The 57012-nt window shown below is 63.7% G+C and carries 52 protein-coding genes and 1 pseudogene (2 of these 53 cut by a window edge); 24 read left to right on the plus strand and 29 right to left on the minus strand.

Translation table 11 applies throughout. The features are described from left to right. Nucleotides 1-230 carry the 5' portion of a penicillin-insensitive murein endopeptidase gene (gene mepA / locus NLM31_RS03730; RefSeq protein WP_254191501.1) on the minus strand. The gene continues 715 nt to the left of window position 1, outside the view, so 230 of the gene's 945 nt are visible here — the first part of the coding sequence; its start codon is at nt 228-230; the stop codon falls past the left edge of the window. A gap of 571 nt (nt 231-801) precedes the next feature. Between mepA and NLM31_RS03735 the strand changes: the two genes are divergently transcribed. After that, nucleotides 802-2961: an EAL domain-containing protein gene (locus tag NLM31_RS03735; protein WP_254127970.1), complete on the plus strand. Its 2160-nt coding sequence runs from the start codon at nt 802-804 to the stop codon at nt 2959-2961. 18 nt (nt 2962-2979) lie between these two features. Here NLM31_RS03735 and NLM31_RS03740 read toward each other — a convergent pair whose 3' ends face one another. Beyond that, nucleotides 2980-3408 carry a hypothetical protein gene (locus NLM31_RS03740; RefSeq protein WP_254191502.1) on the minus strand — a complete coding sequence of 143 codons (429 nt, stop codon included), beginning with the start codon at nt 3406-3408 and terminating at the stop codon, nt 2980-2982. 395 nt (nt 3409-3803) lie between these two features. On the opposite strand from NLM31_RS03740, the gene NLM31_RS03745 reads away from it, so the two are divergent. Next, nucleotides 3804-4529, plus strand: a complete 726-nt coding sequence (locus NLM31_RS03745; RefSeq protein WP_254191503.1) for an RDD family protein — start codon at nt 3804-3806, stop codon at nt 4527-4529. Here NLM31_RS03745 and NLM31_RS03750 read toward each other — a convergent pair whose 3' ends face one another. The 4 genes from NLM31_RS03750 to NLM31_RS03765 form a co-directional block, all read right to left on the minus strand. After that, nucleotides 4530-6494: a methyl-accepting chemotaxis protein gene (locus NLM31_RS03750; RefSeq protein ID WP_254127973.1), complete on the minus strand. Its 1965-nt coding sequence runs from the start codon at nt 6492-6494 to the stop codon at nt 4530-4532. A gap of 355 nt (nt 6495-6849) precedes the next feature. Then, nucleotides 6850-7233, minus strand: coding sequence for a hypothetical protein (locus tag NLM31_RS03755; RefSeq protein ID WP_254191504.1), 384 nt, complete (start codon nt 7231-7233; stop codon nt 6850-6852). A gap of 113 nt (nt 7234-7346) precedes the next feature. Further along, entirely contained in the window at nt 7347-8504 is a 1158-nt protein-coding gene (locus NLM31_RS03760; RefSeq protein ID WP_254191505.1) for an acyl-CoA dehydrogenase family protein, read from the minus strand. A gap of 68 nt (nt 8505-8572) precedes the next feature. Further along, complete coding sequence (locus NLM31_RS03765) at nt 8573-9256, minus strand: hypothetical protein (protein ID WP_254191506.1); 684 nt, start codon at nt 9254-9256, stop codon at nt 8573-8575. Nucleotides 9257-9349: 93 nt separating this feature from the next. On the opposite strand from NLM31_RS03765, the gene NLM31_RS03770 reads away from it, so the two are divergent. From NLM31_RS03770 to NLM31_RS03780, 3 genes are read left to right on the plus strand one after another with little or no spacing between them, the layout of a single operon-like run. After that, nucleotides 9350-9991, plus strand: a complete 642-nt coding sequence (locus tag NLM31_RS03770) for a TetR family transcriptional regulator (protein WP_254191507.1) — start codon at nt 9350-9352, stop codon at nt 9989-9991. Between the two features lie 9 nt (nt 9992-10000). Beyond that, on the plus strand, nt 10001-11611 hold the full coding sequence (locus tag NLM31_RS03775) for an amidase family protein (protein WP_254191508.1): 1611 nt from the start codon (nt 10001-10003) through the stop codon (nt 11609-11611). Nucleotides 11612-11642: 31 nt separating this feature from the next. Continuing rightward, nucleotides 11643-12389 carry a hypothetical protein gene (locus tag NLM31_RS03780; protein WP_254191509.1) on the plus strand — a complete coding sequence of 249 codons (747 nt, stop codon included), beginning with the start codon at nt 11643-11645 and terminating at the stop codon, nt 12387-12389. Here NLM31_RS03780 and plsY read toward each other — a convergent pair. Further along, nucleotides 12386-13072 (minus strand): glycerol-3-phosphate 1-O-acyltransferase PlsY, encoded by a 687-nt coding sequence (plsY, locus tag NLM31_RS03785; RefSeq protein WP_254191510.1) that lies wholly within the window; start codon nt 13070-13072, stop codon nt 12386-12388. The genes NLM31_RS03780 and plsY overlap by 4 nt on opposite strands. Before the next feature lie 43 nt (nt 13073-13115). After that, nucleotides 13116-14096, minus strand: a complete 981-nt coding sequence (locus NLM31_RS03790) for a prolyl oligopeptidase family serine peptidase (RefSeq protein ID WP_254191511.1) — start codon at nt 14094-14096, stop codon at nt 13116-13118. Nucleotides 14097-14273: 177 nt separating this feature from the next. Here NLM31_RS03790 and NLM31_RS03795 point away from each other — a divergent pair, with 177 nt between their 5' ends. From NLM31_RS03795 to NLM31_RS03815, 5 genes are all read left to right on the plus strand, one after another. After that, complete coding sequence (locus tag NLM31_RS03795; protein WP_254191512.1) at nt 14274-15296, plus strand: serine hydrolase; 1023 nt, start codon at nt 14274-14276, stop codon at nt 15294-15296. 142 nt (nt 15297-15438) lie between these two features. After that, entirely contained in the window at nt 15439-16470 is a 1032-nt protein-coding gene (locus NLM31_RS03800; RefSeq protein ID WP_309143667.1) for an alpha/beta hydrolase, read from the plus strand. 152 nt (nt 16471-16622) lie between these two features. Beyond that, on the plus strand, nt 16623-17585 hold the full coding sequence (locus tag NLM31_RS03805; RefSeq protein WP_254191513.1) for a tetratricopeptide repeat protein: 963 nt from the start codon (nt 16623-16625) through the stop codon (nt 17583-17585). Nucleotides 17586-17645: 60 nt separating this feature from the next. Continuing rightward, nucleotides 17646-18176, plus strand: coding sequence for a hypothetical protein (locus tag NLM31_RS03810; RefSeq protein ID WP_254191514.1), 531 nt, complete (start codon nt 17646-17648; stop codon nt 18174-18176). A 202-nt stretch (nt 18177-18378) separates the two neighbouring features. Further along, on the plus strand, nt 18379-18792 hold the full coding sequence (locus NLM31_RS03815) for an SRPBCC family protein (RefSeq protein WP_254191515.1): 414 nt from the start codon (nt 18379-18381) through the stop codon (nt 18790-18792). 108 nt (nt 18793-18900) lie between these two features. Here NLM31_RS03815 and NLM31_RS03820 read toward each other — a convergent pair whose 3' ends face one another. Next, nucleotides 18901-19392, minus strand: coding sequence for a hypothetical protein (locus NLM31_RS03820; RefSeq protein WP_254127985.1), 492 nt, complete (start codon nt 19390-19392; stop codon nt 18901-18903). Between the two features lie 255 nt (nt 19393-19647). Here NLM31_RS03820 and NLM31_RS03825 point away from each other — a divergent pair, with 255 nt between their 5' ends. Then, nucleotides 19648-19797 (plus strand): hypothetical protein, encoded by a 150-nt coding sequence (locus tag NLM31_RS03825; protein ID WP_254127986.1) that lies wholly within the window; start codon nt 19648-19650, stop codon nt 19795-19797. 134 nt (nt 19798-19931) lie between these two features. Here NLM31_RS03825 and NLM31_RS03830 read toward each other — a convergent pair whose 3' ends face one another. The 3 genes from NLM31_RS03830 to NLM31_RS03840 form a co-directional block, all read right to left on the minus strand. Then, nucleotides 19932-20783, minus strand: coding sequence for a L,D-transpeptidase (locus tag NLM31_RS03830; protein WP_254127987.1), 852 nt, complete (start codon nt 20781-20783; stop codon nt 19932-19934). 142 nt (nt 20784-20925) lie between these two features. Continuing rightward, nucleotides 20926-21171, minus strand: a complete 246-nt coding sequence (locus NLM31_RS03835) for a hypothetical protein (protein WP_254127988.1) — start codon at nt 21169-21171, stop codon at nt 20926-20928. A gap of 129 nt (nt 21172-21300) precedes the next feature. Then, nucleotides 21301-21510 (minus strand): hypothetical protein, encoded by a 210-nt coding sequence (locus tag NLM31_RS03840; RefSeq protein WP_254127989.1) that lies wholly within the window; start codon nt 21508-21510, stop codon nt 21301-21303. Between the two features lie 180 nt (nt 21511-21690). On the opposite strand from NLM31_RS03840, the gene NLM31_RS03845 reads away from it, so the two are divergent. From NLM31_RS03845 to NLM31_RS03865, 5 genes are all read left to right on the plus strand, one after another. After that, on the plus strand, nt 21691-22380 hold the full coding sequence (locus NLM31_RS03845) for an aspartate/glutamate racemase family protein (protein WP_254191516.1): 690 nt from the start codon (nt 21691-21693) through the stop codon (nt 22378-22380). Between the two features lie 102 nt (nt 22381-22482). Beyond that, complete coding sequence (locus NLM31_RS03850; RefSeq protein ID WP_254191517.1) at nt 22483-22905, plus strand: RidA family protein; 423 nt, start codon at nt 22483-22485, stop codon at nt 22903-22905. 371 nt (nt 22906-23276) lie between these two features. Further along, nucleotides 23277-24524 (plus strand): serine hydrolase, encoded by a 1248-nt coding sequence (locus tag NLM31_RS03855; protein WP_254196131.1) that lies wholly within the window; start codon nt 23277-23279, stop codon nt 24522-24524. Nucleotides 24525-24553: 29 nt separating this feature from the next. Next, nucleotides 24554-25549 carry an ABC transporter substrate-binding protein gene (locus NLM31_RS03860; protein WP_254191518.1) on the plus strand — a complete coding sequence of 332 codons (996 nt, stop codon included), beginning with the start codon at nt 24554-24556 and terminating at the stop codon, nt 25547-25549. 267 nt (nt 25550-25816) lie between these two features. Beyond that, the gene (locus NLM31_RS03865) at nt 25817-27637 is read left to right on the plus strand and encodes a tetratricopeptide repeat protein (protein WP_254191519.1); all 1821 of its coding nucleotides are present in this window, start codon (nt 25817-25819) and stop codon (nt 27635-27637) included. 744 nt (nt 27638-28381) lie between these two features. On the opposite strand, the gene NLM31_RS03870 is transcribed toward NLM31_RS03865, so the two are convergent. From NLM31_RS03870 to lepA, 3 genes are all read right to left on the minus strand, one after another. Then, nucleotides 28382-28597, minus strand: a complete 216-nt coding sequence (locus NLM31_RS03870) for a hypothetical protein (protein WP_254191520.1) — start codon at nt 28595-28597, stop codon at nt 28382-28384. Between the two features lie 370 nt (nt 28598-28967). Continuing rightward, a complete protein-coding gene (locus NLM31_RS03875; protein WP_254191521.1) occupies nt 28968-29261 on the minus strand; it encodes a hypothetical protein in 294 nt (97 codons plus the stop codon). A gap of 185 nt (nt 29262-29446) precedes the next feature. After that, nucleotides 29447-31258 (minus strand): translation elongation factor 4, encoded by a 1812-nt coding sequence (gene lepA, locus NLM31_RS03880; RefSeq protein WP_254191522.1) that lies wholly within the window; start codon nt 31256-31258, stop codon nt 29447-29449. A 113-nt stretch (nt 31259-31371) separates the two neighbouring features. Here lepA and NLM31_RS03885 point away from each other — a divergent pair, with 113 nt between their 5' ends. Then, nucleotides 31372-32997, plus strand: coding sequence for a glycosyltransferase family 39 protein (locus NLM31_RS03885; protein WP_254127995.1), 1626 nt, complete (start codon nt 31372-31374; stop codon nt 32995-32997). Between the two features lie 9 nt (nt 32998-33006). Here the strand turns inward: NLM31_RS03885 and NLM31_RS03890 are convergent, their stop codons facing one another. The 5 genes and pseudogenes from NLM31_RS03890 to NLM31_RS03910 all read right to left on the minus strand — a co-directional run bounded on the left by NLM31_RS03890 (nt 33007) and on the right by NLM31_RS03910 (nt 37077). Beyond that, the gene (locus tag NLM31_RS03890; RefSeq protein WP_254191523.1) at nt 33007-33324 is read right to left on the minus strand and encodes an HPr family phosphocarrier protein; all 318 of its coding nucleotides are present in this window, start codon (nt 33322-33324) and stop codon (nt 33007-33009) included. Then, entirely contained in the window at nt 33321-33722 is a 402-nt protein-coding gene (locus tag NLM31_RS03895; RefSeq protein WP_007597752.1) for a PTS sugar transporter subunit IIA, read from the minus strand. The genes NLM31_RS03890 and NLM31_RS03895 overlap by 4 nt, the downstream gene beginning before the upstream one ends. Nucleotides 33723-33854: 132 nt before the next feature. Then, a pseudogene (locus tag NLM31_RS03900) lies at nt 33855-34394 on the minus strand (HPr kinase/phosphorylase). Then, nucleotides 34391-36181 (minus strand): sensor histidine kinase, encoded by a 1791-nt coding sequence (locus tag NLM31_RS03905; RefSeq protein ID WP_254191525.1) that lies wholly within the window; start codon nt 36179-36181, stop codon nt 34391-34393. The pseudogene NLM31_RS03900 and the gene NLM31_RS03905 overlap by 4 nt, the downstream one beginning before the upstream one ends. A 194-nt stretch (nt 36182-36375) precedes the next feature. Beyond that, entirely contained in the window at nt 36376-37077 is a 702-nt protein-coding gene (locus tag NLM31_RS03910; protein ID WP_027535781.1) for a response regulator transcription factor, read from the minus strand. A gap of 240 nt (nt 37078-37317) precedes the next feature. Here NLM31_RS03910 and NLM31_RS03915 point away from each other — a divergent pair, with 240 nt between their 5' ends. The 3 genes from NLM31_RS03915 to NLM31_RS03925 all read left to right on the plus strand — a co-directional run bounded on the left by NLM31_RS03915 (nt 37318) and on the right by NLM31_RS03925 (nt 42616). Next, on the plus strand, nt 37318-38061 hold the full coding sequence (locus NLM31_RS03915; protein ID WP_254135205.1) for a HugZ family protein: 744 nt from the start codon (nt 37318-37320) through the stop codon (nt 38059-38061). Between the two features lie 69 nt (nt 38062-38130). After that, nucleotides 38131-40722 (plus strand): tetratricopeptide repeat protein, encoded by a 2592-nt coding sequence (locus NLM31_RS03920; RefSeq protein ID WP_254191526.1) that lies wholly within the window; start codon nt 38131-38133, stop codon nt 40720-40722. Between the two features lie 277 nt (nt 40723-40999). Beyond that, the gene (locus NLM31_RS03925; protein WP_254191527.1) at nt 41000-42616 is read left to right on the plus strand and encodes a phosphoenolpyruvate carboxykinase; all 1617 of its coding nucleotides are present in this window, start codon (nt 41000-41002) and stop codon (nt 42614-42616) included. Nucleotides 42617-42854: 238 nt separating this feature from the next. Here the strand turns inward: NLM31_RS03925 and NLM31_RS03930 are convergent, their stop codons facing one another. Then, entirely contained in the window at nt 42855-43670 is an 816-nt protein-coding gene (locus NLM31_RS03930) for an acyl-CoA thioesterase II (protein WP_254191528.1), read from the minus strand. 150 nt (nt 43671-43820) lie between these two features. Beyond that, a complete protein-coding gene (locus NLM31_RS03935) occupies nt 43821-46346 on the minus strand; it encodes a glycogen/starch/alpha-glucan phosphorylase (RefSeq protein WP_254128003.1) in 2526 nt (841 codons plus the stop codon). A gap of 206 nt (nt 46347-46552) precedes the next feature. On the opposite strand from NLM31_RS03935, the gene NLM31_RS03940 reads away from it, so the two are divergent. Beyond that, on the plus strand, nt 46553-46780 hold the full coding sequence (locus NLM31_RS03940) for a hypothetical protein (RefSeq protein WP_254128004.1): 228 nt from the start codon (nt 46553-46555) through the stop codon (nt 46778-46780). Nucleotides 46781-46842: 62 nt separating this feature from the next. On the opposite strand, the gene NLM31_RS03945 is transcribed toward NLM31_RS03940, so the two are convergent. After that, entirely contained in the window at nt 46843-47133 is a 291-nt protein-coding gene (locus NLM31_RS03945) for a GIY-YIG nuclease family protein (protein ID WP_254191529.1), read from the minus strand. A 203-nt stretch (nt 47134-47336) separates the two neighbouring features. Here NLM31_RS03945 and NLM31_RS03950 point away from each other — a divergent pair, with 203 nt between their 5' ends. Next, a complete protein-coding gene (locus NLM31_RS03950; protein ID WP_254128006.1) occupies nt 47337-47768 on the plus strand; it encodes a hypothetical protein in 432 nt (143 codons plus the stop codon). A gap of 110 nt (nt 47769-47878) precedes the next feature. On the opposite strand, the gene NLM31_RS03955 is transcribed toward NLM31_RS03950, so the two are convergent. Together NLM31_RS03955 and pyrE are read right to left on the minus strand one after the other, a co-directional pair. Beyond that, entirely contained in the window at nt 47879-48658 is a 780-nt protein-coding gene (locus NLM31_RS03955; protein ID WP_254191530.1) for a DUF2865 domain-containing protein, read from the minus strand. Between the two features lie 151 nt (nt 48659-48809). Continuing rightward, nucleotides 48810-49373, minus strand: coding sequence for an orotate phosphoribosyltransferase (gene pyrE / locus NLM31_RS03960; RefSeq protein WP_254128008.1), 564 nt, complete (start codon nt 49371-49373; stop codon nt 48810-48812). A 187-nt stretch (nt 49374-49560) separates the two neighbouring features. On the opposite strand from pyrE, the gene NLM31_RS03965 reads away from it, so the two are divergent. Further along, nucleotides 49561-50187 carry a glutathione S-transferase family protein gene (locus NLM31_RS03965; RefSeq protein WP_254191531.1) on the plus strand — a complete coding sequence of 209 codons (627 nt, stop codon included), beginning with the start codon at nt 49561-49563 and terminating at the stop codon, nt 50185-50187. Nucleotides 50188-50360: 173 nt separating this feature from the next. Here NLM31_RS03965 and NLM31_RS03970 read toward each other — a convergent pair whose 3' ends face one another. The 4 genes from NLM31_RS03970 to NLM31_RS03985 form a co-directional block, all read right to left on the minus strand. Then, the gene (locus NLM31_RS03970; RefSeq protein WP_254128010.1) at nt 50361-50996 is read right to left on the minus strand and encodes a LysE family translocator; all 636 of its coding nucleotides are present in this window, start codon (nt 50994-50996) and stop codon (nt 50361-50363) included. 94 nt (nt 50997-51090) lie between these two features. After that, on the minus strand, nt 51091-51630 hold the full coding sequence (locus tag NLM31_RS03975; RefSeq protein WP_254191532.1) for an NADPH-dependent FMN reductase: 540 nt from the start codon (nt 51628-51630) through the stop codon (nt 51091-51093). 11 nt (nt 51631-51641) lie between these two features. Next, on the minus strand, nt 51642-54680 hold the full coding sequence (gene polA, locus NLM31_RS03980) for a DNA polymerase I (protein ID WP_254191533.1): 3039 nt from the start codon (nt 54678-54680) through the stop codon (nt 51642-51644). 235 nt (nt 54681-54915) lie between these two features. After that, on the minus strand, nt 54916-55983 hold the full coding sequence (locus NLM31_RS03985; protein ID WP_254191534.1) for an acyltransferase family protein: 1068 nt from the start codon (nt 55981-55983) through the stop codon (nt 54916-54918). Between the two features lie 193 nt (nt 55984-56176). Between NLM31_RS03985 and NLM31_RS03990 the strand changes: the two genes are divergently transcribed. After that, on the plus strand, nt 56177-57012 hold the 5' portion of the coding sequence (locus NLM31_RS03990) for a UDP-glucose/GDP-mannose dehydrogenase family protein (protein WP_254191535.1). The gene runs 481 nt beyond the window's last position; the window shows 836 of its 1317 coding nt (coding positions 1-836); it begins with the start codon at nt 56177-56179; its stop codon lies off the right edge, out of view.

Here is a 57012-nt window from a genome sequence, read left to right on the forward strand (position 1 = left end):
TGGGCGCCGCCGATGCAGCCCTTCACGTAGGAGCCGATGACATGCGCCGGTCCCGTCGAGGGCAGCAGTTTTCGCGCGAACAGCTCTTTGGCACCGAGATGCGGATCGTTCGGATTGGCGAGCGGCGGCAACGGTTTTGCGTTCACGCTGCCCTTGTCCTGGGCCAGCGCGCTGCCGGCGGCCAGGAGCGTCATCATCAGCAGGAGAGGGGCGATTCGGCGGGGACTCATGCTGACGTTCTTATAGCCCAAGCCTGCGTCAGGGTTAAGGATGAGGCCTTCGGCGGGGCGCCGCCTCACAACGTCTTTACAGCCGTTGGCGCCGATCAAGCGTGAGAGTCTGTAACGCCACGATCCATAGTTCCGACCCGAGCGCCCTCAAGGCAGCTGGGACATCGTGCGAAAGTCGCAAATTTCCGCTGCGGCGGTGCGATTCTTAACGGCGCGATAACTCTATCCTGCATTGACCAAAATTCGTGCGCGGAACGAGATGCACCCGGCTCCTGCATGCAAGCGGCCTGCATTCCGGAATTGATTCATGGAGACTGCGCGTTTTTGCATCTCCGCTCTCGACGATCGCGACGAGCAAGCAGGTTCGACGCGCCGCCGGCGCCGATTGCGCCTCGCAAACAGGCAAAACGCTCCGCCGTCCGGCTACTGCAAGGCGCGTCGTCGGAGGACGAGACCACCCAAGATTACTTTTCTTTCAGACACTTGGAGCAAGACTTGCGTCCGCTGGGCGCGGCTAGGACGTGTGAAGTTGAGTTTGGGGTCCAAAAAAACAGGAAAGCGAAAGCGCAACGTGCTTGCCAGGGGCGGCGGACAGCCGCGCAAGCCGCGATTTGCGCGCGCGCCGCATCCGCCCGCCGAACGCGACCAGCTCGTGCAGAGCCGTGCAGAAGCCGAAGCCGCCATCATCGAAGCGCGCAAATCGCATGAGCGGCTGCGCCAGGCCGTCGACCTGCTGCCGCAAGGCATCGTGATCCTCGATCCCGAAGGCCGCTACGTCCTCTGGAACAAGCAATATTCCGAGATCTACAGCAGGACCGCCGATCTGTTCGCCGAAGGCGCGCGCCTCGAAGACACGCTGCGGGTCGGCGTCGCCCGCGGCGATTATCCGGAAGCGGCCGGCCACGAGGACGAATGGATCGCCGAGCGACTGAAGAAGCTCCACGAGCCCGGCAAGCGCCACGAGCAGACGCTGTCCGATGGCCGCGTCATCCTGATCGAGGAACGCCGCACCGATGACGGCGGTGTCGTCGGCCTGCGCGTCGACATCACCGAATTGAAGCAGCGCGAGGCCTCGTTCCGCCTGCTGTTCGATGGCAATCCCGTTCCGATGATCGTCTGCGCGCTCGACGACGAGCGCATTCTCGGCGTCAACGACGCCGCGATCGCGCATTACGGCTATAGCCGCGCCGAGTTCGAGAAGCTGAAGATCCGTTCACTGCAGGCCTTCGACAGCGAGCCGCCCTGGACCACCGACCGCTCCAGCGACGAGCAGGCCGCGCGCACCTGGAAGCACGTCAAGGCCGACGGCGCGCTGATCGATCTCGCGATCTATTCCCGCGAGCTGAGCTATGATGAACGGCCCGCCGTGCTGCTCGCGCTGATGGACATCACCGAGCGCAAGCGCGCCGAAGCGCGGCTTGCCTTCATGGCGCAGCATGACGGGCTGACCGGCCTGCCCAACCGCAATCTTTTGCGCCAGACCATGGACGAGATGCTGCAGCATTCGCGGCGCAGCCCCGAGAAGGTCGCAGTCCTGATGCTCGGGCTCGACAATTTCAAGGCGGTCAACGACACGCTGGGACACGCGGTTGGCGACAAGCTGCTGCGCGGCGTCGCCAAGCGGCTGCGTTCGACCTTGCGCGACGAGGACGCGCTGGCGCGGCTGAACTCTGACGAGTTCGCGATCGTGCAGAGCGGCCTGACCCGGCCCGAGGACGCGGTGGGCCTGGCAAAGCGCCTGCTTGAAGCCATCGCCGATCCCTATCTGCTCGACGGTCATTCGGTGGTGATCGGCGCCTCCATCGGCATCGCGATGGCGCCCGGCGACGGTGACGAGTCCGAAAAGCTGCTCAAGAGCGCCGACATGGCGCTGTCGCGGGCCAAGTCCGACGCGCGCGGCACCTTCGCCTTCTTCGAGGCTGCGTTAGATGCAAAAGCGCAGAGCCGCCGCAAGATCGAGGTCGAGCTGCGCGACGCGATCCAGAACGACGTGCTGCGCCCGTATTACCAGCCGCTGGTCGATCTCCAGAGTGGCCGCATCACCGGCTTCGAGGCGCTGGTGCGCTGGCCGCATGCCGAGCGCGGCATGGTCTCGCCGGCCGAGTTCATTCCGGTCGCGGAAGAGACGGGTCTGATCAATCCGCTCGGCGGCCTGATGCTGCGCCGCGCCTGCCTCGATGCCGCGACTTGGCCGGACGACGTCCGCGTCGCCGTCAATCTGTCGCCGCTCCAGTTCCGCAGCGGCAATCTGCTCTCGATGGTCACGGACGCGCTGAAGTATTCCGGCCTGCCGCCGCGGCGGCTCGAGCTCGAGATCACCGAGACGCTGCTGCTGGAGAAGAGCGCGCAGGTGCTGGCGACGCTGCATGCGCTGCGCGCGCTCGGCGTCCGCATCTCGATGGACGATTTCGGCACCGGCTATTCCAGCCTCAGCTATCTGCGCAGCTTTCCGTTCGACAAGATCAAGATCGACCAGTCCTTCGTCCGCGATCTCGGCGCCAATCGCGAGGCGCAGGCGATCATCCGCTCCATCGTCAGCCTCGGCAAAGGCCTCGGCGTCATCATCACCGCCGAGGGCGTCGAGACCGAAGCCGAGCTGAGCTGCCTCCGCACCGAGGGCTGCGACGAGGGCCAGGGTTTTCTGTTCAGCAAGGCCCGGCCCAATGCCGAGATCATCAGCCTGCTGGCGGCGCAGCGCGGGATCGATGGCGATACCGCGCTGGTGGCCTAGCGTTCGGCAGATCGGACTCTAGTAGCCCGAGTAGGGACCGGACGGCATGCAGGAGTCGTCGACATAGTGGTAGCCGCCGCCATAGCCGTATCCGGAAGGATAGCCGTAGGCGGAATAGCCGCCGCCATAGTCGCCGCCGTAATAGCTTCCATGGCCTCCGTAGTAAGCGCTCGCGATCCCGGCGCCGACGACGGCGCCGGCGACCCCGTAATCGAGGCGGCGGTAGCCGTAGCCGCGATAGGCCAGGCCGCCACGATAGCCATAGCCACCACGATAGCCGTAGCCGCCGCGGTAGCCGTAACCCCAGCGCACTTCGGTGGTCACGGGATCGACCATCGCTTTGATCGTGGCCACGGATGTCGGCATCGGGCCCGCCTGGGCGCCTGTGACGAGCAGGGCACCGGCCGCGGCGAGAACGGTCGTCCGTAGAGAGTTCGAGAACCTCATGACCATCTCCGTGCTGTGCGGCGGCGCCCTGGCGCGGCCGTCAACAGCCTATTCGGGGCAGCTTTGCTGCGCCAGGCTTGATTCAAGTCAAACAGATCGCAGCCCTTGTGCCGCGCGCAGTCCCGCCAGGAACGTATCGACGCTCTTCGGCCCGTGAGTGATCGGTGGCTTGGCTCGCACGTGCAACCGACGATGCTGGTCGAAGCCGAGAGGTGATCGAGTAGAGCCGATTTGCTGTGACGGTATGAGCTCGGCAATGCGGAGATCGTCGGCCTCTTGAAGGCCTAGCGTAGCGCAGATACAACCTGCGGCGAGGACGCTGCGCTGGTGGCCTGGTCGGACCTCCGCCATTGTCAGCGCCTGACGATTGAATAGGATCGCGGAGTCCAGCGCCTATGAACCCCAATGCACCAGCGGCGCCGGACGTGCCACGCTATGCCCGGTTCTCGCGTCGGCTGAAAGCCATATTGCTCGACTGGATGCTGGCGATGGCCCTGATATTCGGCGCCTTGGCCGTTGCCGCTAATGTCGAGAGCAATGCGCTCGCCCGCGTTCTTGGCGTCGGAGTCGTTCTGATCCTGTTGCTCTACGAACCGCTACTGGTCTGGTGGGGCGGCGCCACGCTCGGGCACTACTGGACCAACCTGCGTGTTGTCGCCGACGATGGCGGCAATTTGAGCTTCGCCAGGGCGCTCGGACGATTTGCACTGAAGAGTCTGTTAGGCTGGTATTCGTTCCTGAGCATGGCGGCGACCCGCCGCAACCAGACGGTCCATGATCTTCTGACGCGCTCCACTGTGCAGATTCGCGACCCCGCAAAGGCCACACCGTCGCAATTCATTACTGAGCGGCGCGAGTTCGACGGTGCGGGGACGCCGTCGCGCTTGCGGCGCGCCGCTGTGACGGTGGCCTATCTCGGTGTCTGCTTTGTTCTCTATGTGATAGCGCTCGACCTCTTGCTCAGAGCCGGCATATTGTCGCGAGCCTGCTTCTACAGCAGCATGTGCACAGGCGGTGACCGCATCGTCGACGCCGTTGCCGGCATCGTGTTCCTGGTGGTGTTGGCCTTTGTCCTCGCCCTCGGCTGGCGTGGCCAGCTGCTCGGCGCGCGCAAGGCCTGATCAGGCCGCGCGCAGCCCCGCCAGGAACGTATCGACGCTCTTCATCAGCGCGGTCGCGTGCTGGCCGAGTTCGCCTGAGGCGACCATGACATTGCCGGCCAGCGCCCGTGACTGGTCTGCGGCCTGGCTTGCGCCGGCGACGTTGGCCGAGACTTCGGTGGTGCCGGTGGAGGCCTGCTGCACGCTGCGGGCGATCTCGCGCGTCGCCGAGCCCTGCTCCTCGACGGCGGCGGCGATCGTGGTGGCGATGCCGCTGATGTCGCGGATGGTGCCGCTGATGTCGGAGATCGCGGTGACGCAATTGCCGGTCGCGGCCTGGATCGCATTGACCTGGGTCGCGATCTCATCGGTCGCTTTCGCGGTCTGGCTCGCCAGCTCCTTCACTTCGGAGGCGACCACGGCAAAGCCGCGGCCGGCCTCGCCGGCGCGGGCCGCCTCGATCGTGGCGTTCAGCGCCAGCAGATTGGTCTGGCTCGCGATCTCGCTGATCAGCCGCAGCACGTCGCCGATCCGCTCGGCGGAGGCAGCAAGGCTCGTGACCATCTCCGTCGTCTCGGTGGCCTTGACCACCGCGCCGCTCGCGACCTGGCTGGAATGGGTGACCTGGCGGCCGATCTCGGTGACGGAGGAGGCGAGCTCCTCGGTCGCGGCCGCGACCGCATTGACGCTGGTCGAGGCTTCCTCCGACGCGGTCGCCGCGGCGGAAGCGCGTTGCGAGGTGCCGTTGACGCTGGAGGTGATTTCGCCCGCGACATGCTGCATGCCCTCGGTCGCCTTGGCGACCGCTGCGACCACGCCCTTGACGTCGGCCTCGAAACGGTCGGCCATCTGGCGCTGCAGGGCCTGCTTCTCGATCGCGGCCTTGGCCTTGTCGGCCTCCTGCGCCTCGCGCAGCGCGCCCGTTTCGAGCATGCCCTGGCGGAACATTTCGACCGCCTTGGCCATGGTGCCGAGCTCGTCCGCCCGCTCGCTGCCGGGAATGGTGACGCTGGTGTCGCCGCTCGACAGCTTGTTCATGACCGCGGTGATCGCGATGAGCGGCCGCGACAATCCGCGCCCGAGCAGGAACGCCAGCAGAATTGCGGCGGCAAGGATTGCGACCGTGCCGAGGATCAGATTGCGTTCGGAGGCGGCGAAAGCGGCCTCGTATTCGGTGGTGTCCTTGATGATCTCGAGCACGCCGACCGGCTGGCCTGCGTAGTTCTTGATCGGCCCGGCATAGACCTCGGCCGGGTGGCCGTCGAGCTCGGCCTCGCGCAGCAGCGGCGCGCCGCTGATCACGGCCCTCAGCTCGTCCGGCTTGGCGACGGCGTTCTCGCCGAAGGTCGAGGACAGCTTGTTCAGCGATGCGCCGTCGACCGAATAGACCGCAAGGTCGATGCCGAAACGCTTCTTGGCGCGGTCGACGAACTCCTTGCCGAAGGCGGCGCCGACGTCGACATTGGCGAGGTTCTTGCCGTCGCGCACGATCGGCGTCAGGCCGAAGATGCCGAGCGCCTCGCGGCCCGGCTCGACGCCGACGATCTGCCGGCCGGTCTTGAGCGCCTCGACCACGGTGGCGCGGCGCGCGGAGACGTCGTCGCCGAAGGTCTTGGGCGCGTGGACGCGATAGAACGAGGTCGCCGGCGGCAGCTGGAAGGTGATCAGGGGGATGCCCTGCGCCTTCAGCGCCTTGTTGGCGTCGCCGAGCAGCGTGCCCAGGCTGTCGCGGTCGCCCTTGGCGATGGCATCTCCAACCGGCGGGAGTGCCGCGATCACGGCGGAGACCGCCAGGGCCGAACGTCCCTCATAGTCGATCGCTGCGATGACGCTCTCATATTGCAGCTTGAGCTGCTGATCGAGCGCCATCCGTGTCAGCGCCCGCTGCTGGGTGATCGAGAAGCCGGAGAGGATGGCGCAGGCCACCGCAACGGTGAGCGCGATCGTGAGAATCAGGCGAGCCGCAATCGACTTGAGCATGAACATCGAAAATTCCCGGGCATTCCAAAGATTGATCTTGGTTTTGCAGAACGGTCCCAGAAATTGCTTAACAACAAGAGCGGATGGGCTCCGTGTTTCCACGGATTCGCTACGGCCCTTTTGCATGACTCAATGCGGTAAGCGCATGGAGGGATTGATCGTTCGCTATCGGCAGAGACAAAGCGACGCGGCGTCGCGCGCAGGCGACTAGCGGTTTTCGGCAAGGATCGCCTTGCCGACATCCTCGTAATGCGTGTCGTGGGCCCGGATCTGCCGGGCGATGGCATGCATGTCACGAAACCGTTGCTCGAACGGATTGCAGCCTGGCGTTGGGGTGTCCGCTTCAAGGCTGAAGCATCGGCTACCGGCGACACTGGCGGATGAAGGTTACATTCCTGGCGTACAGGTACGTGTAAGGGTCCACCTGTTCGAGCGCGTGGTGCTTCATCACCCAGTCCCGTACCGGGGGCGCATAGGCCGACATCATCAGCTGAGTTTCGCCGGGATTGATGCTGCGGTCACCGTGATGCGCGGCGTGGAACATGAAGTAACCGCTCGGGGTGATACAGATCTTGTTGAGGGGAACGACCCCGAGGACCGTCGTGCAGGACGACTTGCAACGACCGTCGATCACCACGCGGTCATACTCCGCATTGATGTGCGTATAGGTGTAGATGTGCGCGGCGGTGTTGCCGCCGGGGTCGTGAAGATAATAGACTTTCTCCGCGTGGGCGGAGCCCGCCATGACTAACGTCAAGAGGGCCGTACCGATCACAGTTGGAAGCCGGCGCATATCACCCCCTTTTGTCGCGATTCCTGTAGATGCATGCGACCGCAACGCTGTTGTGATATGCTACTTCAGGATGCGGGCGACGACAAAATCACCTTGCCGACATCCTCGTAATGCGTGTCGCGCGCCTGGATCTGCTGGGCGATCGCATGCATGTCACGAAACCGCCGCTCGAATGGATTGCTGCGGAATACGGCGGTGGCGCCGGCCATGTGATAGGCGGTGTCGACCACTTTTGCCGATTGCTGGATGGTCCAGGTGGAAGCGAGGCGGACGGCGCTGCGATGCGCCGGGCTGAAAGTGCCTGTCGCGGAGAGATCGCGCCACATCGCATTCGCCGTCGCATAGAGATAGGCGCGGGCGGCGCGCAAATCCGCCTCGGTGCGGCCGATCAGGCCCTGGACCGCCTGGTTGTCGCGCATGGCGCTGGCCGCCAGCGACTGGTGCTTTGCGCGCGCCAGCGCAATCGACGCATCCAGCGTCGCGCGCGCGACGCCGAGCGAGACCGCTGCGAAGCCGAGGCTGAAGGTTGAACTGGTCGGGAGCCGGTAGAGTGGGCCCGGCTCGCGCAGGGCGCTCGGCACGTCGCGGAACACGGCGAAGCGATCGGGAATGAAGAGATCCTTCACCTCGTAGGAATCGGTTCCGGTGCCGGCGAGCCCGATCGCCTGCCAGACATCGTGCATCACGGCGCTCGCGAGCGGGAACAGGATGGTGCGCATCTCCGGCGAACCGTCGGCGTTCTTGCGCGGCGTGCCGTCGGCATTGACGATGCGGACATGCGCGCCAAGCCAGCTCGCCTGCCGCGAGCCCGAGGCGAAATCCCAGCGCGCGGTGACGCGGTAGCCGCCCTCGACCGCGCGCGCCTCATGCGCCACCGCGCCCCAGGCGAGGATGCCGGGCGCGGTGTTGAAGATCTCGTGCGCGCTGCCGTGGTCGAGGCTGGCCGCGATCATCGCGCAGACGCTGCATTGGCCGAGGCACCAGGCCGTGGATGCATCGGCCTTCGCGATCTCCTCCAGCATCTGCATGAAGATCTCGGGCGGCGCTTCCGACCCGCCGAGGTCTTGCGGCAGCAGCGCGCGATAGAGCCCGTTCTCGATCAGCGCGTCGACGACGGCAGGCGTCAGCCGCCGCGTCCGCTCGATCTCGTTGGCCTGACCCGCAATCAGCGGCGCGATGGCCCGCGCCCGCGCGACGAGATCGACTTCAACGGTTCCGTCCATATCCGCGTTTCCTCGCCCATTCTGCCGTGAGCGGTGAAACGCGATGGTGGTCTATCTGCGCAATTCAATCAAGTCGCAACGGCAGTCGTCGCGTCGTCTTTCCGGGCCAGCGAGAAGAAAAGGCGGGCCGACAGCACGAAGGCGAGGACAAAGAAGATCGTTCGCGCCAATGCCAAAACCTTGGCCTGCTCGGGCGGCACGACCGAGATCAGGATGCCGAAGGGGATGTAGCACCAGAGCACGATCGCAATGATGCGCCCCATTTTGCCGAGGCGGAGAAAGCCGAGCGAGAACAGGAACGTCGCGAGATAGCTGGCGTGAAACTTGACCTGAGAGGCGACCATCTGGACTTCGCCGTCGGCGGCCGAAACTGGCAGGCCCGTCTGGAGCGCGTGCACAACAGTCATGATGTGATGATTTTCCAGCGAATCCAGCAGCAGTGTCAGCATGGCAGCGGCCAGCGCGACGCCGATCAGCCGCGAATCCACCAGCCCGCGCAACCGGGCGGCCAGCGCCACGAAGAAGGCGCCGTAGAAAACCATGAAGAGATTGTCGAGGCCGAGATTGAGCCGAAGCCCCAGGACCGCAAGCGGCGAGGCAATGAAGGCGCGGTAATCGTCGATCGCGCGTGCGCTCTGGAAAAAGTCCTGCGAGCTGTGGGTCGCGAGGATGGAGGCAACCATCGCGGCGACTGTCAACGCTGCGAGACTGGCGAGCAGCGCCAGCGTGCGGTCCAGGCTTTTCTGATCCATGTTATATGCCCTCTGAGAAACCATCGATGCAATACAAATATCAATTGATATTCGAATATCAAGTGATATTTGAAGACGAGAGAGAATGTCCGCGTGGCGAAGCTGAATCGCGAAGAGAGCCAGGCTCGTACCAGGGGCCTCCTGATCGAGGCCGCCCGCCGGGAAATCGTGAAAAAGGGCTTTGCGACAGCCTCGATCCGCGACATCGCGGAGGCTGCGGGCTTCTCGCTGGGCGCGATCTACTCGAACTTCCCAGACAAGGAAGCCATACTGCTCGAACTGATCCAGCAGCATCAAGCCGAGGAGCGGGCGCGGATCGAGGAGAATTTGGCGCGCGCGCAAGGCGACGCCGATGTGGCCATGGCGGGCATCGAGGCGTGGGCGGAGACAGTCAATTCCGACCCTGATCTCGGCGTGCTCGCGATCGAACTGCAATTGCACGCGCTGCGGAGCCCCGCATTCGCGAAGGTCTATAACGAGTCGAACCGCAAGCATCGTCGCGCGCTCGGCACGATGATCGCGCATCTGTTCGAACTGTTCGGCAAGAAAGTGCCGGGAGAACCGTCGGAGATCGCGAGCGGCCTTGCCGCGCTGAGCCGCGGGCTCGCACTCTCTCCGACCGGTGGCGATGACGATCGCGGCGGGCGCATCGTGCTGACCTTCCTCAAGGCGCTGATTGAAGCCGCCCCGTCCGTGGACAAGGCGAAGAAGTCGCGCGGCAAGACAGGCGAGTAGAGGCGCGTCATGAAGAAGCCGACCCGAGGCGTCGCAGCGCTGCCCGAGCTGAGGCTCGAGGACGCGCCGATGAGCGACATCATCGATGCGTTGGCAGGCGGGCAGGTCACCGCGACGGCGCTCACCAAAGCCTATCGCGCGCGGATCGCAGCCTACGACCGTGCCGGGCCGGCGCTCAATTCGGTCCGCGCCCTCAATCCCGATGCGCTCACCATTGCAGCCGGGTTCGACGGCACCAAGCCATCAGCCAAGCGGCCGCTCGCGGGCGTGCCGATCCTGGTGAAGGACAACATCGCGACCTCCGACAAGCAGCCGACGACGGCGGGCTCGCTGGCGCTGGAGGGCGCACGCGCGAAGCGCGACGCCACCGTCGTCAAATTGCTGCGGAAGGCCGGCGCGGTGATTCTCGGCAAGGCGAATTTGACGGAGTTCGCCAACATCCTCGCGATCGAGATGCCCGCGGGTTACTCATCGCTGGGCGGTCAGGTCAAAAACCCCTATGCGCCGGCGCTGATGGGAGAATACGACATCCCGGTCGTGGTCCCTGGTGGCTCCAGCTCGGGGTCGGCGGTCGCCGTCGCGGCCGGCCTATGTGCGGCCTCGATCGGCACCGAGACCTCGGGTTCACTGCTGTATCCTGCAAGCATGAACGGGCTTGTCACGGTGAAGCCGACCGTCGGCCTGATCAGCCGCGCCGGAATCATTCCGATCGCGCACAGCCAGGACACCGCAGGGCCGATGACGCGCACGGTGCGCGACGCGGCGATGCTGCTCAATGTTCTGGCGGCCCAGGACCCGCTCGATCCCGCGACAAAGCGGCAGCGGCGGCCGGCCGATTACACCGCAGGCCTCTCGCGCGACGCCATGAAGGGCGCGCGTATCGGCCTGCCGGGCGACCCGGCCGATCCGCTGAACGATCGCTACTACGGCAAGCTGCAACCCGGTTGGGCCAAGGTGATGACCGAGACGATCAAGGTGCTCGAGGATCTCGGCGCCGTCATCGTGCGCGCCAACATGCCGACGCGTGGCTGGCTCGGCGGGCCGGGCACGGGCATGGCTGTGCTCAACCGCAATCCGTTGAGCATCAACAAGGGCAATCCGACCGGCTCGCCGATCGTGTTCCTCTACGAGCTGAAATACGGCCTCAATCTCTATCTCAAGGATTGGGCGACCAATACCGACATCAAGACCATGGCCGACATTATCGCCTTCAACGAGGCGCACGCGAAGAAGGCGCTGCGCTTCGGCCAGGATCTGTTTCTCGCCGCCGACCTCACCAGGGGCGACCTGAGCGAGCGCGAATACAAATCCGCGCGCGCGATGGACCTGCTCGCCGCCAGGACGCACGGCATGGATGCCTACATGAACCGGCACAAGCTCGATGCGGTGCTGTTCCCCGGCAGCAGCGGTTGCGTGATCTCGGCGAAGGCGGGCTATCCCAGCGTCATGGTGCCCGCGGGCTTCGTCTCCGGGGCCGGCGACAAGGAGACGCCGGACTATCCGCTCGGCGTGAGCTTTGCGGGACGTGCCTGGAGCGAGCACAAGCTGCTGCGTCTCGCCTATGCCTATGAGCAGGCATCGAATAGGCGCAAGCCGCCGCCAGGGCTGCCGGCGCTCTGAACCTCGGCGGCGTGGCGCACGACCAACTCCCATGCCGATCGTCAGAATTCTCCTGATCCTGCTCGCTTTCGCGTCGCCCGCATTCGCGCAGGACGGTGCGCGCGATCTGGCCGCCGCGCGCGATGCCGCGAAGGCCTTCAAGGCCTATGTCGATGGCGTCGCGAAGAAGGGCGAGCGGCCGGATCTGACCCGGCCGGAGATCGCAGCCTTGCTTGGCCATGTCTTTGATCTCGACGCCCTCGCCGCGCTGCCGCCCGTGCAGGGCAGCGACATGGGCTGGCTGATGGACTGGACGGACACCGCAAACCAGACCCACAAGCTGTTCATCTTTTACGGCGCGAAGCCGGGGCCGCAGCCCGATTTCGCTGCGCTTGGGCGCAACATGACCGAGTATGGCGACCAATACGCGGTGGCGATGAGTTTCATGATCCGCGGCATGGCGCGCGAGGCGGAGGCGGGCCAATTGTTCTGGAGAGAGCTCCCGCCGGAGCAACGCACCCGCATCCGCGAGGAAGGAATGACAGGCTTTCGCAAGAACAGCGCCGTCTACATCCTGACCACGGTCTGCGCGGCGATCCAGGGCGCTAGCAAGCCCGCCAACGCGCGGCTGGTGGCGGCTGCGCTGCGCGACACGCGCGACGTCTGGGCAAGCTTTCTGCTGCCGCAGGATCGGGCCCGCGTGATCGCAGAGCTCGCAGACCTCCCGAAATGGGCGCCTGACGAGTTGGCGCGCGCCGATCTCGCCACCTTCACGGCCGCGCTTCAGGCGGTGAATTAGACCTGCGCTTCGGCTTTCACGTCCGGGCTGCTTTGGCCCAGCCGCGGCTCCGTCCCCGCCAGCAGCCGTTCAATATTGGCGCGATGGCGGATGATCACGTAGAGGCCGCCTGCGATCACCAGCAAGCGATAGGGCAGAGGGTGTTCGAAGCCGCAGACGAGGACGATCGCCGTCAAAGCCGCGAGCATCGAACTAAGCGAAACGATCCGCACCAGCGCCAGCACGGCGCCGAACACGGCCGCTGCACCCAGTCCCACCGGCCACGACATCGCCAGCAGCACGCCGAGCCCGGTTGCAGCCGATTTGCCGCCCGTGAAGTTCAGCCAGATCGAGCGGCCATGGCCCAGCAGCGCGGCAATGCCGGCGAGACACACCGCCCACGGCACCCAGACTTGCAGATCGGTCGCGGCCGGCGGTGCCGGCGATAGTTCGGCGGCGAGCCAGGGGCAGAACCAGCGCGCCACGACGACGGCAGCCGCGCCCTTCAGCACATCGGCGATCAGCACCGCGAGCGCAGGCCATTTGCCGAGGGTCCGCAACACATTCGTGGCGCCGGTGGACCTGGAGCCGTGCTCGCGAATGTCGATGCCCCTGAGGAGCTTCCCGGCCAGATAGCCCGAGGGTATCGAGCCGAGCAGATAGGCGATCACCAATCCAGTCGCGCCTGCAATCCAGAAAGCCATCGTTCTCTTTCCAGCGGATGTCTGTGCCGTGTCCCGGCGGGCTTTAGGGTTTCCGCTCGGCAGCGAGATGATCGCGAAGGAAGCTCACGATACTCGCGTTGAGCTCGTGATGAAACGCGGTTCTGTCGAAGCCCGGCGGATCGGTGCATAGCCGCGGCAGTTCGGCGGCGAATTTCTCCGTGCACGGCGCCAGGAATCCAAAGTGGCCGGCGGGCATGACGCGCACCTCCGGCTTGCCCGGCAGGCTGCTCGCCGTCAGCACCACATTTTTGGGATCGATGCCACCGCCCCCCGATTTCGATCGCCAGATCAGCAGGGGAATGTGCACGTCGGTCAGTCCGTCCGCAGAGAACATGAAGTTCAAAGCGGTGTCAGCGAGCACCGCGGCGCGAATGCGCGGATCGTGCTGCGGCTCGGGCGGAATGTCGCCACGACGAAACTGCTCGCATCCCGGCGAATGGTTGCCCTCGGTGCAGAGTCCCGTAATCTTCTGATAGTCCGGCTTGGCACCCGCCAGGATCAATCCGGTATAGGCGCCGGCGGAAAAGCCAAAGAAGCCGATCCTCGCGGGATCGATCACCGCGCGATCGCGCCACTCGTTCAGCATGAAGTCTAGCAGGCGGATCGTCTCTTTCGGACGCGCGGCGATGATGGACAGGCTGTCGCTCTGTGAACGGTCGGCGCCGTTGTCGCCGGGATAGTTGATGGCGGCGACGACAAAGCCGGCGTCGGCGAGCGCCTGCGCCGTATCATCGTGTCCACCGAACCAGCCGCCGCGGCCATGCGCGATGATGACGAGCGGCAATCCGCTCCCGGACACCGGGCAATCCTTCACGCCCTGCAAGGTGGTGATGAAATTCATCGAGACCTTGCCGAGCGGCACAGGCTGCGGCTCCGCCGCGCAGGGATACCAGATCGCGCCGGCCAAAGTGGGATCGGTGTCCAGAAGCTGCAGACCTGCCGCATGCGCGGACGAGGCCAGGCCAAAAAACAAAGCCAGGCAAAACAAATACAACCGGCGCATCGACGCGGCTCCAAAATGTGGCGTTGACCTAGTGGAGTAAAATGGCCGGACTGTGTTGCACTCAGGCATTTGCCTACAATGAAGGCTCCTGCAAAACCTGCAACGCCGCAAAACGGTCACACACGGAACGGCATCCTTGGGTTGCTCGTCGTGGGCAAGGGTGGGGGAGAGCCTGACATGCGGACATGGATCGGCGTCATCGCGGCCGCGTGTGCTTTCGCTTCAAGTCCTGTCGCGGCCGCGCCTGCATCCGGTTGCGGCATTCCGCACGAAATCCATGACGGATGGGCGATGAGCTCGCCGGACAAGCAGGGGCTGAACGCGGCGCTGCTCTGCGCGATGGACGAGGGCATCAGCGGCGGCAAGCTCGCTGATGTCGACGACATCGTCGTCATCAGGCACGGCGTGCTCGTCTATGAGCGCTACTATGATTATCCGCATCAGATGAATTACGACCCGACCACGCGGCACAACGGTTATTCCATGACCAAGAGCGTCGTCTCGCTGCTGGTCGGCATCGCCATGGATCGCGGCCTGATCAAGGATCTGGACGCGCCGATCTCGTCGTATCTCCCCGATTATGCGGGGTTGGGCGCATCCGACAAGGATCGGATCACGCTCCGCCATCTCCTGACGATGTCGGCAGGATTGGGCGCCGAGCGGGCTCCCGGCGTGTCCTTCCAGTACAACAATGCGGAAACGGAGCTGATCGGCACCATCCTGAAGAAGATCACCGGGAAGGGCGTCGATGTGCTGGCCCGGGACAGCATCTTCGCGCCGCTCGGCATCAAGGATGTGGCCTGGTACAAGACTCCGGTGAGCGGCCTTCCGACGTCGGCGAGCGGGCTGAGCCTGCGGCCGCGCGACTGGGCGAAGATCGGCCAGCTCGTGCTCAACCGCGGCGCCTGGCAAGGCAAGCAGATCGTCTCGGCCTCCTGGGTCGATCAATCGACCGCCGAGCACATCAAGACCACGGAGCCGCATTCCTACGGCTACCAATGGTGGGTCGGTCGCTCACAGGACGGCGATCGCACCATCGAATGGGCCGCCGCGAAAGGCTTCAATTCGCAGAAGACTATCATCATCCCCGCGCTCGACATGGTCGTCGTCTTCAACGCGGGGCGGGAATCCAAGCACATGGTCGCACCCGAGCTGGATCTGCTGGATCACTACATCCTGCCGGCGACGTTGCGGAATTGATCGCGGCCATTGCGGCGCCGCGCTGGTGCGCACGGTCGCTTATGCAGGCCGTGCATAATGATATTTTGACCTGACATTGGATTTTCGCTGATCCGGCCGGCACCTTCTCCGCAAGGGCCCAATTCCTTCCGGGGAACGCGACATGTCCGATGATGATCAGGCAGAACGTCCATTTGATCCGAGGCTGACGCGGCGTCGCCTGATGTCGCTCGCAGCGGCGACCACGGGCGCGATCGGTTCGACGATGCTGGATTTGCCCGCTCTTGCCGAGGAGACGACGACCGTGCACAGCGACCAGATCGAAAAACTATTGCCGGGCTTTCGTCGCAGCCGCATCAGGACGGATGGCGCGGAGATCAACACGCTGGTGAAGGGCGAGGGCGCGCCGCTGCTGCTTCTCCATGGTCATCCCCAGACGGTCGTGTGCTGGCACAAGGTTGCCCCGAAACTGGCCGAGCGGTTCACGGTCGTGCTCACTGATATCAGGGGTTATGGCGATAGCAGCAAGCCGGACGGTGGCAAGGACAGCATCAACTATTCCAAGCGCGAGATGGCGCGCGATCAGGTCGAGGTCATGCGCGCGCTCGGCTTCGAGCATTTTTATGCGGCCGGTCACGACCGCGGCGGACGCGTGCTGCACCGGTTGCTGCTGGATCATCCCGCTGCGGTCACCAAGGCTGTCTTGCTCGATATCGCGCCGACCGCGACGATGTATGCGAAGGTGACCAAGGATTTCGCCATGCGCTACATGTGGTGGTTCTTCCTGAGCCAGCCCGCGCCGCTTCCGGAAACCCTGATCGGCAACAATCTCGATTTCTATCTGCAGGCGCACATCAACAAGCAGAACAAGACGCTAGGTGCGATCGATCCGGTTGCGCTCGAGGAATACCGCCGCTGCTATACGCGCGAGACGCTGCACGCGGTCTGCGAGGATTATCGCGCGGCCGCGGGCATCGACCTGCTCCATGACGCGGCCGATTCGGACAAGCGGATCGGCTGCCCCCTGCTGGTGCTCTGGGGCGAAAAAGGCGTCGTCGGATCGACCTACGACGTGCGCGCAACCTGGCGCGAAAAGGCCGTCGATGTGCGCGGCGAAAGCCTCCCTTGCGGACATTATCTGCCCGAGGAGGCGCCGGAACTCGTCATTGACAGGCTGGGCGGCTTCTTCACCTGATCGCACACGGGAAGCAGGACCGTAAGGCGAACATCGCAGGGGACGCCGCCCTGCCGGGCTCGCTCCGGTAACCCCATCCGCATTGAACCTGTCCGGCCCCCGGGCGCACCAAAAGCGCGTATGCCCCGAGAACTGCGACGAAGGAACGCGCGATGAAGGCCTTGAAAGCATCGATCCGTGTCGCGGTGACCGCGCTCGCATTGACCCTGTCACTCAGCGCGCCGTCCCGGGCGGGAGAGGATGACGCGGGCACGCTCACCCTGCAGATGAAAGAGCTCTATCGGGCCGGCAAGTACATCGAAGCGCTGCCGCTCGCCCAGAAGGCGCTGGCCCTGCGCGAGAAGGAGTTCGGCGCCGATGACGCCAACGTCGCGATGCCGCTGAACGATCTCGGCACGATCCACTACAATCTCGGCCAGTACGCGGTCGCCGAGCCGCTGTACAAGCGTGCACTTGCCATCAGGGAGAAGACGCTCGGTCCGGCGCATCCGGAAGTCGCGATGGTGCTGAACAATCTGGGCGACCTCTACCGCGCGGAAGGGCGTTACGCGGACGCTGAACCGCTTCTCAAGCGGTCCATCGCCATTGACGAGAAAACGATCGGTCCCGACGATCCGTCGATCGTGCTGCCGTTGAGCAACCTCGCCGCCGTCTACAGCGGTCAGCGACGGTACGACGAGGCCGTGCCGCTGTTCAAGCGCGGGCTGGCCGTCCTCGAGAAGGCCAACGGTCCCGACGACCCCGAAGCTACGGTGCTGATGAGCAACCTCGCCGACGCCTACATCAATCGTCACCGTTATGCCGATGCCGAGCGGCTGCTCAAGCGCGCCATGGCGGTGACGACGAAGGCGTATGGACCCGACCATCCCGACGTCGCGCAGGCGCAGAACAATCTGGCCGCGCTCTACGCGCGTCAGGGGCGCAACGCCGATGCCGAACGGCTGTTCAAGCAGTCGGTGGCCACCATGGAGAGGACGCTCGGTCCGAACCATCCGGATCTCGCCGATGTCCTGGAGAACCTGGCCGGTCTCTACAAGGATCAGGGGCGCTACGCCGATGCCCGGGAGGTCATCAAGCGGTCGATGGCCATCCGCGGCAAGACGGGCGCGATCTGAACCGGCCGGTCGATCCGCTTTCGTGTAGGGATCATCCGCGGATCGCGTTGGGAGCTTGTCATGGCGACGCACGCAAGGCTGCTCGGAATCGTTGTCGCGCTGTCGTGGCTCGGATTGTCTGCGGCAATGGCGGCCGGCGGCCCGTCGAAGGAGATGTGGCGCGGCGCCTGGACGCTCGAGATGGACCGTTACGATCGGCCCTGGCTCACCTTTTTCGACACGAACCGCAAGACGGTGTTTCGCTTCGGCTGCGGGACGCATTACGAGCTGGATGCGGTCTATCCGGGCGAAGCGCCGCGGCAGGAGCACACCGCGGCCACGATCACGATCGGCAACGGCAAGACGCAGATGGATTTCGCCGGCTTCACCTATGCCGGCCCCGAGTCCTTCCCGCCGAACACTGCGATGTTCAACCAGGCAGACCTTGGCCATCCCGAACTTGCCGAAGGCAAATGGGGGGCGCTGGAAACCCGCGTCCTCGATCTCCTGGGCTCCGGCCAACCCCTGACGATCTCGGCGGAGGGCAAGAGCTACGTGCTGCCGCCGACCAGCGCATCGCGCTGGCGCGCGCGTTTCCAGAAGGTTTGCTGAGGCGCCGACCGAAGGCAAGCGGCGGCGTGCGCCTTTTCGGCAACATCTTTCTCGTCGCATTTTTTGTCGCATTGACGGTCGGGCCATGTCGGCATCGACTGGTCTCGACCGTCCTTGGGTCGACACGTCTCGGGCGTCCTGTACAGACCCCCTACGTGACGTCGTCACCTCGAGCCGTCAAAATCGAACTGGAGCAATACCCATGAGGATCACCGTCGAAACCAGCGTCGCCGCCCCCATCGATCAGGTCTGGCGTGCCTATACGACGCCTGCGGACATCGTGAAGTGGAACGCCGCGTCGGACGACTGGCACACGACCAAGGCGACGGTCGACCTGCGCGAAGGCGGCGTGTTCTCGTCGCGCATGGAGGCCAAGGACGGCAGCATGGGCTTCGACTTCGCCGGCACCTACACCAAGATCGTCGAGCACAAGCGGATCGAATACGCGTTCGGCGATCGCAAGGCCGAGGTCGAATTCGTGCCCGAGGCAAAGGGCGTCGTCGTCCGCGTCGCCTTCGATGCCGAGCAGACGCATTCGGTCGAGCAGCAGCAGGGCGGCTGGCAGGCGATCCTCGACAGCTTTAAACGATACGTGGAAGCGAAGAAGGCGTCGTAGGGCGCGTATGGGGCAAGAGACGGGGAAGCCGGCGCACGCCGTCGGCTCCCTTGTGGGATCTGGCGGGGGTCAAAAGGCGGTGTCGACAATGTCGCTGGACATCACGTCTTATGATGCGGCCGGCCGCGCACTGCCCAGAATTGCGTCGGCCTCTTTTAAGCGTGCTTCTACCCCCGTCCTGTCCAGCGTTGCCCGATATGTGAATGTACCGCGACCAAGCGACAGGATGACTTGTTCAGGCCTGATGAATCTGTAGGCCAATTTCTGAAACAGGGTTTCGGGGATGCGTTCGGTTCTCGCATCCACCGCGGCGTACAGATCAAGCGATACTGCGATCTCGCGCCGCTCCTGGGCGGCCAAAGCGTTCAGCGCCTGCCGGACGAAGAATGCAGCGTCCTCACGCGTGAGGCGGTACTGCGGCCCCTCGCCATCAGCCTGAAGTTCAACCCAACGCTCCGTGATCTTGAGCGACAATCCATTGGAGAGTTCAATGCGATGACTCGGCTCCCATCCGAGAAGCTCGCGGAGCCGGGTCGTGAGCCGCCGCCATATCGCCGCGATGTCGCGCAGCGGACTTTCCAAGCTGTTCCGATTCGTCATCTCGCTACCAGCTGGCCAATCGTCAAGCTCCCGCGCTCATCTATAAGTGCGGCCGAGGCCGGTTGCAATTTCATGAAGCTGCGCCACAATTGGGTGATAGGCCATTCCGCCATCATGGTGGCGGAGAAGCGCCAAGTGTACAAAGGAGATTGGGCTTCAGTTGCGTGATCTCGCGAAATAATGAGGGACCTTATGGACGCGAACTCAGCCACAAGATTCAAGCAGCACGCAGAACGGGCTATTGCGGAGTTGTCCTTGGCGCTCACGCTCGCCAAAGAAGCCGCTCCAACAGATGAATTTTTGAGATTAAGGACATCGGTTGGCGATATCATCGCTCGGGTAGACACCCTGCTTCTCGATAATATCCATAACGATCACCCCCACCTGGATGACATGAAGCGCTAATCTGTTGGCGTCTGCTTCAGGTTTCAGGCAGACGTCGGACCAGGGGCCGTTGGACGCTCGCTATTGGCCGCGAGCTGACTTGAAAGCTGCGACTTGAATGTCTGCTCGCTCTCACTCGCAGACCAAGGACAGCGCTACTGCGCCTCGGCGATCTTCGGTCCGGATGACAGCATCTGCGCATTGGCTGCCGAGGGCCGCCTCGACGGCGACGCCGGATCCGGCGACCGGACCGCGGCGTCGGGCGTCGCGCGGGCAGCGGCTGGTGGAAGCACGATCACTTTCGCGCCGACCTTCACCCGCTCGTAGAGGTCCGTGACGTCGTCGTTGGTCAGGCGGATACAGCCGGACGAGACCCGCTTGCCGATCGTATCGGGCTTGTTGGTGCCGTGAATTCGATACTCGGTCTCGCCGAGATACATCGCCCGGGCGCCGAGCGGGTTGGTGGGACCGCCTGCCATGAACCGCGGCAGATAGGGCTGACGCACGAGCATCTCTGTCGGCGGACGCCAATCCGGCCATTCGGTCTTGCGGGCCACGGTCTGCTCGCCGGACCATGTGAAACCTTCGCGGCCGACGCCGATGCCGTAGCGCATCGCTTGGCCGTCGTTCAGAACGAGATAGAGGAACGTGTTCTTGGTATCGATGATCACGGTGCCCGGCGTCTGGTGACTGGCGTAGTCAACCACCTGCCGGACAAATGCTCCGGGACCATCGGTGGCTTTTGGCGGTTCGACCAGAGGGGCCGGGGCCGGGGCGGGAACCGGAGCCGGCGTTGGCGCTGAGACATGAGCCGGTGTTGCCACGTAAACCGCAGATGACGATGCCTGGGCCTCGTGCACGGACGGCTTCCGCGTCGGTTGAACTGTCTCTGGGTGAGACAGCAAGCCGTACCCCAGCGCGGCGACGGCCACAGCGCCAATGGCAACTCTCGCGGCCATTGGTACTGCGAGCGTCTCCGCCTTTCCACGCTTGGCCCGCTTCGCCATATTTCTCTCCGGATCACGATGCCCGGAAGAGGTACCCAGCAAATTTTAAGAAACCTCGAAGCGATTTCCGTTCGGGCTGGAACCGTTAAACGTCGTTAACGCCAACTCCTGTTCGGCCATGCAGGCGTTGGGAGCAACGCATTCAGCAACCCCGACAAATGCCGCTGATCTTGCGGTCGACATTGGCATCCTCCTGATCGAGGAAATCCAAGGGACCCATCGTCGTTGCCGGGATATCGGCGGCATGCGGCTGGCGATGGCCGACCGGCGCTGTCCAGGGTCTTGTGGTCGTTTCCTTTCCGGCCACCGATGGATGGAACGATTGCGCAGACGCGGCGCCGATCGTCGATGCGAGGACGAGCGCAACCAAGAGTTTTGAGGTGATCATCGCGGCCTCCAGATGCCATTCCGCGCGCAATGCGCGGTTCTGACATTCAGATTTGCGTCGGAGACCCGTTATTCCGCTCGTAGCGGAGGCGTGATGCCGCCGTGACCGAGCCTTCCGGCCGGCGTCGCGTCAAACCGGCGCCTTCCTGCCGATCAGGCCGAACACGATCATGACGAGGCTGATGCCGCCGACGACGCCGGAGACCTCTCCGACCGTGCGCATCAGGGCGACAGGATCATTGGACCACAGCGTCATGTCGCGCATCGACAGGAAGAACAGCACGGCCAGCACCAGCAGCACGGTGCCCACCGCAATCAATCGCCAGTTTCGCTGTCGCATGCGAGACACTCCCCGTATCGCTCGCGGACGGGCGAAGCCGTTTACCCTGCAGGAGATAGTGTCGCCGAGGCCGGATCGGGTTCAACCCGCTGACATGGAGCCGTTCGCTCCGTGCCGCGATGGCGGGCGTCACCGTCTTCGTCTACGATCCCTGTGAACCGGATTTCGAAAGGCAAGGGGATGCGAACCATCGGCCTGATCGGCGGCATGAGCTGGGAGAGCACCGCGCTCTATTACAAGCTCATCAACGAACGCGTCCGCGATCGCATGGGCAAGCTGCATTCGGCGCCGCTGCTGCTGTATTCCTACGACTTCCAGGAGATCAAGGAGATGCAGTACTCCGGCCGCTGGGCCGAGGCGGCGGCAAGCCTCGCGGACGTGGCCAGGCGGCTCGAAAGCGCGGGCGCCGGTGCAATCATTCTGTGCACCAACACGATGCACAAGCTGGCGCCTGAACTCACCGCGCAGCTGACCATCCCCTTCATTCACATCGGCGACGCCACGGCGCAACGCATCCGGGCCAAGGGATATCGGCGGGTCGGGCTGCTCGGCACCAAGTTCACCATGGAGGAAGACTTCTACATCGACCGTCTCCGTGCGCATGATCTCGATGTTCTGATTCCGTCTGCCGACGAGCGCGCCGACGTGAACCGCATCATCTACGACGAGCTATGTCTCGGCGTCGTCGCAGAGCCCTCGCGCCGCCGCTATCAGGACGTGATGGCCACGCTGGTGGCGCGCGGCGCCGAGTGCATCATCCTCGGCTGCACCGAGATCACGATGCTGGTGGGGGCCGCCGATACGTCGGTCGCGACGTTCGATACGACGGCCATTCACGCGGAGACGGCGGCGGATTTTGCGATCGGGTGAGGGCAATGTCGGTGGAGGCTCGATAGGTCGATTTTCCCATTGCCGGCTTTCTGCTCTACTGTCGTGGCGTCGCTGACTGGCGCTCTGGCCAAGGGAGCTCTCATGAGCCGAACGATGCATGTTCCCACCGGAATCTTCGATAGCTCGCGATATGGCTTCGCGCAGGTCGCCACTGTCCCCACACCGTTCGGCGACATCGTGTATGTGTCCGGCCAGGTGGCTTGGGACGCAGATCAGAACGTCATTGGAGCCGGCGACATCGGTCGTCAACTCAGCAAGAGTCTCGAAAACCTCAGCGTAGCGCTGGGGACGGTCGGTGCGACCCTCGATCAGGTCGGCGCGTTGCGGCTCTACATCAAGCAAACCCACATGCACGAGGGCGAGGCAATCAGCGCTGCTCTCAAATCGGTGTTCGGCGATAACCCGCCGTGTACAACCTGGATTGGAGTGCCAAGCCTCGCCAGGGAGCAATTCCTTGTCGAGGTGGAGCCGTCGGCGGTTTTTCTTGTGCGAGGCGGCGGATAGCAGCTCTGGGGCCGGACGCGGATATCGACCCGGGCGCGCCACCCGTCAAACTCCCAAGTGCCGGCCCCTGACCGCAGTCGTTAAGTGGTGCAGCTTGTAGGATGGGTAGAGCGAAGCGAAACCCATCAAACTTCCTTCACGATCGGGTCGAGCTAGTGCGCCCGTCTGTTTAGACGATGGGTTTCGCAACGGCTCAACCCATCCTACGTGCACCATGCTGACACCGTCTAGCCGTGGTGATAGCATGCTCTCCTCACATGCCTGCAAAGTCGTTCTGGTAAATGCGTACGCAAGAACGTTTGAGGAGGCTAAGTCCAGTGAACTGGGGAGCGCTCTGCACGCCGCGCGGTTGCTGCAGGCTTTTCTTGCCCGTGATCGTTGTCTCCGCGGTCTGGGCGCCCTTGGCATGCGCAGAGGACGTCCAAAGCTCTTCCGGCGCGGCGGGACCGGTTTTTTCAAATAGCGGCCCCGATGCTGATATCTACGGCGCGGCGTCCGGCTATCCAAAGGGCACGCGGGCGACCACCACACAGCTTGACAAGCTCGTCGGAGCCTACAGCCACTTCGACGAGATTTATCCCTCTCGCCGGATCAGTCGCGCGGCGGTACCCTGGCAATTCAAGCGCGCACCAGAGCCATCAATCGCCTACAGTTTTGGCACCGAGCGGCTGAGCATCGGGGATTACCTCAAGCGAAACCCGGTGACAGGACTCCTGATCGCCAGGGACGACACCATCCTGTACGAGCACTATCAATATTCGCGGACCGATCACGACCGCTTTCTTTCGCAATCGATGGCCAAGACGCTGGTGTCGATGCTGGTCGGCATCGCGGTCTCGGAGGGACGGATCAAGTCGATCGACGACCTTACCTCAACTTATGTCCCTGGCCTCGCGGGAACGGAATATGGAAACACATCCATCCGAGCCTTGCTGAATATGTCGTCGGGCGTCGAGTTTTCGGAAGTCTATGACGGGCACGACGATATAGCCCGGCTTGGGCGAGCGTTGTTCGTTGAAGAGACAAAAGATCCTGCCGCCGTCATCGCGCAATTCAATACCCGAATCGCGCCGCCGGGTACCAGATGGCACTACGCAAGCGTGGAAACCGAGATCCTGGGCCTGGTCCTGCGCTCCGCTACTGGCACGCCGGTTGCCGACTATCTCCACGATCGGATCTGGGATGCCATCGGCACCGAAGCGGATGCTTCATGGGCGATAGATGGCAGCGGCCAGGAGATCGCGTTTTGCTGCTTCAACGCGACCTTGCGCGACTATGCGCGCCTGGGTCGGCTGCTTGCACATGATGGCGCTTGGGAAGGTCGTCAGCTGATCCCCCGGCAGTGGTTGTTGGATGCCACGACCGTCAGGCCGAGCGACGGCTATCTTGCTCCGCGCGTGGCCACACCCTATTTCGGCTATGGCTATCAGGTGTGGATCCTCCCTGGCGAGCAGCGCAGATTTGCTCTGCTTGGCATACGCGGTCAGGTCATCCTGGTCGATCCCGTCTCGAAGCTTGTGATGGTGCACACTGCCGTTCGTCAGAAGCCGTCCGAGCCGGGAGCGCTCAGAGAACCGCTCGCGCTGTGGTTCGCGGTGCTTCAACAGATCGGGCAATGACGATCTGCCACGGTTTATGAGCGAGATCCATGAAGCGACGAGAACTTCTTGGTGTTATTGGCGGAGCGGCAGCATGGCCGCTAGGGGTGCGGGCGCAGCAATCCAAGAAAATACCTCGAATTGGCCTCCTGGTGACGGGTGCGATCGAATCTCCCGAGGCGCGCGCCGCCATCAAAGCCTTCGACCAAGGACTACGCGAATTTGGTTATGTCGATGGTCAGAACGTGCTCGTAGAGATTCGAGCTGCAGGCCTGAAGGTCGAACGGTTTCCGGCTCTGGCGATTGAACTGGTCCGACTTAAGGTGGATCTCATCGTCGCTTCGAATACGCCCGCCGCGCGGGCCGCACAGCAAGCGACCACCACAATTCCCATTGTCGTTCCGGTGATGGGCGATCCTGTGGGGGATCGGCTGGTGGCCAGCCTCGCTCGACCGGGGGGCAACATCACTGGGTTGACCTTCCTCGGCCCGCAGCTTGTGCCCAAGCGCTTAGCACTGCTCAAGGAAGCGCTACCCACGGCCTCGCGGGTGGCCGCTCTTTGGCATCCCGGCGCCTATGGCGAGCGCACGATGAATGACATGATGGCAGAAGCAAAAGAGGCGGCACTAACCCTGGGAGTGCAGCTCCGACTAGTTGCTGTGCACGCCCCCGACGATTTGGATCTCGCATTTTCAACGATGATTGGAGAACGTGCGGATGCCATTCTCATATTTCCGAGCCCGATGCTTTTCAATCAACGAAAACGCATTGTCGACCTCGCGACACCGCGTCGGTTGCCTATAGTGGCTATGGGAAAAGAGTTTGTACAACTCGGTGGGTTCATATCCTACGGAGCGGACATTATGGATTTCAACCGGCGCTGCGTCGCCTATGTTGATAAGATACTTAAAGGCGCGAAGCCTGCTGACTTGCCGGTCGAACAACCCACCAAGTTTGAACTTTTCATCAATCTCAAAACTGCAAAAACGTTTGGAATCGACATCCCACCTTCGCTGGTCGCTCGCGCAGACGAGGTGATCGAATGAAAGTGCTCACTTCCAGAATTGGCCCATCTGCGGAGTTGCGTCTCATCTGACTGAGGTCCGCTCGTCGCGGCAGAGCGGACCGCATTTGCTCAACCCGAGTTTTCGCATTTTGACCCATAGCCACCACTCATCTGCCTTTAGCGGAGTTGGTTCCAACCGCGGCTTGGAGTATTTTTTGGTCGCAACCAATGAGCGAGGTTTTTTGGCCATCGTGACGACGAATCATCTAGAGGTAGTGGGACCTATTGTCTCGACTTGGAATTTGGAATGTCTCCCGGGAACCGCGGCCAAAAGCGGAACAAGATACAGCCAGCCAAGAACCTGAGAGAGGCCAATCTTCGAGAGTCAGTCTCCGCCTATCTCAAGGAGGGGCGCCACCTTGATGCGCAGCGCCTTTGTGAGCAGGCCCTGTCGGCGTCTGGCGTGGACAAGGCCGAGATCCTGCATCTCATGGGCGAGGTCTTTTTCAGCGCAGGTCATTTCGGGCAGGCGGTCGAGTGGTTTTCGCAGGCGGTTCGAACCGAAGCTCGCCCACGCTATCTGGCGAACTTGGCGACAGCGTTGGCCAAGCAAGGGCGGATCGAACAGGCCCTGCAAGTGGCCGACAAGGCTGTTCAATTGGCGCCAGGCGACGCCTCGCTTTGGTCGCTCATGGGCAACCTCCTGATCGACGCGACCAGATCCTCTGACGCACTGCTTTGCTTCAAGCACGCATTTGAGCTCGATGGACATCTGTGGGAGGCGGCTTACAAGGCCGGCCACCTGCTGCACGGGCTGGAGCAATTCGACGACGCTCTCACTTTTCTCGATCGCAGCATCCAAGCGAAGCCTGATCATGCTCCGTCGTTCCACATGCGGGCATTGGTGTTGAAGAGCCTGAAAAGGCTGGACGAGGCGCGCGCGGACAACATGCGCGCCATCGAGCTTGATCCGACCAACGCGGATACCCACGGCAACCTCGGCAACGTCCTGCAGGCGCTCGGTCAGCACGATCAGGCTGTCTTGTCGTTCGACCGGGCGCTGGCGATGGCGCCGCACATTGCACGAACCATCACCAACAGGGCGGCATCTCTTGTCGAGCTTCGCCGCCTCGACCAGGCCAAGACGGAATATGAACGTTCGCTGGCGATCGCCCCCGAATTGGCTGTCACGGAATGGAACCTTGCGCTGCTCCAGCTGCTGACTGGAGAATTCGAAAAGGGCTGGCGGGGGCGCGAAGCCCGATGGGAGATCCCGCATCTGTCTCGCGGCTATCCTCAGTTGGGCTCCCCGCGATGGCTCGGCGATGAGAGTATTGCCGGCAAGACCGTGCTTGTCTGTGCTGATGAAGGGCTGGGCGATACGATTCAGTTTGTCCGCTATATTCCCTTCCTGGCCGCGCAAGGTGCTCGGGTTGTCCTGTTGGTCGAGGAGTCCCTGGCGTCACTCTTTTCGGGCATGGACGGATTGGTCCAGTGCGTTCTCAAGCGAGACGATTCCGTCCTGCCCGCCTTCGATTTTCACTGTGCGCTCGACAGCCTGCCACTGATCTTCGGAACCACGCTCAACACGATTCCCTCGGCTCGCTCATACTTGCCGGCCGTTTCGCCAGATCGGATCGCGCATTGGGAAACGCGTCTTGGGCGTCGCGATCGACGCAGGATCGGATTGGTCTGGTCCGGAAATCCACGGCACTGGAACGACCGCAACCGCTCCGTGCCTCTCAGCGTCTTCAGCCGCCTGATGGATGTCGACGCACAGTTCGTCAGCCTGCAGAAGGACCCGAGGCCGCTCGACAAGCAGGCTCTCGATCAACGACCGGATATCGTCGATCTCACCGGCGACCTCGCCGATTTCTCTGATACGGCCGCGCTGATTTCGGCGCTCGATCTCGTCATCGCCGTTGACACCAGTGTCGCACATCTGGCTGCAGCGCTCGGGCGCCCGACATGGATCCTTCTTCCCTACGTTCCCGACTACCGATGGCTGCTCGGTCGGGACGACAGTCCCTGGTACCCCACCGTCCGCCTGTTCAGGCAAACAGAGGGCCGTGACTACGACAGCGTCATCGACCGCGTGCGCGAGGCGTTGACGTTACTGGACGGCTGACGAACTTTTTGGGGTGCAGAGAGTCGGCTTAGATGAGAATCGCGATCTATGTCCGTCTTCGGGAGATAAGCCGACCAGCTCAAGTCGGTGCGGAAGTCAGCTGTGCCCCAAGCAGACCTGACTAACCAACTCACTGCGGCTTCGTGGCCGTCCCGGGCGCGCCACCCGTAAAATTCCCAAGTGCCGGCCCCCAGCCGCAGCCGTTAAGTGGTGCGGCTCGTGGGGTCGCACCATGAAAACACCAAAGCCGAAGCAATGGACCGAGCAGGAGATTCGGCGGTTGATCGCGCTGGCCCGGCGGGGCGTTGGCGCATCGAAGATAGCCGCGGAATTGGGCCGTCACGCCGGATCAGTCAGGCGGATGGCGCGAGCGAAAGACATATTATTGAAGAAGTAGCGGCCTGGCGGAGCGCTGCCCGATCAACGGGGGCACCGGACAATGTCCTACAGTCCAAAACCTCTGCTGATGTCCCGCATGAGCCGGAGCGCGGCGTCGGTATTGCGACCATAGAGGAATGCTTGATCGAGCTGGGTAAGGAACCCAATCCCGAATAGCGCTATGGCGATGCCTCTCATCATGGTTGTGGACCGGGTTGAACGATGCTGTGAAAGTTCAAACGGCCCCAGCCGCAGGATGGGGTAACAGCCGGGGCCGGCATTCCCATTCCAATGTGCCGCAATCGGCGGTGGGCGGCACTCATCAAGTTACGCACACAGACACTAACAAATTATTTTGTTTCCCAGTCACTCCACAGGGGCCGCAGCTGGTCGTGCAATACTGCGCTCCTCAGGAAGCGGTGAGCAAATCGAGCATTGGTCGACATGATCGCGCGCCGCATCATTGGCCAAATGCTCCCAAAACTCAGCTTCGGCGAGCAGTTTCCAACTTCGATCAGGATGACGCGCGGCTGTCTGACGGCACAGCACTGCCATCGCGCGCAGGCGACCCGCAGTATCCATGTACTCCTCCCACTAATTATTCTTGTTGAAGCAGCCTATTTTCTTTTTTTGCGTCGGAGTCATTACGATTATGAGGCAAAACTAATTTTCAGCCGCGAAGCGCGCTTCGACTTCGTTACACCTTCAAATCGCGTTTCGCGCGCAACTGGCGCAATCTGCAAAGGCTACCGCCGACGCACGTCCCGTACATCTACGGGCGTTGCGCCGCGTGCATTCGCTGACGTCATCAGTCATGAAGCGATCATCGAGCAGTTGGTCGAACAGCCGACACATCGGTCGAGACGTTGGACACGACGGCCACGCGCGCCGAGACCGTGGCCGATTTCGCGATCGGGTGAGGGCGGTCTCTTCGCGCCTGGCGTGAAGCCCGTCAGATGTCCGCCATCGGAATCAATTCGAGCCTGGCGGCGGATCTTTCCAGCAGCCAGGCTTGAGCCGTCCGCCGAGGGTCATTCCGATAACTTTGAAAATCCGCTTCCGATGCGAAGCTGACGATATGCATTTCCATCGTGCCATCGGAGTTTCGAAGCCGACGCTCCAGACGTCCGTTGAACGCGGGCAGGAGCGGCAGCACCGCATCCTCGTAGGCCCTGAAGTCCGCGATGCCCTCCGCGGGTATCCGGGCGATGAGCGCAAACGTGACGGGGATGGGTTGATGGGACATCGTCGCCTGCCGGCTGCACCACTGCCATGATGCCATCCTGCCGGTGTTTTGCCCGACGAGTCAAACAGTTTTCGTAAAAATCGAAATTGCGCAATGCCGGCAAGACGTCGGCTACTGTGCAAGGGGTTGTTTTGGAGATTTATGCTGTCCGGCCCCGGACATCCCGGGCCGGATCTCGATCCGCCTCAGCTGTCGACCTTCAGCGCGGCAATGAAAGCTTCCTGCGGGATGTCGACCTTGCCGAACTGCCGCATCTTCTTCTTGCCTTCCTTCTGCTTCTCCAGAAGTTTTCGTTTACGCGTGATGTCGCCGCCGTAGCACTTCGCGGTGACGTCCTTGCGCAGCGCGCGCACGGTCTCGCGCGCGATCACCTTGCCGCCGATCGCCGCCTGGATCGGGATCTGGAACATGTGCGGCGGGATCAGCTCCTTCATCTTCTCGACCATGGCGCGGCCGCGGCCTTCCGCGCGGGTGCGATGCACCAGCATCGAGAGCGCATCGACCGGCTCGGCGTTGACCAGGATCTGCATCTTGACGAGGTCGGCCGGCTTGTAGTCGGTGAGATGATAGTCGAACGAGGCGTAGCCCTTGGAGACCGACTTCAGCCGGTCGTAGAAGTCGAACACGACCTCGTTGAGCGGAAGATCGTATTTCACCATCGCGCGGGCGCCGACGTAGGTGAGCTCCTTCTGCGAGCCGCGGCGATCTTGGCACAGCTTCAGCACGCTGCCGAGATATTCGTCGGGCGTGAGGATCGTGGCTTCGATCCAGGGCTCCTGGATCTCCTCGATCTTCACCACGTCAGGCATGTCGACGGGATTGTGGATCTCGAGCTCGCTGCCGTCGGTGAGCTTCATCTTGTAGATGACGCTCGGCGCGGTCGCGATCAGGTTGAGGTCGAACTCGCGCGACAGCCGCTCCTGGATGATCTCCAGATGCAGCAGCCCGAGGAAGCCGCAGCGGAAGCCGAAGCCGAGCGCGGCGGAGGTTTCCATCTCGAAGGAGAAGCTGGCGTCGTTCAGCCGCAGCTTGCCCATCGCGGCGCGCAGCGTTTCGAAGTCGTCGGCGTCGACCGGGAACAGGCCGCAGAACACCACGGGGATCGCGGGCTTGAAGCCCGGCAGCATCTCGGTGACCGGCTTGCGGTCGTCGGTGATGGTGTCGCCGACGCGGGTGTCGGCGACTTCCTTGATCGCGGCGGTGATGAAGCCGATCTCGCCGGGACCGAGCTCGTCGACCTGCTGCATCTTCGGCGTGAAGAAGCCGACGCGCTCGACGTCGTAGGCCGCACCGGTGCCCATCATGCGGACGCGGCTGCCCTTCTTCATGACTCCGTCGACAACACGGATCAGCACGACGACGCCGAGATAGACGTCGTACCAGCTGTCGACCAGCAGCGCCTTCAAGGTCGCGTCGCGATCGCCCTTCGGCGGCGGCAGGCGGGTGACGATGGCTTCCAGCACATCAGGGATGCCGAGGCCGGTCTTGGCCGAGATCATCACGGCATCGGAGGCGTCGATGCCGATGACGTCCTCGATCTGCTGCTTGACCTTCTCGGGCTCGGCCGCCGGAAGGTCGACCTTGTTCAGGACCGGAACGATCTCGTGATTGTTGTCGAGCGCCTGGTAGACGTTGGCGAGCGTCTGCGCCTCGACGCCCTGGCTGGCGTCGACCACCAGCAGGGAACCTTCGCAAGCGGCCAGCGACCGCGAGACCTCGTAGGCGAAGTCGACATGGCCGGGCGTGTCCATCAGGTTGAACACGTAATCCTTGCCGTCCTTGGCGCGGTAGGCGAGGCGCACCGTCTGCGCCTTGATGGTGATGCCGCGCTCGCGCTCGATGTCCATGGAATCGAGCACCTGCTCCTTGCCCGCCATTTCGCGGTCGGAGAGGCCGCCGGTCATCTGGATCAGACGGTCGGCCAGCGTCGATTTGCCATGGTCGATATGGGCGACGATGGAGAAATTGCGGATGTTGGAAATGGGGACGGTCGTCATGGGCGCGGGATACCACTCACATCCCCGTGCGGCAACCATATTGCTGTATTTTCAGGGCCTTTCTTCACGCCAAGCTGATTCCACGATGGCCCAAAACGCGCTACGCAACGGCCATGTCAACGACCTCGATCCCCTCCGCCCGCGCCCGCGTAAAACCCCGGGTGAGCTTTGACCGTTTCCGGGCCTGGCTGGTCGCCTACGCGACCGATCCCTCGGCCCGGCTCTGGCTGGTGATCCAGTTCGCCATCCTGCATGCGGTGATCTGGACCCTCATCCTGATCAATCTCAAGGCAGCGCAGGACGTTCACATGGACGTCGCAGAAGCCTGGGGCTGGGGCCAGAAATTCCTGTGGGGCTACGGCAAACATCCGCCGCTGTCGGGCTGGATCGCCGGCGTCTGGTTCAAAGTGTTCCCGGCGACGGATTGGGCGACCTATGCGCTGGCGATGGCGACGGTCGGCGTCGGCATGGTGATCTGCTGGCTGGTGGCGATGCGCGTGGTGGACCCGCGTCGCGCGTTCCTGGTCGTGGTGATGGTCGCGCTCTACCCGATCTTCAATTTCAAGGGGTTCAAGTACAATCCCGATCTGCTTCAGCTCGTCACCTTGCCGCTCGTCGTGCTCGCTTACCTCAACGCGTTCGAGAAGCGGAGCTGGCAGTCCGGCGTCTGGCTCGGGCTCGCCGGCGCGCTGGCGCTGATGACCAAATATTGGGTGCTGACCATGATCGGCGCCATCGGGCTCGCCGTACTGATCCACCCGGAGCGCATGAAATTCCTGCTGTCGCCGGCGCCCTGGGTCGCGATCGCGACGCTGCTGGTGGCGATGATCCCGCACATCGTCTGGCTTGCGGATGCGCATTTCGTGCCGCTGACCTATGCCGGCGACACCTACAGCATCGAGGATGCCGGCCAGGTGCGGCAGCTCGTGTTCGGCTATGTCCTGCATAATGCCGCGCTGCTGGCGCTTCCCGTGGCGCTCGCAGCCCTTGCGATGGCGCTGGTGCCGCCGTGGCTGACGCTGCTCGTGCGCGCGCCCTCGCGCATCGTCACGCGGGCCTGGGCGCGCGGCGCCAACGCAGGCGTCAATGTTTCCCAGGCGCTGAACATCTGGATCATCCAGATCATCGTTGCAGCCGGGCCGCCGCTCGGCGCGCTCGCCTTCAGCATCTACATGAAGACCGATTGGGGCATCTCGCTGTTCTTCCTGGTGCCGCTTGCGCTGGTCGCGATTCCGGCGCTGCGGGTGCAGAGCGCGGTGCTGTTCAATATCGTAGCGATCTGGCTGGTGCTCAGCGTGGCGACGCTCGTCGCCTCACCCTGGATCGCCGCGCGTGAGATGGCTGCGAATGCCGGCAACACCGCGACCTATGGCGCGCGCTCGGAGCTTGCGCGCGAGCTGACCCAGGCCTGGCATTCGCGCTTCGCCTCGCGCTGGGCGATCGTCGCCGGCACGATGGAATCGATCCAGCCGATGGTGTTCTACAGCCCCGACCATCCGGTTGCGTTCATCCCGAACGAGGCGTGGTCCTCCGGGCTGACATCGCTGGATGACGTCAAGAAATACGGCTTCATCGGCGTGTTCGACCCGACGGATGGCCGCCTGCCGGCATTCGAGAAGTGGGTGTCCGAGATCGCGCCGAACGCCGAGCGCATCGTGATGACGACGCGCCGCTTCACCCATGGCAAGGCCGGCCCGTCGATGACGTGGAACGTCTACATCGCGCCGCCGGCGAAGTGACCGAGGGGCCTAGACCCCTTCCTCGTTGAACTTGCTTTCAACGAGCTCGGCGATCGCCGCGAGCGCGGCTTCTGCGTCAGTGCCGGCGGCGGCGACCGTGATCGTCGTGCCCGGTCCGGCCGCGAGCATCATCAGGCCCATGATCGAGGTGCCGCCGACGGTCTCGCCGCCGCGCGTCACCCACACCTGCGCGTTGAAGCGCTCGACCGCCTGGACGAATTTCGCCGAGGCGCGGGCGTGCAGGCCGCGCTTGTTGATGATCAGGAGCTCTTTGGAGATCGCACCCGCGGGCACGCCTGTCCCCGCTTGTGGTGCGTCGTCACTCATTTGCCGGCGAGCACGCGGCTGGCGATGGTGACGTATTTGCGGCCGGCTTCCTGAGCCATCGCGATCGCGTCGGGCAGCGGACGCTCCTCGCGCACCTTGGCGAGCTTCACCAGCATGGGCAGGTTGATGCCCGCGAGCACTTCGACCTTCGGTCGGCTCATGCAGGAAATCGCGAGGTTCGACGGGGTGCCGCCGAACATGTCGGTGAGGATCGCGACGCCGTCGCCTGAATCGACGCGGTTAACCGCCTCGATGATGTCGCTTCGGCACAGATCGGAATCGTCTTCAGCGCCGATCGTAATCGCTTCGATTTGCTTTTGTGGGCCCATGACATGCTCAAGCGCTGCCTTGAATTCGTCGGCAAGGCGCCCGTGGGTCACAAGTACTAGACCAATCATCGGAAAACTCCCGCGGGCGCTTTTGGTGCACCGCACGAACGCGCCACTTTGACCATCCAGAGCCCCCGCGCAAGGGGGGATGTTGCGTATCTCCCTGAATCTAGACGGATGGATAAGGGGAGCTGCGCCGGTCTATTCGGTCGCGAGTGTGCGTTTCATATGGTTACCATTTCCCTTCAAACAATCGCCGCAAGGGTTAGGTGGAGGTTAACTCTTGGTAGTGGTCAAGGCTGCGACAACCAAGGGGAGGGGCGAATAGCCGCGCCCGACCGGGATTCGCGGTATTTCGACACCAAAAATGGTGGTTTTCAGCGATTCCGGCGCCGGCAGCCTTTCAGCGTCGTCGGCGTCCAGATCGACCACGAGGCCGACCGTCGCATGCTCCACGAAGTCGCAGCGGCGGATTCCCAGTCCCCGAATCTCGATCAGGCCGGCCAGGAGGGGGGCAGGACGGACCGCAATTTCATCGCCGACTGTCGCCAGATGGACACGGTCGTCGCCGACCAGGATGGCGCTTTCGACCACGCCTGAGCGTCCCGCCATGATCAAATCGAAGGCAAGGCGCGACTTGCCGGCGCCCGAGGGCCCGCGGATCAGCACTGCCCGGGAGCCGACCTTGACTGCGGAGGCGTGAACGCTTCGCTCGCCTTCGTCCAAGCTGCCTTGGCTCATAGCGCCGGCAGCCTCACCACGAAGCGCGCGCCGGCAACGGTCGGCGCCCCGTCCTCGTCAGCGGGGCCGGCGCGATTCTCCGCCCAGATGCGTCCGCCATGGGCGTCGACGATCTGCTTGGAGATCGACAGGCCGAGGCCGGAATTCTGGCCGAAGCCCTGATGCGGCCGGTCGGTGTAGAAGCGCTCGAAGATGCGCTCCAGCGCGTCGTCGCGGATGCCGGGACCGTCGTCGTCGACCACGATCTCGATCTCGCCGCGCACGCGCCGGCAGGTCAGGCGCACCTTGCTGCCGGCCTCCGAGAACGATTGCGCGTTGGAGAGCAGGTTGGAGACCACCTGCCCGAGCCGCGAATCATGACCGGTGACCGCGAACGTGTCAGTCGGGCTGCGGCCCTCGAATCGGGCCTCGACTGCGACGTCGTGGCCGAGCTTGGTTTCATTGGCGACCGCAACCAGCGTGCCCAGGAGCCGCCTGAGGTCGACCGGGATCGCATCCTGCCGCTGCAATTCGGCATCGAGCCGGCTTGCATCGGAGATATCGGAGATCAGGCGGTCGAGCCGCTTGACGTCGTGCTCGATCACCTCGAGCAGGCGGGCGCGGCTGTTCTCGTTGCGCGCCAGCGGCATTGTCTCGACCGCGGAGCGCAGCGAGGTCAGCGGGTTCTTCAGCTCGTGGGCGACGTCGGCGGCGAACATCTCGATCGCCTCGATGCGCTTGTAGAGTGCGCTGGTCATGTCGCGCAGTGCGCCGGAGAGATGGCCGATCTCGTCGCGGCGGCGGGTGAAATCGGGAATCTCGACGCGGGTCTTGATGCGGCGGCGGACCCGCTCGGCGCTGTCGGCGAGCCGGCGCACGGGACCTGCGATCGTGCTCGCGAGCAGCAGCGACAGCATGATCATGACCGCGGCGGCGACACCGCCGACCTTCAGGATGGCCAGGCGCTCGGCCGTGACCATCTGATCGATTTCGTCGCCCTGGGTCGACAGCATCAGCGCGCCGTGGATCGCGCGCGCGCGCTGCACGGGGACCGCGACCGAGACGATCACCTCGCCGCGCGCATTGACCCGCACCATCGAGCGCTTCTGGCCCTGGAGCGCATCGGCGACTTCAACATAGCCGTTGCCGTTCTCGCGCCCGAGTTCGCGGTAGAGCGGCAGGTCGCCGCGGTTCAGCCAGGTGCGGGTCGCGACCATGGCGCGCTCGACCAGCCCGGGTTTCTCGGACGGTGGCGGCAGCGGAAAGGCCCTGAGAACGTCGAGGTCACGGCTGTCGAGCAACACCGAGCCGTTGGGATCGAAGATCCGCGCGCGGGTCTTGGTCGGCGAGATCAGCGTGCGCAACACCGGCGCCACGCGCTCGGGATTGATCGGAAAATCCAGCGAATCGTCGGGCCCGCCATAGCTCTCGCCCAGTTTCAGGTCGAGCAGCCGTTCGGGGTCGACGGTGATCGCGTTGGTTTGCACCGTCGCCGAGGCGCCGATCGCGCCGGCGATGATTTCGGCCTGCACCAGCAGGCTCTGCGCGCGCGCGTCGATCAGGCCGGCGCGGAATTGCGACAGATAGAGGATGCTCGCGACCAGGGCGACGAGACCCGCCAGATTGAGCGAGACGATGCGGCGGGTGAGGCTCGAGAACGACAGCGCGAAGAAGAACTGGCCGGCGCGCTTGAGCCAGTTCAGCGGTCCCCAACCGCGCGTAGCCGGCTTGTCCTCATGCTCCGAGGCGCCGTGGGCGGTAACGTCCTCGGCGTTCGAACTCGGATCAGGCTGCGTTCGGTCAAGCAATGCTTACGCCCACGTTAGGACAGCTCGTGTGACGGTCCCCGCATCCTAGAGCATGATCCGGAAAAGTGTGCAGCGGTTTTCCGAAAGATCATGCTCAAACAATAAACTGAAGCGCGATTGCGCTTCAGAGCATGCCCGGTTCCGATGGAATCAGAACCGGCGCAGCCCTCATCTGTCGTGAAGGCGCGTGCGCCTCAGGCTTCCTTGAAGCGGTAGCCGACGCCGTACAGCGTCTCGATCATTTCGAAATCGTTGTCGACCACCTTGAACTTCTTGCGCAGCCGCTTGATGTGGCTGTCGATGGTGCGGTCGTCGACATAGACCTGGTCGTCATAGGCGGCGTCCATCAGCGCATTGCGGCTCTTGACCACGCCGGGCCGTGTCGCCAGCGCCTGCAGGATCAGGAATTCGGTGACCGTCAGCGTCACCGGCTCGTTCTTCCAGGTGCAGGTATGGCGTTCCGGGTCCATGCGCAGCAGGCCGCGGTCGAGCGCCTTGGCGTCGTTCTCCTTCGGCGCGACGGTCGGATCCTTCGGCGCCGAGCGGCGCAGCACTGCCTTGACACGCTCGACCAGCAGGCGCTGCGAGAACGGTTTGCGGATGAAATCGTCGGCGCCCATCTTGAGGCCGAACAGCTCGTCGATCTCCTCGTCCTTGGAGGTCAGGAAGATCACCGGCAGGTCGGACTTCTGCCTGAGACGGCGCAGCGTCTCCATGCCGTCCATGCGCGGCATCTTGATATCGAGGATGGCGAGATCAGGCTGGGTCGTGCGGAAACCGTCGAGCGCGGAGGCGCCGTCGGTGTAGGTCATGATGCGATAGCCTTCGGCTTCCAGCGCGATCGAGACGGATGTGAGAATGTTGCGGTCGTCGTCGACCAAAGCGATTGTGGGCATGAGCCTCTGCTTTCTGCTTTCCGTTTGGGTCGTGGCTTAAAACGGCGAGCAATCCAGTGATGCGCCGCATACATGGGTGCCGAATTGGCATTCGAACCTTGTCACCGAGCAATGCAAGCTGGGCTGAAGTGTGACCAAGTTCCACGAAACACGGCAGATTCGCCGCGTTTCGACCCATAACCAGACCCTCGTTTACCCGAAAAAAGGCCTGCCTTGCAACCACCTGAGCCGAGAAAGCCCATGCAACCGACCCCTGATTTCGCTCCCCAAACGCTCGCCAAATCGCTGCTCAGGCGGTCGCGACAGGGAGCGCTCGCGACGCTCATGCCCGGCAGCGGCGATCCCTATTGTTCCCTGGTCAATCTGGCCAGCCATCCCGACGGCTCGCCGATCCTGCTGATCTCCCGATTGGCGGTTCATACCAAGAACATCCTCGCAGACAGCCGGGTCTCCCTGATGCTGGACGAGCGCGCCGCGGGCGATCCGCTGGAAGGCGCCCGGATCATGCTGTCCGGCCGGGCCGAACAGGCCGAGGACGAGAAGGATATGCTGCAGCGGCGGTATCTCAATGCTCATCCTTCAGCGGAGGCCTTTGTTTCATTTAAGGATTTTTCGTTCTTCCGGATCCGCCCGACCGGAACCCATCTGGTCGCGGGCTTTGGCCGAATCGTCGATCTCAAGCCGGAACAGTTCCTCACGGACCTCGCCGGCACCGAGGACCTGCTGGCGGCCGAGGAGGGGGCGGTCGAGCACATGAATGCCGACCATCGCGAGGCCATGGGCCTTTACGCCACCCAACTGCTCGGCGCGGCCGCAGCCGACTGGCGCTGCACCGGATGCGACCCCGAAGGCCTCGACATGCAGGACGGCCAGACTGCGCTGAGGCTGGATTTTCCGGAGCGGGTCACGAATGGCACGGCACTGCGCAAGATGCTGGTCCGCCTCGCCGGCGAGGCGCGCGCGAAGGCCGGCCAGGCGCAATGATTTGAACGCTGCTGCCCATCGCTGCGACCCAAGACCGTAATGGTCGCAAGGCGCGCAGCGAGAGGGTTCATGACACGCCGTCGTTTGATGCTCGCGGGCTTGGCGCTCGCGATCGCTGCGTCGCTGGCCACGCCCGGCCTTGCGCAGAAGGGCAATCTCGCGACGGAGAGCGCCAGGATCAACGAGCTGACCAAGGCCGGCAGATATTCGGAGGCGCTTCCCCTGGCGCAGGCGATGGTCGCGAGCCTGGAGAAGAGCGACAACGGTCGCGAACTTGCCGCCGCCTTGAACAATCTCGGTCAGGTCTATGCCGGTCAGGGCCGGGACGACCTCGCCGAGCCGCTCTACAAGCGTTCGATCGCGTTGATGGAGAAGTCGCTGGGGCTCGACAACGCGCTGGTCGCGGCCGAGCTGACCAATCTCGCCGCGTTGTATCAGCGGCAGGGCCGCTTCGCCGAGGCCGAGCCGCTGTTCAAGCGGGCGCTGGCCGTCCGGGAGAAGAGCCTGTCACGCGAGCATCCCGATGTCGGCCAGGCCCTCAACAATCTGGCCACGCTCTATGTCAGGCAGCAGCGTCAGGCCGAAGCCGAGCCGCTGTTTCAGCGCGCGCTCGCGATCTACCAGAAAGCCGCCGGGCCCGAGCATCCTGCGGTCGCCACGGTCCTGAACAACATCGGCCAGGTCGATCGCGATCTCGGCCGCGACGCCGATGCCGAAGCGCCGATCAAGCGCTCGCTCGCGATCCGCGAAAAAGCGCTGGGACCGGATCATCCCGACGTCGCACGTTCCCTCAATAATCTCGCCGGCCTCTACGAACATCAGCATCGCTATGCCGATGCCGAGCCGCTGTATCGCCGCGCGCTCGCCATCCGCGAGCGTGCGCTGGGGCCGGATCATCCCGACGTCGCGACATCCACCGGCAATCTCGCTTATTTCCTCTTTGTGTCCGGGCGAATTGCGGACGCGTTGCCGCTCGCGGAAAAAACGCTTGCGAACGATCGCGCGCAGCTGCGCGTGGTGCTGCCGATCCTGTTTGCGGCGCGCCAGCAATCGCTGCTGCCGCAAGACAAGGCGCTGGACGAGGCGCTCGCTGCGATCCAGCGCGGCACGCAATCCTCCGCCGCATCGGCCGTGAACAAGCTCGCGGTGCGGCTCGCCGCCGGCAGCGACCGTCTCGCCGAGCTGGTGCGTAAGGACCAGGATCTCGGCGCCGAATCTGAATCGCTCGACAAGGCGATCATCGCGGCCGTGTCGAAGCCGTCGGCGCAGCGCGACGTCGCTTCCGAGCAGCGCAGCCGCGCCCGGATCGCAGGCATCGCAAGCGAGCGTGCCGGCTTGCAGAAGACGCTTGCCATCGAATTCCCAGACTACGCCTCGCTCTCCAACCCGGTGCCGCTGACGGTCAAGGACGTCCAGCCGCTGCTGTCGACCGATGAGGCGATGGTGCTTTATTCCGTCGTCGACAACCGCAGCTACGTCATTGCCATCACGCGCGAGGGCGCCGACTGGAAGGAAATTCCGCTTGGCGCGGACGCGCTGGCGCAGAAGGTCACGGCTTTCCGCCGCGGCCTCGATGTCGGCAAGGCGCGCGATGGCTCCGGCAAATCGGGCTTGTTCGACCTCGCCCTCGCCAATGAACTCTATGTCACGCTGCTCGGCCCGGTCGAGGCGCTGACCAGGGACAAGCGCAGCCTGCTCTCGGTGCCGTCGGGCGCGCTCACTGCGTTACCGTTTCATTTGCTCGTCACGGAGACACCGCAATCTGCGATCCCGGAGACGCTCGAGGGCTATCGCAGCGCTGCCTGGCTGCTGCGGCGTCAGGCTGTCTCGGTGCTGCCATCGGTGGTCAGCCTGAAATCGCTGCGTGCTTTTGCGCGCAAGGACGAGGGCGTCAAACCGATGACCGGCTTTGGCGATCCCGTGTTCAATCCCGCCGAGGGCGGCCCCGCCGATCGTCGCGCAGCGAGCGGCAAGGTTGCCGCGCGCAGCATCGCGACCATCGCTTACACCGACTTCTGGCGCGGTGCAGGCGTCGATCGCGCGCGACTTGCGCAGGCGCTGCCGCAACTGCCCGATACTGCAGACGAGCTGAATGCCGTGGCGAAAGATGTCGGTGCGACTGACGCCGACATTCATCTCGGTCGCGATGCCAGCGAAGCGACGCTCAAGCGTGCACCGCTTGCTCAATACAGCATCATCTACTTTGCGACCCACGGCCTCGTCGCCGGCGACGTCAAGGGTGTGGGCGAGCCGTCGCTTGCGCTCTCGATTCCCGACCAGCCCTCGGAGCTCGATGATGGCCTGCTCACGGCGAGCGAAGTCGCCCAGCTCAAGCTCAATGCCGATTGGGTCGTGCTGTCGGCCTGCAACACGATTGCCGGCGACAAGCCCGGCGCCGAGGCCCTGTCGGGATTGGCGCGCGCCTTCTTCTATGCAGGTGCGCGCGCACTGCTGGTTTCGCATTGGGCAGTCGATTCGGAGGCTGCTACCCGCTTGACCACTTCGACTTTCGATCTGCTCAAAAACGAACCAACAATCGGCAGAGCCGAAGCTCTGCGCCGCGCGATGTTAACGTACGTTGATGACGCCTCGTCGCCCCGCAATGCCTACCCCGCGATGTGGGGGCCATTCGCACTGATCGGCGAAGGTGCGGTACGATAGACCCGCGCGTTTGTGCGTCGCAAAACTCCGATCAACGCTGAAACACGCATTTGGTTGCGCGATCATTCGTGATTTTTGCGCAGGCTCGCTCAGGGCTGTCATGCGCGACGTTTGGCGCGGTCCTTGAATAAACCAAATCCTGCGGGATCAGCTTGGCAACGTCAGCGTTCATCAGTATTAGGTCATCCAACCGAGGCCGATGGCCTGTAATTCACGGTGACTGCGACGGCGCCAACTTAGGTCGCGCTATGTGTCGCGGGTTCTAGGAGGGTTTTTCGTGCAAGAGACGGGCGTGCGCAACGGTGCTTTCGGTGCCGACAAATTCGGCTTAAAGAATCTCAAGCAGGTTCACTGGAACCTGGGCGCACCGCAGCTCTATCAATACTCGCTCTCCGCGGGTGAGGCGGTGCTGTCCGCCGACGGTTCGCTCTGCGCCGACACCGGCGAGTTCACGGGCCGCAGCCCGAAGGACAAATTCACGGTGCGTGACGCCACCACCGACAAGAAGATGTGGTGGGCCGGCAACCAGTCGATCACCGCGGAGCAGTTCGAGACGCTCTATCAGGATTTCCTCAAGCACGCCGAAGGCAAGAGCCTGTTCGCGCAAGACCTCTATGGCGGCGCCGATCCGGCCTACCGGATCAAGACCCGCGTCTTCACCGAACTCGCCTGGCACTCGCTGTTCATCCGCACGCTTCTCATCCGCCCCGAGGCGGTCGAGCTGTCGAGCTTCACACCCGAGCTCACCATCATCGACATGCCGAGCTTCCGCGCCGATCCGAAGCGCCATGGCTGCAAGTCGGAGAACGTCGTCGCGATCGACTTCGCCCGCAAGATCGTGCTGATCGGCGGCTCCTACTATGCCGGCGAAATGAAGAAGTCGGTCTTCACCACGCTGAACTATTATCTGCCCGAGCGCGGCGTGATGCCGATGCATTGCTCGGCCAATGTCGGCGCCAATGGTGACTCCGCGATCTTCTTCGGCCTGTCTGGCACCGGCAAGACCACGCTGTCGGCCGATCCCAACCGCACGCTGATCGGTGACGACGAGCACGGCTGGGGCCCGAACGGCATCTTCAATTTCGAGGGCGGCTGCTACGCCAAGTGCATCAAGCTCTCGCAGGAAGCCGAGCCCCAGATCTACGCGGCGTCGACCCGCTTCGGCGCGGTGCTCGAGAACTGCGTCCTCGACGAGGACACCCGCATCGTCGATTTCGACGACGGCTCCAAGACCGAGAATACCCGCTCGGCCTATCCGCTCGACTTCATCCCGAACGCCTCGCGCACCGGCCGCGCGCCGCAGCCGAAGAACGTGGTGATGCTCGCCGCCGACGCCTTCGGCGTGCTGCCGCCGATCGCAAAGCTGTCGCCGGCGCAGGCGATGTACCACTTCCTCTCCGGCTATACCGCCAAGGTTGCCGGCACCGAGCGCGGCCTCGGCAACGAGCCGCAGCCGGAATTCTCGACCTGCTTCGGCTCACCCTTCCTGCCGCTCGACCCCAGCGTCTACGGCAACATGCTGCGTGACCTGATCGCCCAGCACAATGTCGACTGCTGGCTGGTCAACACCGGCTGGACCGGCGGCAAGTACGGCACGGGTTCGCGCATGCCGATCAAGGTGACGCGCGCGCTGCTGACCGCAGCCCTCGACGGCTCGCTTCGCAACGTCGAATTCCGCACCGACAAATATTTCGGCTTCGCGGTCCCGACCGCGCTGCCGGGCGTGCCGAGCGAGATCCTCAACCCGGTCAACACCTGGAAGGACAAGGACGAGTTCGACAAGACCGCCTGCGCGCTGGTCGGCATGTTCCAGAAGAACTTTGCCAAGTTCGAAGCCCAGGTAGACGCCGAAGTGCGCGCCGCTGCGCCGGACGTGAAGCTCGCGGCGGAGTAATCTTCGCTTCGTTGGAATGCGAAAGGGCGGCCGCGAGGCCGCCCTTTTTGTTTGTGCGGGACATGCGCGCGCCACACAATCAGTGTCGTCCCGGCGAAAGCCGGGACCCATACCGCGTGATCTATCGATAGCGTGCGGTGCAAGTACCGGCGAAGAAGAGGTCACTGCGCGTCTTCGTCAAACTACGCCCTGTGGTTATGGGTCCCGGCTTTCGCCGGGACGACAGCGGAGCGAGATCTTAGGCCTTGAAATACGCAATCTGCGTCGTCGTCGCGAGCAACCGCCCGTTCGGCGACCACAGCTCGGCGTTCTGGTCGGCGTAGCTCTTGTGCATGATCTTCGAATCGGCCGTCGCGAGCACGCGCGTGATGTCTTCGGCGGCAAGCTCCGCCACGTCAGTGTGGAAATACGTCGTCAGCGACACCGTGCCGAACGGCACCAGCTCGCGCCTTGCGTGAAAGATGCGGCCGAAGAAGGCGTCCGACATCGACATCAGCGACGGCATGTCGAGCTTGCGCGGCTCGCGATCGCTGATCCAGAGCTTTGAGTAAGTACCGGCGAGTTCGGGCTGCGGCGGGCCGAGCCGCATTTCGCCCTCGACGAAGCGGAATTCATACTGGTTGGCCCAGGACGCCTTGATCTTCGGGAACGGCAGCGTCTGTTCGAACGGCTTTGTATCCGGATATTGCGCCACCCGGTGCTCCCAGGACGGCCGGCGTTCGGCGAACACGGCGGTCGCGAGCGTCGCGACCTCGCCGCCGCCCTGCGACAGTTCGACGCTCCAGTGCTGGCTGGAGCGGTTGGCCTTCACCAGCCGGATGTCGAGATCGAACGGGCCCTTGGCGATCGGCGCGCAGTAATTGACGGTCAGCGCCAGCGGATCGCCGGAGCGTTCTGGATGCTCGATCAGCGCACGCAGGATGGTCGCGGCGGTGACGCCGCCGAACGGTCCGACGAACGCCCAGTAGTCGTCGCTGGTGTGCCCCTGCCAGTGCGAGTCACCGGCGGTGATGCGGGTGGCGTCGTCGAAGGGGTGCGGGAGCTTGGCGTGCATTCTTGGTCCTTGATGCCGACCCCGTCGTCATTTCGAGCGCAGCGACGCAATGCAGATCGACGGCGCTTGGGGATGACGATAGTCATATCATCATCCGCCCAGCGGGATGCAATAACCCCGCAGGTAACGCCGATTTCACGCTGGGGAAAATCAGCTCGCCGCGTCGCGCAGGGTCTCCGCCATCTGGAACGGCGGCGTGATCGGATTGACCGGAACGTTCCAGATTTCCTCGGCGTATTCGCGGATGGTGCGGTCGGACGAGAACCACGCCATGCGCGCGACGTTGAGGATGGAGGCGCGGGTCCAGGCTGGCGCCACTTGCCAGCGTGCGTCGACGCTGCGCTGCGCCTCGTAATAGGAATCGAAGTCGGCGCTGACCATGTAGTGGTCGAGATAGCGCAGCGCATGCGCGATGGATTCGAAGCGGCCGGGATCGCCGGGCGAGAATTCGCCGGCGCCGATCGCATTGATGGCGCGCTGGAGCTTTGGCGAATTGCGGATCACGTCGGAGGCATCCAGTCCCTGCTTGCGCCGGATCATCACGTCGCCGGCTTCCATGCCGAAGATCGCGATGTTCTCGATGCCGACCTGGTCGCGGATCTCGATATTGGCGCCGTCGAGCGTGCCGATGGTGATGGCGCCGTTCAGCGCCAGCTTCATGTTGCCGGTGCCGGAGGCTTCCATGCCGGCGGTGGAGATCTGCTCGGACAGGTCGGCCGCCGGAATGATCACTTCGGCAAGGCTGACATTGTAGTCGGGCAGGAAGACGACCTTCAGTTTGCCGCCGATGGCGGGATCGTTGTTGACGACCTCGGCAACGTCGTTGATCAGCTTGATGATCAGCTTGGCGTAGCGGTAGCTCGCGGCCGCCTTGCCCGCAAAAATCTTCACCCGCGGCACCCAATTGCCGTTGGGGTCGTCCTTGATCGACTGATACAGCGCAACCGTCTCGATGACGTTGAGCAGCTGTCGCTTGTATTCGTGGATGCGCTTGATCTGCACGTCGAACAATGCGGTCGGATCGACCTTGATCCCGAGCCGCTCGCCGATCAGGCGTGCCAGTGCGGTCTTGTTGTGAAGCTTGACGGCGCGGAATTTTTTCTGGAATTCGACGTCGCTGGCGCGCGCCTCGATCAGCGAGAGCTGGGTCGGGTCGTCGAGCACGGCTTCGCCGCACGTCTCGCGCAGCAGGTCGGTGAGCTTCGGATTCGCCAGCATCAGCCAGCGGCGGAAGGTGATGCCGTTGGTCTTGTTGGTGATGCGGCCGGGATAGAGATGGTTGAGATCGTGGAACACGGTCTCGCGCATCAGGTCCGAATGCATCGCCGAGACGCCGTTGATGCGGTGCGAGCCGACGAAGGCGAGCTGGCCCATGCGGACGCGGCGGCCGCTCTTCTCGTCGATCAGCGAGACGGAGGCGCGGAAGTCGATGTCGCCGGGGGCGCGCGCTTCGGCCAGCGCGAGATGCTGCACGTTGATGCGGTAGATGATCTCGAGATGGCGCGGCAAGAGCTTCTCGAACAGCTCGACCGGCCACGTCTCCAGCGCTTCCGGCAGCAGCGTGTGATTGGTGTAGGACAGCGTCGCGACCGTGATCTTCCAGGCCTCGTCCCAGCGGAAATTGTGGAGGTCGACGAGGATGCGCATCAGCTCGGTGACGGCGAGGCTCGGATGCGTGTCGTTGAGCTGCACCGCGACCTTGGACGACAGGCTGCGCAGCTGGCCGTCGGAAGCGAGATGCCGCTTGATGAGATCCTGCAGCGAGGCCGAGACGAAGAAATATTCCTGGCGCAGCCGCAATTCACGGCCCGCCGGGCTTTCGTCGTTCGGATAGAGGAATTTGCAGATCGCTTCGGCGCGCGACTGCTCGGCGCTGGCGCTGACATAGTCGCCCTTGTTGAAGGCGTCGAGCTTCAACGGATCGGGCGAACGCGCCGACCACAGCCGCAATGCGTTGACGTGCTGGCCGCGCCAGCCGACGATCGGCGTGTCATAGGCGATCGCCTGCACCGTCTCGCCCGCGTGCCAGATCGCGCGGTCGCGGCCCTTGTCGTCGACATGCTCGACGCCGCCGCCGAAATTCACGTCGTAGATCACTTCGGGCCGCTGCAATTCCCAGGGATTGCCGAAGCCGAGCCATTCGTCCGGATATTCCTGCTGCCAGCCCTGATTGATGATCTGGCGGAACAGGCCGTAATCGTAGCGGATGCCGTAGCCGATTGCGGGGATCGACAGTGTCGCCATGCTCTCCATGAAGCAGGCCGCGAGACGGCCGAGACCGCCATTGCCGAGCGCGGCATCCGGCTCGCATTTGCGCAGCTCAGGCAGCGACACGCCGAGATCGCCGAGCGCGACCTCGAAGATCTTCAACAGACCCATGTTGTTGAGCGCATCGGTGAAGAGGCGGCCGATCAGGAATTCGAGCGAGAGATAATAGACGCGCTTGCGCCCTGCGTCATAGCTGCGCTTCTCGGCCGTGAGCCAGCGATGCACGATGCGGTCGCGCAGCGCCAGCGCCGCGGCCTGGTACCAGTCGTGCTTGGTCGCCATGCCCGCATCCTTGCCGATGGCAAGGCGCAGCTTCGCCAGGATCGCGCCCTTGATCTCCGACAACGCGAGTTCGTCGATGGGCTGACCCGGGGCGGGGAAATTTGGCTGGAACGATTGATCTTGCAAGGCCGTCACTTCCTGGTCGCGAGAACACCACTGAACCCTACGCGTCTTGCCCCTGCACCGAAACCATCGCTGGCGCGGCCGTGCACTGCGCTGGCGTAAAATTATGCAAGGAACGGGCCGGTTTGGGAACCCGGACGAGCACGGAGAACGCCGATTTGGTGCTAGATTGATCACAGATTCAGCCATCACTGTGGAGGAGACGCCCCATGAGACTGCTGATCGAAATCGCTGCCGCAGCGCTCCTTGTCATCTGCATCGCCACCTCGAGCGCCGCCTTCGCCGCCGGCCAGCGCAGCGCCGATGGCCTGAGCTGCGGCTTTACCGTCCCGCAAAACGCAACTCCCGCGGCCCGCTGCGCCGCCATCAAGCGCCAATGCGGCGGCAAGTTTTATGCGAGTGCGTGCGGGGATCGGTTGATATCGGCGGCGAATTGAGTAGGGCGAAACTGCATCCACATCGTCGTCCTGGCGAAAGCCAGGACCCATTACCCCGACTGTCAAATGAGGCCCGATCGATCACTCCAATCGGGATTTTCCTGCTCGATCAGCTTGATCTTCCAGTCGCGCTTCCAGAATTTTAGCTGCTTCTCACGTGCGATCGCTTCTTGCGGAGTGGCGAACGCTTCGACATGCACGAGACGGAAGATCTTGTACTTGTAAACGAACTTCGAGCCCTGTCCTGCGCGATGTAGCTCAACGCGACCACCGATGTCGTTGGTGACGCCAATGTACAGCGTACCGTGATGACGACTTGCGAGGATGTAGACGAAGTAGCTGCTGGTGCTCATGGCTCAAGCCCGCAAAGGCAACGCCGACCGGGGTAATGGGTCCTGGCTTTCGCCAGGACGACGATCTCAAACGACGGCCTCGATAATCAACTGTTCAGCATCGGAACAAATTAAGAACACTTTAGCAAGTCTTTGATATATCATTGTGATTCGGCGCATTGCCGACACAATATCTAGGGTCTGACAGCCGTCGCGAGGACTACATGTCCACCATTGCCTTCGATCAATTTGCCCTCACCCGGATCGCCGATTTCGCGCGATCGCTGTCGCGGCTGCATCAGGCGGCGCGGCGCTATGCCGTCGACGACGACCAGTTCGATCGCGAATTCAACGCGGTGTGCCAGTCGATCTGGGGCTACACCATCGACGACATCAGCGACGATCTGTTCGCGCCCGAGGATCATCATTTCCTCGACACACTCGACGAAGCGAATGCGCGCATCTTCGCGGCCGAGCAGGGCTACGACCTCGTCAGCGAGACGGGCATGCTGACCGACTGGTGGGGCTTTTGCTGGATGATCCTGGCCGAGAAGCGCGGCCTGCTGACGGCCGAAAATCGCGCTGCCGCGCGCGCGGCGATCGAGGAGAAATATCTGGCGGCGCCGAATGTGATCGGAGTGATCATCGGGCGGTAGTGGTCTCTCCTCGTCAATGCGAGCGCAGCGAAGCAATCCCGACTGTCTCCGCGGACGGACTCTGGATTGCTTCGCTGCGCTCGCAATGACGGCTTGGTTGAAGGTTGGTCTTAATCCAGTCCCGCACGCTTCGCCGATTTCGGCTGTGTCTTCGGCACCGTGACATCCGGCAGCGCCTCGCGCACGATCTCGGCTGCCGGCGCATCTGCTGCCACCGTCTCTGCACGCACCGGGGCCACCTTCATCTCGCCGAGCCGCGCACGGACCTGCGCGGTGAGGCCGGGATAGGAGGCGACGGGGGTGAATTCGGCGGTCTGCTCCATGCCGAGCCGGACGCCGGTATAGGCGACCAGGCCGTCGGTGGTGGCGATGACGTCGCCGGCCTTCAGTGACGAATCGAGCGTGAGGTCGACCGGCGCGAGCCCGACCGGCTCGCGGCCGTTGCAGGTGCAGTCCGCGCGCAGCGCCTTGCGGTAGGCGAACGCGTTCTCGCTGTCGGCATAACGCTCGCCGCTCTGGCTATAGGCACCGTCGATCGAGGAGCCGAAGAAGACTTTTGTGGTGCTGGCAGGGCAGAAGGCCTGACACATCTGTGCCGGCGAGGCGAGGCCGCGCATCAGCGGAAAATATTTGCCGTCGCAGCTGCGCACGCAAAAGGCCGGGCCCGAGCCGCCGGCCGCCGCCGAGCGGGTTGGCGGCACATATTGTGGCTGGCTGGCCGAGTTCTGCTGACTGGCGAAGGGATCGACGAAGGAGTTCGCCTGCTGCGGCACGTCGCGCTGCGGGCGTTGCTGGGCTCCGCCGAAGAAGAAATCGAACAGGCCTTCGGCCGAAACCGGGGCAGGAGCTGCAAGCAGCGGTGCTGCAACGAGGGTAGCGGCCACTAGCATCGCGCGACGCCGCCGGCGCGCATGGGACAACTCTGTACGCAACGCTTACTCCACCCAACGCCACCAAACCGGCCGGGACCATCAGGTCTCAGCACATGATTCACCATAAAGCGGGATGGTAAATGAGCGGTTGAGGGGGCGCCTCGCGCCGTTACGCCTTCAAAAATTCCGACGCCTTGTACAGCGAGCGGAACGGCAGGCCGGCCGCACCAAAGGTGTCGGTGGCGCCTTCCTCGCGGTCGACCATGGTCAGCACCAGCACCACTTCGGCACCGGTCTCGCGCACGGATTCCACGGCCTTCATCGCCGAGCCGCCAGTGGTGGTGACGTCCTCGACGATCACGACGCGCTTGCCTGCAAGCGTCTCGCCCTTCGGCAAGCCTTCGATTGCTAATCTCGCGCCATGCTCCTTCGGCTTCTTGCGCACAAAGAAGGCCGCGATCGGATGGCCCTTGATCCAGGAGATCTGCGCCAGCGCGCCGGCCAGCGGCACCGCGCCCATCTCCAGCCCGCCGATGAAGTCGAGATTGTCGTCCTTCAGCGTCTCGAAGGTGAGCTCGGCGAGCAGCGTCGCGCCCTCCGGGTCCATCATGGTCGGCTTGAGGTTGAAATAGAAATCGCTCTTGCGGCCCGACGCGAGCGTCACCTCGCCCCGGCCGAAGGAGCGGCGGCGGATGATTTCGAACAGGCGGGCGCGGGAGGCGGATTTCGACACGGCGGTCCCTCGGGGGCGTTCTTGGAGGTGGCGGAATTTATCCGCGACGGCGGTGACATTCCAGAGGGGGCGTCCCCCGTCAATAGGGATCGGCCATCCCTGCGCGCCGGTTGTGGGGCTGCAACTTTCTGGGGTAGGTGGATGCCCGATATCCCGGGCAGGAAACTGGGCAAGGAAACAGGCAAAAATGACCATCGAGCTGCACACCTGGAACACGCCGAACGGCCGCAAGATCTCGGTCGCACTGGAGGAAATGGGGCTGCCCTACAAGGTGGTCCCGGTGAACATCTCCAAGGGCGAGCAGATGGCGCCGGGGTTCCTGAAACTCTCCCCGAACAACAAGATTCCCGCGATCCTCGACCCCGAGGGGCCGGACGGCAAGCCGGTCAGCATCTTCGAGTCCGGCGCGATCCTGCTCTATCTCGGCGAAAAGACCGGTAAATTCCTGCCGACATCGCTGGCCGGCCGGATCCCCGTCTACGAATGGCTGATGTGGCAGATGGGCGGTTTCGGGCCGATGCCGGGCCAGGTGCACCATTTCATCGCGCTCGAGAACGAGCAGGACCGCGCCTACGGGTTGAAGCGTTACATGGCGGAGACGCGCAGGCTCTACGGCGTGCTGGACCGTCGTCTCGACGGCCGCGACTTCGTCGCCGGCGATCTTTCGGTTGCCGATTTCGCCATTCTGGGCTGGGCCTGGCGCCACCCTCGGCACAAGGTCGAGCTTGCCGACTTCCCCAACGTCAAGCGCTGGTACGACGCCCTGATGGCGCGCCCGGCCGTGAAGCGGGGGATGGAGGCGAAGCTGGATTAGTCAAGCGATCACCTCTCGTGCTCCGGACGCGCTGCAGCGCGCAAGCGGTGCGGCGCTGAGCCGGGGCCCATGCCTCTACGATCTCGTTCTTGGCTTTCTGGGTCCCGGCTCTGCGCAGCAGCGCAAGAGCGCTGCAGCGCGTCCGGGACACGAGAGCTTTCTTCGTGGTTGGACTACACCTTCCGCGCTTCCACCGCCATCCGCACGGCAAGTCCGGCCAGCACGGTGCCCATCAGCCAGCGCTGCACCAGCATCCAGCTTGGCCGGCTCGCCAGGAACAGCGCGATCGATCCGGCTCCGAGGGCGATGATCGCATTGACGCTGACACTGAGCGCGATCTGGATCGCGCCCAGCACCACCGACTGCGTCAGCACGCTGCCGGCCGTGGGGTCGATGAACTGCGGCAGCAGCGCCAGATACAGCATCGCGATCTTCGGATTGAGCAGATTGGTGACGAGCCCCATCGCAAACAATTTGCGCGGGCTGTCGATCGACAGCTGCTTCACCTGGAATGGCGAGCGCCCGCCCGGCTTCACCGCCTGCCAGGCGAGCCACAGCATGTAGCCGGCGCCGGCGAAGCGCAGCGCATCATAAGCGAAGGGAATCGCGAGCAGCAGCGCGGTGATGCCGAATGCCGCGCACAGCATGTAGAACACGAATCCCAGCGCGACGCCGCCGAGCGAGACGATGCCGGCCGCCGGCCCCTGCGTGATCGAGCGCGAGATCAGATAGATCATGTTCGGCCCGGGCGTGAGCACGAGACCGAGGCAGACGAGGGCGAAGCCGAGCAGGGCGGAGGTATGGGGCATGATGAACCGGTGCGGGAGATGCACGCCTTCTAATACGCGCGGCGCCATGGAGCCATCGCGCAATTGCACGGAGGACAATTCGCGTTCGCGGGTCCTACGCCTCTGCCTGCACGGTGGCGATGAACGAAGCAAAGCTCTCCATTGCCAGACGCAATGGCTCGGCAAGTGTGGGATCGGCGACGATGCTGTGCTCGTCCCAGGCACCGCCGAGCAGCGGCAGCGTCACGCAGGCCTCCGTGGCGAGCCGGGCCGACATCGTCTCCAGCGTCAGCGTCAGGGCGGCGAGCGCGTGCGTCGCCCGTGGCGACGTGTTGATCAAGGCAACCGGCTTGTCGGGAAATTCGTGACTGCCGACCAGCCAGTCGAGCGCGTTCTTCAGCACGCCCGCGACGCCGCGTGCATATTCGGGGCTCGAGATCAGCAGGCCATCGACGCTCCCGATCAGAGCGCGCATCGCGCCGACCGGCGCAGGCACATCATCGCCATCGAGATCCGGATTGAAGAAGGGCAGGTCCGCAATGCCCTCGAACAGGATCACCTCGACACCAGCAGGCGCGAGCCGCGCGGCCGCGCGCAGGACTGCGGTATTGCTCGAGCCTGCACGCAGGCTGCCGGAGATAGCGGCGATCTTCATCGCGGCGGCCGTCAGTGCGCCTCGTCCCAATTGTTCGCGGCGCGCGCGTCGACATGCAGCGGCACCGACAGCAGCACGGCCGGGAATGGCGCGTCCTGCATGACGTGCTGCACGACGGGCAACGTCTTCTCGACTTCCGCGTCGGGCACCTCGAAGATCAATTCGTCATGCACCTGGAGCAGCATCTGCGCCGAGAGCTTCTTCTCGGCCAGCGCGTCCTCCACGCGCGTCATGGCGCGGCGGATGATGTCGGCGGCGGTGCCTTGGAGACGCGCGTTGATCGCGGCGCGCTCGTTGAAGGCGCGCACCGAGGCGTTGGAGGCCTTGATGTCGGGATAGTGGCATTTGCGGCCGAACAGCGTGGTGACGTAGCCGTGTTGCCGGCAGAAATCCCGTGTCTCGTCCATATAGGCGCGGATGCCGGGGAAGCGCTCAAAGTACTTCTTGATGTAGGCCGAGGCTTCCTCGCGGGCGATGCCGAGCTGGTTGGCGAGGCCGAACGCCGAGATGCCGTAGATGATGCCGAAATTGATCGCCTTGGCGCGGCGGCGGATCTCGCTCGGCATGCCCTTGATCGGCACGCCGAACATTTCGGACGCGGTCATCGCGTGAATGTCGAGCCCATCGCGGAACGCCTGCTTCAGCACGGGAATGTCGGCGATCTCCGCCAGCAGCCGCAACTCGATCTGCGAATAGTCGGCAGAGACGAGCTTATGCCCGGGTGTTGCGATGAAGGCGCGGCGGATTTTTCGGCCGTCCTCGGTGCGCACCGGGATGTTCTGCAGGTTCGGCTCGTTCGAGGACAGCCGGCCCGTCGTGGTCGCGGCCAGCGCGTAGGTCGTGTGGACGCGATGGGTCTGCGGATTGACATAGGTCGGCAGCGCGTCGGTGTAAGTCGATTTCAGTTTCGAGACCTGGCGCCACTCCAGAATCTTCCGCGGAAAATCGTGGCCCTGCTCGGCGAGCTCGTCCAGCACCTGTGCCGTGGTCGACCACGCGCCGGTCTTGGTCTTGGTGCCGCCTGAGAGTCCCATCTTGCCGAACAGGATGTCGCCGATCTGCTTGGGGCTGCCGACATTGACGGGCTCGCCCGCGATCTCCTGGATCTCGGCCTCGACGCGCGCCGCGGTCTGGGCGAAGTCCCCGGACAGACGCGACAGCACCTGCCGGTCGATCGAAATGCCGCGCCGCTCCATCCGCGCAAGCACGGAGACCAGCGGCCGCTCCAGCGTCTCGTAGACGGTGGCCATGTGCTCGGCTGTGAGGCGCGGCTTCAGCACGCGCCAGACACGCAGGGCGATGTCGGCGCCTTCGGCCGACAGTGGCGCGGCCTTGTCGATCGGCACCTGGTCGAAGGTGATCTTGCCCTTGCCGCTGCCGAGCAGCTCGCTCTCCTTCAGCATGGCGTGACCGAACCAGCGCTCGGACAACGAGTCCAGCTCATGCGAGCCCCGACCGGCGTCCAGCACGTAGGAGATCAGTTTCGCATCGTCGGCGTTGCGCAAGGTGATGCCGTGTTGCGCCAGCATCACGGCCGCGAATTTGACGTCGAAGCCGATCTTGAGAATACCCGCCGATTCCAGCACCGGGCGCAGTGCTTCGATCGCATCTGCATGCTTGACCTGATCCGGCGCAAGGCCCGCGTCGAACAGGCCGCCGTCGCCGCCGGACTGCTTGTGCGCCAGCGGCACATAGCAGGCCTCGTTCGGCGCCAGCGCCAGCGCGATGCCGCAGAGATCGGCCTGCATCGGATCGATCGAGTTCGCCTTGATCTCGATCGCGACATGACCGGCATCATGGATGCGCGCGATAAAGGCGTTGAGCTCGTTCAGCGACTTGATCGCCTGGTACTTGGTGCGATCGACCGGAAGCTTGCGCAGCGCCTCTTCGCGCGCAGCGGCGAGCGAGATCGGCGCGCCCTTGAGGCTCGCCGATTTGTCGCCCTTGTCACCACCCTTGGCGGGCACCGCAGGAGCCGCGAAGAGATCGCCTGACGTCTCGGACGATTTTGCCTTCGTGCTGTCGCCGCCTCTCGCCCCGCTGCTGTTCGACGCATCGGCATCGACATTGGCGGGGTCGATCTGCGAATGGTCGGCAACGCGGCGCGTGAGCGTGGTGAATTCCATCGCCTTCAGGAAGGCGATCAGCTTGCGCGCATCCGGTTCGTGGACGGCGAGGTCATCGAGCGGCACCTCGAGATCAACCTTGTCGTCGAGCAGCACGAGCTGGCGCGAGACGCGCGCCTTCTCGGCATTCTCGATCAGCGCTTCGCGCCGCTTCGGCTGCTTGATCTCGGTGGCGCGGAACAGGAGCTGTTCGAGGTCGCCATATTCGACGATCAGCTGCGCCGCGGTCTTGATGCCGATCCCGGGCACTCCCGGCACATTGTCGGTGGAATCGCCGGCCAGCGCCTGGACTTCGACCACCTTCTCCGGCGGCACGCCGAACTTCTCGATCACCTCGGGAATCCCGATGCGGCGATCCTTCATGGTGTCGTACATCGTGATCTTGTCGTTCACGAGCTGCATCAGATCCTTGTCGGAGGACACGATGGTCGTGTGGGCGCCGCGGTCGCTGGCCTGCCGCGCATAGGTCGCGATGAGATCGTCGGCCTCGAAACCGCCTTGCTCCAGGCAGGGCAGGTCGAAGGCGCGCACGGCCTCGCGGATCAGAGCGAACTGCGGGATCAGATCATCAGGCGCCGGCGGCCGGTGCGCCTTGTAGTCGGGGTAGATCTTGTTGCGGAACGTGACTTCCGACTTGTCGAACACGATGGCGAGATGTGTCGGCCGGTTGTCGGCGGGCATGTCGCGCAACAGCTTCCACAGCATGTTGCAGAAACCCAGCACGGCATTGACTTGCAGCCCGTCGGACTTGCGGTTGAGCGGCGGCAGCGCGTGATAGGCGCGGAAGATGTAGCCGGAACCGTCGACCAGGAAAATGTGGTCGCCCTTGCCGGCCGCCTTCGCCGCGACCGGTTTGGCAGCAGCTGTCGCAGCAGCGGATTTGGTGTCGGCTTTGGCGGAGGTCTTCGGGGAGGTTTTTGGCATGGCCGCAATGTATGAATTTTTGCGGCAAAAGACAGCCTTGGGAGGGGGATTTTTGGGCGCATCCCACACTCAATTGTCGTCCCGGCCTAGTGCGCAATTGCGCACGGGGGGCCGGGACCCATAATCACAGGGAGAAATTTGGCGAAGATCGGCAGTTAATTGGGGCGTGGTACGGAGGCCGCAATCTATCGATAGATCACGCGGTATGGGTCCCGGCTTTCGCCGGGACGACAAGCTACTCCGCCGCCTGCAACACCGGCCCGGCCTTCTTCGGCGCGATCCAGAATGCATCCGGCCGCTCGAACAGGAAGTGCGCATTGAACCGCAGAGCCAGCCGCCAGATCGCGAGCGATCCCAGCACGCCGACGATGGTGACGATCAGCGACACCGTGCCGATGTCCGGGATGATGCCGGTACGCAGCAGCAGCGTGCGCGTCGCCGCCATCGGCAGGAAGAAGGCGAGATAGATCACGATCGAATGCTCGCCACAGAAGCGGAAGAAATTCAGCCAATGCATGCGGGCCAGCAGCGTGCCCGACGTGATGATGGCGCACGCGCCGGCGAAGCCGAGCACGAGCGAGACGATCTTCCATTCGCTGGCGCCGAACGCGACGAGGCCGGCATTGACCAGCGCCCAGCTCGCGAGCGCTGCAAGCGCGCGTGCGGGATGGCTGCGCGCGCGGTCCGACAATGCGAACACGTAGGGCGCGAACAGATAGCCCGAATAGAAATAGACGAAGCGCGCGCAGAACTCGTCGATCGCGGTCCAGCCGGTCGTGATGCGCGCCGTCTCCAGCGCGGCCGCCACGAGCCAGATCGCGGGTGCGGGGATTCGCCGTGTCAGTTTTGTGACGACGAAGAAGATCGGCAGCAGGTAGATGAACCAGAGCGTGCCGAACGGCTCGATGAAGGATTCGAGATAGAGCAGGCCGGCGTCGCGCCAGCTGGTTTCGGCCGCGAACGCAGGTGCCTTGAAGGCGAACTGGATTGTCACCCAGACGACATAAAAATAAGCGAAATGCACAACCTTGCGATCGAGATAGGTTCGCCAGTCCCGATCGATCACCAGCGGCAGGAACAGGCCCGAAATCAGGAAGAAGTCCGGCATCCGGAACGGCTTTGCGAAGGCCACCAGGACATGCATGAAACCGGTCTCGCCGGCGGCGAGTTCGACCCCAAGCACCGAATGCATCATCACGACCATGACGATGCAGATACCCTTGGCATAGTCGACCCAATCGACACGCGCAGCGGCTGGGCCCTTGGTGCCCCCGCTCGCGGCGATTGTGCCTGTTGATGCCATGGTGTCCCGTTTCGAGGCGTGTTCCGCCCGGTCCTGTGTGGGCGTGGGGCAGTGTGGGGCCTTGTGGTTTCCGACTTCTTTACCGGTACAAATCGCGTGCCGGTTTCTGAGCACAGGCTCTTCCTTCCCGACGGGAAAATGCTAAACCGCCCCCGGATTGGGGTTTCGTTAACCAAGACAGACAGGGTCTTCTATGCGCATCACGATGATCGGCACGGGTTACGTGGGACTGGTGTCCGGAGCCTGCTTTGCTGATTTCGGTCACGACGTCATTTGTGTCGACAAGGACGAGAAGAAGATCGCTAGCCTTCATCGCGGCGAGATCCCGATCTACGAACCAGGGCTCGACGAGCTGGTCGCGAACAACGTCAAGGCCAAGCGCCTGAGCTTCACCACCGACCTGTCGAAGCCGGTCGCGGATGCCGATGCTGTGTTCATCGCGGTCGGCACACCGTCGCGTCGCGGCGATGGCCACGCCGATCTCTCCTACGTCTATGCTGCCGCGAAAGAGATCGCGCAGTCGCTGTCCGGCTTCACCGTCGTGGTGACGAAGTCGACCGTTCCGGTCGGCACCGGTGACGAGGTCGAGCGCATCATCCGCGAGGCCAATCCCAAGGCCGACGTCGTCGTCGCCTCCAATCCGGAGTTCCTGCGCGAGGGCGCTGCGATCCGCGACTTCAAGTTCCCCGATCGCGTCGTGGTCGGCACGTCCGACGAGCGCGGCCGCAAGGTGATGGGCGACATCTACCGTCCGCTGTCGCTGAACCAGGCACCGCTGATGTTCACCGCGCGCCGCACCGCCGAGATGATCAAATACGCCGCCAACGCGTTCCTCGCGACCAAGATCACCTTCATCAACGAGATCGCGGACCTCTCGGAAAAGGTCGGCGCCAACGTTCAGGAAGTTGCGCGCGGCATTGGCCTCGATAACCGCATCGGCACAAAATTCCTGCATGCCGGTCCGGGCTTCGGTGGCTCCTGCTTCCCGAAGGACACCAAGGCGCTGATCAAGATCGCGCAGGATTACGA

This window comes from Bradyrhizobium sp. CCGUVB4N (genome assembly GCF_024199945.1).
Taxonomy (GTDB): Bacteria; Pseudomonadota; Alphaproteobacteria; order Rhizobiales; family Xanthobacteraceae; genus Bradyrhizobium.

Bases quoted from the DNA above. Each gene is read 5' to 3' on its own strand.
- NLM31_RS03835 (WP_254127988.1), bottom strand. From the start codon at position 21,171: ATGATCACCTCAAAACTCTTGGTTGCGCTCGTCCTCGCATCGACGATC.
- NLM31_RS03810 (WP_254191514.1), top strand. From the start codon at position 17,646: ATGGCGACGCACGCAAGGCTGCTCGGAATCGTTGTCGCGCTGTCGTGG.
- NLM31_RS03800 (WP_309143667.1), top strand. From the start codon at position 15,439: ATGTCCGATGATGATCAGGCAGAACGTCCATTTGATCCGAGGCTGACG.
- polA (WP_254191533.1), bottom strand. From the start codon at position 54,680: ATGCCAAAAACCTCCCCGAAGACCTCCGCCAAAGCCGACACCAAATCC.
- lepA (WP_254191522.1), bottom strand. From the start codon at position 31,258: ATGACGACCGTCCCCATTTCCAACATCCGCAATTTCTCCATCGTCGCC.
- NLM31_RS03895 (WP_007597752.1), bottom strand. From the start codon at position 33,722: ATGATTGGTCTAGTACTTGTGACCCACGGGCGCCTTGCCGACGAATTC.
- NLM31_RS03830 (WP_254127987.1), bottom strand. From the start codon at position 20,783: ATGGCGAAGCGGGCCAAGCGTGGAAAGGCGGAGACGCTCGCAGTACCA.
- NLM31_RS03915 (WP_254135205.1), top strand. From the start codon at position 37,318: ATGCAACCGACCCCTGATTTCGCTCCCCAAACGCTCGCCAAATCGCTG.
- NLM31_RS03755 (WP_254191504.1), bottom strand. From the start codon at position 7,233: ATGGCGGGCTCCGCCCACGCGGAGAAAGTCTATTATCTTCACGACCCC.
- NLM31_RS03965 (WP_254191531.1), top strand. From the start codon at position 49,561: ATGACCATCGAGCTGCACACCTGGAACACGCCGAACGGCCGCAAGATC.
- NLM31_RS03845 (WP_254191516.1), top strand. From the start codon at position 21,691: ATGCGAACCATCGGCCTGATCGGCGGCATGAGCTGGGAGAGCACCGCG.
- NLM31_RS03850 (WP_254191517.1), top strand. From the start codon at position 22,483: ATGAGCCGAACGATGCATGTTCCCACCGGAATCTTCGATAGCTCGCGA.
- NLM31_RS03985 (WP_254191534.1), bottom strand. From the start codon at position 55,983: ATGGCATCAACAGGCACAATCGCCGCGAGCGGGGGCACCAAGGGCCCA.
- NLM31_RS03840 (WP_254127989.1), bottom strand. From the start codon at position 21,510: ATGCGACAGCGAAACTGGCGATTGATTGCGGTGGGCACCGTGCTGCTG.
- NLM31_RS03950 (WP_254128006.1), top strand. From the start codon at position 47,337: ATGTCCACCATTGCCTTCGATCAATTTGCCCTCACCCGGATCGCCGAT.
- NLM31_RS03780 (WP_254191509.1), top strand. From the start codon at position 11,643: ATGCCGATCGTCAGAATTCTCCTGATCCTGCTCGCTTTCGCGTCGCCC.
- NLM31_RS03920 (WP_254191526.1), top strand. From the start codon at position 38,131: ATGACACGCCGTCGTTTGATGCTCGCGGGCTTGGCGCTCGCGATCGCT.
- NLM31_RS03930 (WP_254191528.1), bottom strand. From the start codon at position 43,670: ATGCACGCCAAGCTCCCGCACCCCTTCGACGACGCCACCCGCATCACC.
- NLM31_RS03820 (WP_254127985.1), bottom strand. From the start codon at position 19,392: ATGACGAATCGGAACAGCTTGGAAAGTCCGCTGCGCGACATCGCGGCG.
- NLM31_RS03865 (WP_254191519.1), top strand. From the start codon at position 25,817: ATGTCTCCCGGGAACCGCGGCCAAAAGCGGAACAAGATACAGCCAGCC.
- NLM31_RS03970 (WP_254128010.1), bottom strand. From the start codon at position 50,996: ATGCCCCATACCTCCGCCCTGCTCGGCTTCGCCCTCGTCTGCCTCGGT.
- NLM31_RS03765 (WP_254191506.1), bottom strand. From the start codon at position 9,256: ATGGATCAGAAAAGCCTGGACCGCACGCTGGCGCTGCTCGCCAGTCTC.
- NLM31_RS03805 (WP_254191513.1), top strand. From the start codon at position 16,623: ATGAAGGCCTTGAAAGCATCGATCCGTGTCGCGGTGACCGCGCTCGCA.
- NLM31_RS03945 (WP_254191529.1), bottom strand. From the start codon at position 47,133: ATGAGCACCAGCAGCTACTTCGTCTACATCCTCGCAAGTCGTCATCAC.
- NLM31_RS03760 (WP_254191505.1), bottom strand. From the start codon at position 8,504: ATGGACGGAACCGTTGAAGTCGATCTCGTCGCGCGGGCGCGGGCCATC.
- NLM31_RS03890 (WP_254191523.1), bottom strand. From the start codon at position 33,324: ATGAGTGACGACGCACCACAAGCGGGGACAGGCGTGCCCGCGGGTGCG.
- plsY (WP_254191510.1), bottom strand. From the start codon at position 13,072: ATGGCTTTCTGGATTGCAGGCGCGACTGGATTGGTGATCGCCTATCTG.
- NLM31_RS03860 (WP_254191518.1), top strand. From the start codon at position 24,554: ATGAAGCGACGAGAACTTCTTGGTGTTATTGGCGGAGCGGCAGCATGG.
- NLM31_RS03815 (WP_254191515.1), top strand. From the start codon at position 18,379: ATGAGGATCACCGTCGAAACCAGCGTCGCCGCCCCCATCGATCAGGTC.
- NLM31_RS03875 (WP_254191521.1), bottom strand. From the start codon at position 29,261: ATGTCCCATCAACCCATCCCCGTCACGTTTGCGCTCATCGCCCGGATA.
- NLM31_RS03955 (WP_254191530.1), bottom strand. From the start codon at position 48,658: ATGCTAGTGGCCGCTACCCTCGTTGCAGCACCGCTGCTTGCAGCTCCT.
- NLM31_RS03975 (WP_254191532.1), bottom strand. From the start codon at position 51,630: ATGAAGATCGCCGCTATCTCCGGCAGCCTGCGTGCAGGCTCGAGCAAT.
- NLM31_RS03740 (WP_254191502.1), bottom strand. From the start codon at position 3,408: ATGAGGTTCTCGAACTCTCTACGGACGACCGTTCTCGCCGCGGCCGGT.
- NLM31_RS03795 (WP_254191512.1), top strand. From the start codon at position 14,274: ATGCGGACATGGATCGGCGTCATCGCGGCCGCGTGTGCTTTCGCTTCA.
- NLM31_RS03910 (WP_027535781.1), bottom strand. From the start codon at position 37,077: ATGCCCACAATCGCTTTGGTCGACGACGACCGCAACATTCTCACATCC.
- NLM31_RS03885 (WP_254127995.1), top strand. From the start codon at position 31,372: ATGTCAACGACCTCGATCCCCTCCGCCCGCGCCCGCGTAAAACCCCGG.
- NLM31_RS03870 (WP_254191520.1), bottom strand. From the start codon at position 28,597: ATGGATACTGCGGGTCGCCTGCGCGCGATGGCAGTGCTGTGCCGTCAG.
- NLM31_RS03750 (WP_254127973.1), bottom strand. From the start codon at position 6,494: ATGTTCATGCTCAAGTCGATTGCGGCTCGCCTGATTCTCACGATCGCG.
- NLM31_RS03745 (WP_254191503.1), top strand. From the start codon at position 3,804: ATGAACCCCAATGCACCAGCGGCGCCGGACGTGCCACGCTATGCCCGG.
- NLM31_RS03790 (WP_254191511.1), bottom strand. From the start codon at position 14,096: ATGCGCCGGTTGTATTTGTTTTGCCTGGCTTTGTTTTTTGGCCTGGCC.
- NLM31_RS03940 (WP_254128004.1), top strand. From the start codon at position 46,553: ATGAGACTGCTGATCGAAATCGCTGCCGCAGCGCTCCTTGTCATCTGC.
- NLM31_RS03775 (WP_254191508.1), top strand. From the start codon at position 10,001: ATGAAGAAGCCGACCCGAGGCGTCGCAGCGCTGCCCGAGCTGAGGCTC.